This window comes from Dermacoccus sp. Tok2021 (assembly GCF_019895135.1).
GTDB classification, from domain to species: domain Bacteria; phylum Actinomycetota; class Actinomycetes; order Actinomycetales; family Dermatophilaceae; genus Dermacoccus; species Dermacoccus abyssi.
In genome coordinates this window covers 57307-114807 of the sequence record NZ_JAGTHU010000007.1, presented here as the reverse complement: position 1 = coordinate 114807, position 57501 = coordinate 57307, and the positions used below count along the sequence as shown (strand labels likewise).

The following is a 57501-nucleotide window of genomic DNA, read 5'->3' as shown; positions in this document are numbered from 1 at the left end:
AGCACCCTGCTGTGCAATGTCATCGACGGCGAGGCACCGCACCGACGGCGACAGGCCGGCCTGGTGCTGAGCGGCCCCCGGCGTTGTGATTGCAAGCTCTGGGGGATGGGGCGGCCGCTGCGTCACCTTCGTCGATGGGATGGCGGGTGACTCACGGGTCGGCGCGTCGTTGCGTGCCTACCCGTGAGTTACCCGCTCTCCCGTCGCATGGCCGGGGGCGGGGCCGACGCGCTCAACCCATCGCGACGATGCGCTTGGCTTCCTCGACGGCGCCGTCGAACGCGAGCTCGGGGCGGGTGCGCAGCAGGTCGGTCGCGCGAGCATGTTCGGTGACGGCCGCGTCTTGGCTCCGGATTGCCGACGTGACCGCTGGGACGGCGGCGTCGCCGAGACCAAGCAATGCGACGCTCAACGCCATCTGCGTGCCGGCGTCACCACGGCCGAACTCCTTGACCAATTCGTCAGCGAGAGAGCCATGTTGACTCTCCGGGGCCAGCGCGGCGGCCGCGCGCCAGGCGGTGCGGGCGAGATCGTCGTCGGCGTCGTGCAGGAACTCGGGCGTGATCCAGGGCCATGCGCGCTCGTCGCCGACCTTCGACAGCACGTGCAACGCCTGCGTGCGCGCCTGGATGTTCTTCGACGCCAGCTCGCGCTGAACGCGCGGCAGGACGTCGTCAGCCGGCAGGCGCGTCAGCGCCCAGGCGAGGGTCTCGCGGACGAAGAAGTCGGGCTCGACGCCGCAGCGACGCACGAGCGTCTCCAACAGATCGGGATGCGGATGTGTGCCCGCCGCCATCGCGGCCTGCAACCGCACCGACTGATCCTGCACGTCGAGGGCGCGGGCGATGTTCGCGGCGTACTGCTCGGGCGTCATGCTCACTGCAGCGCCCGTCGCGCCCGCACTATTCCGCGCAGCACTCCAGGCGGCGCCGCCTGGACGTAGAACGCACGATGGCGGGTAACTCACAGGTCGGCGCCTAACCGCGCGCCTACCAGTGAGTTACCCGCCAGCCTGTGGTGGCCGGGCGGCCGGGTGGCCCAGCGTCTCGGTGGACGCCGACCCGATCCCAGGCCGTCAGTGCGTCAGGGCTTGAGGACGACCTTCTGGCAGCCGTCCTGCTTCTTCTGGAACACGTCGTACATCGTCGCCGCCTCGTCGAGCCCGACGCGGTGAGTCGCGAGTTGCTCGACGCCGAACGGGTCGGCGTCGACGAGCACGTCTCGCAGCTCGCCGGTCCACTGCTTGACGTGGCACTGGCCCATGCGCATCGCGATGCCCTTGTCGAACATCTGCATCATCGGCATCGGGTCGAGCGCGCCGCCGTAGACACCGGAGACGGAGACGGTGCCGCCGCGGCGGACGCTGTCGATCGCGGCGTGCAGCGCGGCGAGACGGTCGATGCCGGCATTCTTCGCGAGCGGCTCCGAGATCGCCGACGGCAGCTTGCTCACGGCCGACAGGCCCGCAGCGGCAACCGGGTTGCCGTGTGCCTCCATGCCGACGGCCTCGACGACGCCGTCCGCACCGCGCCCGTCCGTCAGGTCGCGCACCGCGTCGCCGACGGCGCTGACCTGCGAGCCGTCGAGGTCGTCGAGGTTGATTGTGCGGGCGCCGCGGGCCTTCATGCGCTCGAGGCGCTCCGGCACGCGGTCAACGACGATGACGTCCTCGATCCCCAGGTACTGCGCGCTCGCGACGGCGAGCTGACCGACGGGGCCGGCACCCATGACGGCGAGCGTGTCGCCGGGGCGCACGTTCGCCCATTGCACGCCCTGCCACGCGGTCGGCAGGATGTCGGACAGGTAGAGGTAGCGCTCGTCCTCGCCGGCCTCAGGCACCTTGATGGGGCCGAAATCGGCGTGCGGCACGCGGACGTAGTCCGCCTGGCCGCCGGGCACCGCACCATACAGGCTCGTGAAGCCGAACAGGCTCGCGCCGGTGCCCTGGTCGACGTTCTGCGTCGTCTCGCACTGCGCGAACAAGCCTCGGCTGCACATCCAGCAGTGGCCGCAGGAGATGTTGAACGGCACGACGACGCGGTCGCCGGGCTTGAGGTTCGTGACGCCCGAGCCGACCTCCTCGACGATGCCCATGAACTCGTGGCCGAGGATGTCGCCCTTCGTCAGGAACGGCGCGAGGACGGTGTAGAGGTGCATGTCCGAACCGCAGATCGCGGTCGAGGTGACGCGCACGATCGCGTCGGTGGGCTCCTGGATGCTCGGGTCGGCGACCTGCTCGACCGAGACCTTGCCCTGGCCCTGCCAGGTGAGTGCTCGCATCAGTTTCTCCTCGAGAGGATCACCGCGACGTGCGGCGATCGGGTGGTGGGGAGCGTGGCGCCGGGAGCCGCCGCGCGTCGGTTCGGCTCCCGGGTTCGTCACAGCTCGGTCGTGGCGCTCTGGCCCTTCGGACGCTCGCCGCTGACGCGCGCCTTGACAATGCTCGCGAGCGCGGAGGCCTTGCCTCCGGGCTGGCCCCAGAACTGCGCGGACTCGCTGACGACGCGGACGAGACCGAGGTCCGGGTCGTCCTTGCCGCCGTCGTACCAAGCGGCGACGTCGTCGCCCCACAGCTCGTCGATCTTAGCGCGGTCGTCGACGAACTCGACGCGTCCCGCGACGGACAGCCACGAACCGAGGTGCGCGAACGACAGGTTGACCTGCGGGTTGCTCTGCAGCGCCTGCGCCTGCTCGGTGCCGAGGCCGACGAAGAACCACACGTCGGCGTCGTCCGTCACCTCCTGCGGCGTCATCGGGTGGCTGTGCAGGGCCCCGTCTACTGCGATCGAGGTGAGCATGACGAAGCGCTCACCACGCATGATCTCGACGACCTGCTCCTGCGAGATGTCGGACTTCGGGGTTCCAGCAGACATGGTGCGTACCTTTCGTCGGGGGCCTCGGATGGTCGGGTGGTTGGGTTCAAATCTTCGGGTGGCGCGACCCGGGGCCGCTCAACCCTCGGGTTCGAGGTTGCTGCGCGACGCGCGATCACCGAGGGTCGTGAGGAGCTTGACGAATCGTCCGGCCCTAGGTGCGAGCTTGGATCCGGGGACAGGCGTCGTCGCACCGGGAACGGGCCCGGGCAGCGCACGCCCGACGAGGCCCATGACGCGCGTCGTCACACCCGGCATGACGCCGTGGACGCGCGCGCCGAGCTTCGCGGCGGGCGTGAGGATGACGTACGGCTTGCCGGCGAGGACGCCGTCGACCATGCGTCGCGCGGCCTTCGTGGCGTCCATGCTGACGAACGGCAGCGACGCGGCGGGCGCAAACCACGCGTATTCGGCCTGCGCGTTGCCGTAGAACTGTGCGGCCGTGTGCGAGCCGGTGCGCATCAACCCCGGGGCGATGACGGTGGCGCTCACACCCGTGCCGGCGAGCGACGCGGCGAGGCCCTCGGTGTAGCCGATGGCCGCGAACTTCGCCGTCGAGTACGCGAGCAGGTGCGGTGCGCTCAGCAGGCCGCCGATGGAGGTGACGACGCCGAAGCGCCCGCGCCCGCGTTCGCGCATGCCGGGGATGACGGCGTCGGAGAGGTTGATCGGCCCCCACGCCATGATGCTCATCGCGCCTTCGATGTGCTCGTGCGTCGTGTTCTCGGCCGGGCCGACCTCTATGACACCGGCGACGTGGATGGCGACGTCGATCGGGCCGTGCTCGCCCTCGACCTGGGCGACGGCTCGAGCCACCCCGTCGCGATCGCTCACGTCCATGACGATCGTCGAGACGGCACTGCGCGCGTGGCCGTGGGAGACAAGCGTGTCGGCGGCCTTCGTCAGCGCGTCCGCGGAGCGAGATGCGAGGACGACGCGGTGCCCGGCGTCGGCGAGGGCGGTGGCGACGAGAAAACCCAGCCCGCGCGAGGCTCCCGCGACGAGTGCCAAGGGCTTCTCTGACGAAGCCGATGCATTCTGGCTCGGCAAACTGACCGGGTGATCCGACTGGCTGCGCGACGTCTCCATGAGTTTCACCCTAGAGTCGATCCCTAATTTTTCCCATGGGTTTCGCCTCTCACACCGAGTCGTCACCCACACGGGTGCCCGGCGGCTCATGTCCCGTCAGCGCCCTGGGCCTCCCTGCGATTCTTGTCCACATCTGCGATTTTCGTCCACATCCGTAGGGGCGTGGTGAGAGGGGGGCGGTGGCCTTACTCTCCGACATAGGGTCGAGAGGCCATGATCGAACGACCACCAGCATGAGGAGAGCCATGAGCGACAACGAGCGCACCACGAGCCCCGACACGCGCGGCACCGGGGACGAGCTGCACCAGGGGGTGAGCGGTGGCAACGCCATGACGACGTCGCAGGGTATTCCGATGACCGACGACCAGAACCAGCTGCGTGCGGGCGACCGCGGCCCGTCGCTGCTGCAGGACGCCGCGTTCCGCGACAAGATCATGCACTTCGACCACGAGCGCATCCCGGAGCGTGTCGTCCATGCCCGCGGCTACGGCGCGCACGGCGTGTTCGAGAGCTACGACGACCACAGCGACCTCACGGCCGCCTACCTGTTCGGCAAGAAGGGCCGTCAGACGGAGACGTTCGTTCGTTTCTCGACGGTCGCCGGCAACATGGGCTCCGCCGACCTCGCGCGCGACGTCCGTGGCTTCGCGACGAAGTTCTACACCGAGGAGGGCAACTGGGACCTCGTCGGCAACAACATCCCCGTCTTCTTCATCCAGGACGCGATCAAGTTCCCCGACCTCGTGCACTCGGTCAAGGAGGAGCAGGACCGCGGTTGGCCGCAGGCGGCGAGCGCGCACGACACGTTCTGGGACTTCATCTCCCTCATGCCCGAGTCGACGCACATGGCCCTGTGGGCGATGAGCGACCGCGCGATTCCGCGCAGCTTCCGCTTCATGGAGGGCTTCGGTGTCCACACCTTCCGCTTCGTGACGGCCGACGGCAAGAGCTCGTTCGTCAAGTTCCATTGGAAGCCCGCGCAGGGCATGCAGTCGGTGGTCTGGAACGAGGCCGTCAAGATCAACGGCGCCGACGCCGACTTCCACCGTCGTGACCTGTGGAACGCGATCCAGAGCGGCGACTTCCCCGAGTACGAGCTCGGTGTCCAGGTGTTCGACGACGCGTTCGCCGACAGCTTCGACTTCGACGTGCTCGACTCGACGAAGATCATCCCCGAGGAGATCGTCCCGATCCGCCCGCTCGGCAAGATGACGCTCAACCGCGTCGTCGACAACGTCTTCTCCGAGACGGAGCAGGTCGCGTTCATGACGCAGAACGTCGTGCCCGGCATCGACTTCACGAACGACCCGCTGCTGCAGGGCCGCAACTTCAGCTACCTCGACACGCAGCTGTCGCGCCTCGGCTCGACCAACCACACGCAGCTGCCCGTCAACGCGCCGAAGTGCCCCGTCGCGCACTTCCAGCGTGACGGTCACATGCAGTTCGCGCACCAGAGGGGCCGCGCCAACTATGAGCCGAACGGTTTCTCGGGTGACGACCGTGGCCCGCGTGCGCTGACGACGTTCCAGCCGGACACGTACCCGACGAAGGTCGAGGGTGAGGCGCGCCGTCTGCGTGCGGAGTCGTTCGCCGACCACTACAGCCAGGCCAACCAGTTCTGGAAGAGCCAGACGGAGGTCGAGCAGAAGCACATCGTCGACGCATTCGCGTTCGAGCTCGGCAAGTGCGAGATCCCCGAGATCCGCACGCGCATGCTCGGCAACCTGCGCAACGTCGACGAGTCGCTCGCGCAGCGCGTCGCCGACGAGCTCGCGATGGAGCTGCCGGAGGCCTCGCCCGCGAAGGTGGCGCCGCGTCACGACCTGCCCGTCTCCAACGCGCTGAGCATCGTGAAGAACGGACCCGACAGCTTCGCCGGCCGCAAGATCGGCGTCGTCGTCAGCGACGGAACCGACGCCGACCTGCTCGCCGCGGTGCGTTCGGCCGCCGAGGCCGAGGGCACGGTCGTCGAGATCGTCGCGAAGGCCGTCGGTGGCGTCACGCTGTCGAACGGTGAGAAGCTCGCCGCCGATCACGCCATCGCCGGTGCGCCGTCGGTGCTGTTCGACGCCGTCGCGCTGCTGCCGTCGGCTGACGGTGCGGCGACGCTCGGCAAGGTCGCCGAGGCTCGTGACTTCGTGACGGACGCCGTCGCGCACAACAAGTTCCTGGCCCTCGGCCCGGACGCGTCGGGTCTCATCGAAGCCGCGGGTGTGGCGTCGAAGAAGGACGACGGGTTCGTCGACGTCAGCGACGCGGCCGGCGCAAAGGGCTTCGTGGAGACGTGCCGTGCGCTGCGCTTCTGGAAGCGGGAGCTCTCCGCTTGAGCGAACCCTCTCGCGTGCTGTGCCGCCCCGATATCCCTGCTGGGGACATCGGGGCGGCGCTTGCCGCTGCCGGTGAGTTCGCTTCCGCCGCAGCGGCGTTGGGCCGCGACAGCGCGGTGTATCTCGACACGCTCCGATCGCTCGGCGCCTTCGACCTGACGACGGCGCGCGTCATCGAACCGCACCTCGACGCGCTTGCGATCCTCGCCGAGGCGGGGGTTGCGCCGGGTGACGTGCTGCCCGGCGGTGAGGACGGCGCCTGGGGTGTGTTCGCGGCGCGGGCGCCGGGCCTCGCCGCGCGTCGCGAGGGTGACGGCTGGGTGCTCGACGGGGTGAAGCCGTGGTGCTCGCTCGGTGAGCAGTTGTCGCATGCGCTCGTGACGGCCGGTACGCCTGAAGGACAGCGGTTGTTCGCCGTCGACCTCACGGATGCGCGGGTGCGTGGCGCCGAGGAGCCTTGGGTGTCGCGTGGGCTCGTCGCGATCCGTTCGACGTCGCTGACATTCGACGCGATGCCCGCGATGCCCGTCGGGGAGCCAGGTTTTTATCTCGGCCGTGACGGTTTCGCGTGGGGTGGCATCGGTGTCGCCGCCGTCTGGGCGGGCGGTGTGGACGGCCTCGTCACAGCGGTTCGTGCGGCTGCGGGGCGGCGTGAACCCGATCAGATCGCGCTCATGCATCTGGGCCGGTTCGAGGTCATCGCGTATCTGTTCGACGCGGTGCTCGCGGACGCAGCCCGCGCGATTGACGGTGGAAACGCCTGCGGTGCGGCGGGTCTCGCGTTGTCGTCGCGCGTGCGAGCAGTCGTCGCCGATGCGGTGGAGCAGGCGCTGACGACCTGTGGCCACGCGCTCGGCCCCGGCCCGTTGACGAGCGACGAGACCCACGCGCGGCGCGTTGCCGACCTCGGCGTCTATGTGCGCCAGCACCACGCCGAACGCGACCTCGCCGCCATCGGCGCCGCCACGCTGGAGCGTCACTGATGCGCGGGATGCCCGCCGCGCCGGCCTCGTGGTCGTCGCGGGAGCCCGGCACGAGCGAACGCGCGTGGTTGCGAGGGACGCCATGGGCGTCGCTTGGCCACCTCGACGTCGAAGCCCTCGCTGCCCGGTACAGCCGCGTCGTCGTCGTCGCGGCTCACCCCGACGACGAGACCCTCGCCGTCGGCGCATTCTTGGCGATGCTCGCGGACGCGGGGTTGCCCGTAGATGTCGCCCTCGTCACCGACGGCGAGGGATCGCACTCTGCGGCAACGGGATTGACATTCGAGGTCGTCCGCGAAGTCCGTCGTCGCGAGTTCGACGACGCTCTCGGTGTGCTGCTCGGCGGTGCGCTCGGGCGGGTTGAGCGCCTTGCGCTACCTGACGGCCGCGTCGCTGACCACCGTGCCGAGCTGGCCGCTGCGCTGGAGCGCGTCGTGCGGGTAACTGCGGCGGAGGCATCCACGGTGTCGGACCAGTCGCCCTCGAGAGCGGTCGGCTGCGATGACGCAGCCACCGATGTGACCTCGACGGTGACGCCGTCGATGACGCCGGTGCGTGGGTCGGGAACTGAGCGGGTGCTCGTCGTCGCCCCGGCGGAGGCCGACGCGCACATCGACCACGACACGTGCGGAGCCGTGGCGCGTGACGTCGCGGCGCAGCTCGGGGCGGCGTGCGTCAGCTATCCGTTGTGGTGGTGGCACTGGGGCGACCCATCGTCGGTCGCCGAAACAGTCTGGGAGAGCAGCGTTCTCGCTGTCCCCGACGTCGCCTCGCTCCAGCGCAAGCGCGCAGCCATCGCGGCGTACTCGTCACAGATCGGGACGTTCGCGCGCCCCGCAGCCGAGCCTGCGATGCTCGACGCCGGCGTCCTCGCCCACTTCGAACGTCTCGTCGAGACACTCTTCGACCCCGACGGCGCGCTGCCCCGCGTCGCTTCGTCCGATGACGGACGCACGCCGGCGGCATCCTTCGACGCGATGTTCGAGGGCAGCGACGACCCGTGGGGTGTCGAGACGCGCTGGTACGAGCGGCGTCGCCGTGCCCTCATCGAGGCGATGCTGCCTGACGAGCATCTCGGGCGGGTGCTCGATCTCGGATGCTCCACGGGCGCCCTGACGCAGGTGCTCGCCGAGCGCGCCGACGACGTGGTCGCGGTCGACGGGAGCGCCCAGGCGCTGGCGCGCGCTCGTCGACGTGACGTCGACGGCGTCGACTGGCGCCACGCCGAACTGCCTTCTGTGCTCGATGAACTCGCCGACGAAGGGCAGCGGTTCGACACCGTCGTGCTGAGCGAGATCGGCTACTTCCTCGACGGCGCGACGCTGCTGGCGACCCTCGCCGGCATCGACGCACTGCTGCGCGATGACGGTGTCGTCGTCGTGGCGAACTGGCTGCACCCGACGCGTGACATCCCCCTCGACGGGCGTCTCGTCGATGAGCAGGTGCGCCTCGTGTGGCCGACGCTCGCGCGTTACGAAGACGACGACGTCGCCATCGTGGTCGCTCGCCCGAGCAACGGCGATGCCCCAACCGCCGCAACGACCCCCGTGTCGCGCGACACCCGCGCCGTCCTGCGAATCCCGTCCACATCGGCGAATCCTGTCCACACCGGCGATTTTCGTCCACATTCGTCGGCTGACGGCGAGCGCGGCATTGGCGCCGTCAGCGGCGAAAGTGCCAGAGATGAAGTCGAAGGAGAGGCCTCATGACAGTGCCTGCCGTCGAGGCGACGCCTCGCAACCTGCACTACGGCGAGTTCTACGGTCTCACCGACCCCGTGCCGACGGCCGATCCTGAGGGCCGCCCGGTGCTCGTCGTCCACGGCAACTGCCAGGCGGAGTCGCTGCGCGTACTTCTCGACGGTCGGTACGGCGATCGCATCCGCACGATCCGCCTCGTCCCGGCGCACGAACTGGTCGCCGATGACGTGCCGCACCTGCGTCGCACCCTCGCGCAGGCCCACTACCTCGTCACACAACCCGTCGCCCCCGGGTATCGCGGCCTGCCCGTCGGCACGGAAGAACTGCTCACGGCGGCGCCGCACGTCAGGTCGACGATCGTGCCCGTCATGCGGTGGGCGGGGCTGCACCCGGCGCAGGTCATCGTCCGCACGCCCGCGGGCGAGCCGCCGATCGTGCCGTATCACGATCTGCGCGTCATCGCGGCGTGCCGCCGAGCGGGTGACCACGCGGCTCGTGTGACGAGCGCCGACCTGCCGCAGCTCGACGAGCGCGCCGTCGGTGCCCTGCGCGACGCATCCCTCGCCGAGCTGACGCGGCGCATCGAGGCGCACGGCGCCGTCGACATTCGTGATGCCCTCACGCGCCCTGGACGGCGCAGCGTCCACGTCATCAACCACCCGACGAACGACGTCCTCGTCGAGGTCGCCGACCGCATCGCGGCCGCCCTCGACCTCGGCGCACCCCGCGAGTACGACCCTGGCCGGTCGCTGCTCGGCGCCCTCGTCGCGCCGATGGACGAGCGCGCCGCCGCGCTCGCGCAGGTGCCGATGAGCGATGACGACGTCGCCCGCGTGTGGCAGGTGCGCGGTCAGGCGGTGGGCGAGGACGAGCTCGTCGCCGCCCACGCCGCGTGGTACGCCGAGCACCCGCAGGCACTCGCGGACGCGGTGCGTCGACATGCGACGTTGCTCGAGATCGTGGACGGTGACGTGTGAGCGCCGCACCGAGCGGCGATGCGTTCGAACATCCGACAGACGTCAAGATGACGAGAAGCGCCGTCGCACATGACAATACGAGGATGACGACGACGCGCCCGGCGAGCACTGCCGCTGAGGACCCCCGCAGCGCGCACGTTGCATCGGGTGATGCGGCTGCAACCGTCGACCACCTCCTGCTCGGCCCGCCCGAGCACGGGGTGACGCGCCACGGGGCGGCTCTCGCCGGTGCGCGCCGCACGTCGATGCTCGACGTGGGGACCGGCGCGCGTGACCTCGCGGCGTACCTCGCGGACGATGCCGGGCCCGTGCATGTTCACCTCACCGACGCGCTGCTCGGCGCCGACCACCGGGCGATCGAAGCCGGGGTGCGCGCGATCGAGGGCGCCGCACGGCCCGTGCACGTCACGCTTCACGACATTCCGCAGCCCGCCGAGGGGCAGGCGCGCTACGAACGTCGCGCTGCGCTGTATGCGCGCATCGTCGCGGCCGCCGCGTCTGTTCAGGTGTGCAGCGAGGCCGAGCGCGCGATGCTGGGTGACGTCGTCGCGGCGCCTGCCGGTGACGCTGACAGCGCCGCTCGGGGTTTCGGCGACGCCGATGTCGCTGGCGTCGGTGTCGCCACGTTGCCGGTCGATGCACGACCGAGTGCAACTGCGGCGGGCGACGCGGTGCTCGCCCTGGGGGATGACGCGCCCGTCGGCGTCCTCGGGTTCGTCCATCCGGGCAAGGATCCGCAGTTGGCGCTCGATGTTGCCGCGGCGCTGGGTCGCGACCTCGTCATGCTCGGCGCGGTGGTCGAGGGGCACGAGGACTTCGTCGATGACTTGCGCCGCGCCGCGAACGCGCGCGGAATCGAACTGCGCGTTCTCGGGCACCTGAGCGAGGACGAGATGGACGCCGCGATCGCGACGATCGCCGTGCCGCTCGCGGCCTACCGTCACATCTCCGCGTCGGGTTCGATCGGCCGATGGATCGCCGCCGGTCGCCGGCCGATCACGCTGGCCACGCCGTGGGTCGCCGAACTGTCGACGACGGCACCCGGGTCGGTGGCGGTCGTCGAAGCTTCCACTGGTGCAGGCGAATCGGGCGATCGTGATGGTGTGATCGATGTGCTCGTCGATGCCGCCCGGGCGGCGCTGAGCGACCCGATGGTGACCGTGACGAACCCGTCGCATCCCGGCTTGCTCACGACGCCGGACGCCGCGCGTCGCCAGAGCGAACTGCTCGCCGCGCACCTGACGCCCCTGGGTGGTGTCGGGTGAACGCGAACGCTCGCGCGGGCGAGCAAGGGGCTGACCTGAGCGTGGGTGACGGACGCGACGTCGACGTCGTCGTCACGCATTTCGAGGACCCGCAGCGTCTGCGATGGGTTCTGGATTCCCTGGCGGCGCAGGATGATTCGTCGCTGCGCCTCCACATCGTCGTCGCGGATGACGGTTCGGCCACCCCGCCGAGCGTCCCCGACGGCGTCACGCTCCTGCGACAGGCGAACGAGGGCTTCCGCGCCGCGGCGGTGCGCAATCTCGGCGCGCGCGCCGGGTCGTCACCGGTCGTCCTCTTCCTCGACGGCGACACCGTGCCGACGCCCGGCTACTGTGCCGCGATGGTCGACGCCTTGCGAGAGGCGTCGCGCGAGGCGCCGGGCGCCGGCGCCCTCGTCGTCGGAGCCCGTCGGCATGCCGATCTCAGTGCCGTCGCTGCGCGGGGTGACGATGTCGTGTCCTGGTGTGCGGCAACCGATCCTGAGGCGCCGGCCGACGGTGACGTCCTCGCCGCACCCCAGTGGCTGCGCGACGGCTACGCGCGCACGAACGACCTGCGTGACGCCGGCGACGGCGACTGGCGACTCGTCATCAGCGCCGTCATGGGCATGACGCGCGACGCGTTCGAACGACTCGACGGGTTCGACGAGAGCCTCGTCGGGTACGGCGGCGAAGACTGGGATCTCGCCTATCGCGCCTGGAACACCGGCGTCGCCCTGCGTCATGCGCCGGCCGCGGTGGCCTGGCACGACGGCCCCGACGCGGGGGAGCGAGCCGATCTCGCGCAGCTCAAGGAGGGCGAGCAACTCGCGCTCGCTGCCCGCATTCCACAGCCAAACGTGCGGGGGCGCCACGGTATCTGGCGCGCCCCGCGCGTCGTCGTGTTCTGGCGGCCGGCGCGAACGGTGGCACCGAGCGGCGAGTACGCCGCCCTCGAGTCGTGGCTCGCGCTCGCGGACGTCGGGATCTGGTGCGGTGAACGCCGACCCGACGTGCTCGCCGATGACCCTCGCGTGTGCGCCGGCGAACCGTCCGACGACGTTCTGCAGCGCGCTGAGTTCATCGTCGACGTCATGCAGCCGTGCGTTCTGCGCGATGCCGAGGGTCTGCTCGCAGCGTGCGACGGCGCGCCATGGGTGGGCGGCGGCGTGACGGCGGCGCGCACCCGTCATCGGACGAATGTGGACGAAAATCGCAGAAGTGACAGGGTCGCTGGGCCGGTCGAATCGCCCGCGGATGCGTCACCGATCGTCGAAACCGTGCCCGCAGACGGGCCCCTCGACCTCGAGGCCTGGGGCCGACGGAGGTGGTCATGAGCGAGCGCACCTATCCGTGCGTGACACGTGCGCTCACTCGGAGCCGTGACGGTTCGCCTCGCCCTGCTCTCGCCGGCGCCACCGTCATCGTGCCTGCGCGTGACGAAGAGCAGGCGCTTCCGCACTGCCTCACGGCGCTCGAACGAGCGCTCGTCGAGGTTGCTCATCTCGCGCCGGCGATGACGTTGCGTGCGTGCATCGTCCTCGACACGTGCACCGACGACAGCGAGGCCATCGTGCGTGCCTTCGCGGGCGCGGCGGCGCACCGCGGGCAGTTCAGCGTGGAGCCGCTCGTCGTCACGGCGGGGAGCGTCGGGCGAGCGCGTGCCGCGGGAGTGCGCTGCGCGCTCGAATGGGCGGAACGTGACGGAATCGATGCCGACGCGCTGTGGCTCGCCTCGACCGACGCCGACACGCACGTCCCGCCGCACTGGCTGAGCGCCCACATCGCGACGGCCAACGCCGGCGCCGACGCGTACGTCGGCACCGTCGAACCGGACGCGGCTCTCACCGGCGCGCGGCGCGCAGAGTGGATGGAACGACACCATCTGCGGGAGGGGCATCCTCACGTGCACGGCGCGAATCTCGGTGTGCGCGCTTCTGCGTACCTGCGGGTCGGCGGGTTCGCGCCGCTGTCGCTGCACGAGGACGTAGACCTCGTCGAGCGGCTGCGCGCCGAGGACGAGCGCCTCGTGCGGGCGGCCGATGACGCGCGCGTCGTCACGTCGAGCCGTCTCGACGGGCGAGCTGTCGGCGGGTTCGCGACGTATCTGGCCAACCTGCGAGGAGGAGTCGCATGACGTCGCTGCGCATCGCCGTGCTCGCCACGAACCGCAACCCGTTGAGCGAGCCGTTCGCCGGCGGCCAGGAATCGCTGACGGCGGCGCTCGTCGCCGGGTTCCGTCGGCGCGGCCACCACGTCGTGCTGTTCGCGGCCGAGGGGACGCCGGCCGATGTGGCCGACGAGGTCGTGGCGTACCCGGCGCTGCCGCGGTTCTCGGCGGTTGCCGCGCTCGACCCGCAGCTGCCGGAGAAGCCGTTTCTCGACGACCATCACGCGTTCACGTTCGCGGCCGCCGAACTGGCGCGCCGGGATCGTGCCGGTGAGCTCGACGTCGTCGCCAACCACAGCCTGCACCACCTGCCGATGTCGCTGTCGCGCGCTTACGACGCGCCGGTCGTCACGACGTTGCATACGCCGCCGTTTCCGTGGATGGAGCTCGGCGCTGCCCTCGCCTCGCCGGCGTCGCGGTTCGTCGCGGTGTCGAAAGCCCTCGCGGCGCAATGGTCGACTGTGACGCGGCAGGTCGTGGCGAACGGTGTCGACGAGTCGCGTTTCGTCCCCGGGCCGGGCGCTGACGACGGCCGTCTCGCCTGGGTCGGTCGGATCACGCCGGAGAAGGCGCCGCATCTCGCGATCGATGCGGCGCGGATGGCCGGGCGACGGCTGGCTCTCATCGGGCCGGTCAGCGATGCGGCGTACTTCGAGGCGCAGATCGCGCCGCGGCTCGGGGGTGACGTCGAGCATCTCGGCGCGGTGCGGCCAGATGAGGTCGCGAAGGTCGTCGGGCGGAGCGACGCGTTGTTCGTCACACCGGCATGGGATGAGCCGTTCGGCCTCGTCGCCGTCGAGGGCGCGATGTGCGGGACGCCCGTCATCGCCCTCGCACGAGGTGGGCTCGTCGAGGTGGTGCGACCGGACATGGGTGTCCTCGTCGACGCGTCGACGGATCCGGTCGTGGATTCGTCTGAGCTCCCGGCAGGAGCCATGACGGCGGCGCCCGACGACGTGCTCGTCGCCCGACTGGCCTCTGCCGTCACCGAACTCGACGCTCTCGACCGCGCGGCGGTGCGCGAGTGCGCCGTCCGCCATTTCTCTCTCGATGCCTGCATCGACGGGCATCTCGCGGTGCTGACGGAGGCGGCTGACGCGGCGCGCCGTTCGCAGCCTGCGTCGGGCGCGCGACCCGTCGAACGTTACACACCGCTGGACCCGCTCCCGAGCGACGCCGACGCGCGGCGGCTCGTCATCCGTGAGGACATGAAGCCTTCAGCCGGGGTTCGTCCGGGCGTGAGCGCGCAGAACGGCACGGGCAGTGACGTTGCGGACCGTCCGTTGCTCCCGGGGAGCCTTTCGGGCGACAGCGTCTCAGGCGGCGCCCAACCGGACGCGACAGGGGCGATGTCGTGATGCGCATCGGTTACTACGTGCACCATCACGGGCGGGGGCACGCGACGCGGGCGGGCGTCATCGGCGCCGAACTGACGCGGCGCGGGCACGTCATCACCTATCTCGGCAGCGGCGCACTGCCCGACGGGGATCAGGTCGCGCTCGCGTCGGATGCCGATGAAGCGGATGCACCGTTCGTCGACCCCGATGCGGGTGGGCGTCTGCACTGGGCTCCGCTCGGCGGTGGCTACGCCGAGCGTTCGGCGCAGATCGCGGCGTGGGTGACGCAGGCGCGCCCGGACGTCGTCGTCGTCGACGTCTCCGTCGAGGTGACCGCTCTCGTGCGGCTGCTCGGCGTCCCCGTCGTCGTCGTGGCTCAGCCCGGGCGACGCGACGACGCACCGCATGCGCTGGCGTTCGACCTGGCGGCGGCTGTGCTGGCGCCCTGGCCGGCGCGGCTCGACGTCGCGCCGCACCTCGAACGCCATCGCGACAAGACGGTCGAAGTCGGTGGCCTGTCGCGCTTCGCGGGTCATGCTGCGGGGCCGAACGCTGCGGGCGGTGGTTCGTCGGCATGTCCCTCCCCGAACTCCTCGGAAAGTGTTGCGTCAGGCCCGCGGGCGGCCGGTTCCCGCGATGCCGGCGGCTGCGGCGTCGCGGCGGACGTCTCGCAGAGCACTGCACCGGGCGCCGGATCCGGCGGTGCAGCAATAGACGCTGCGGGAGGCCCTTCGCTGGGCGCACGGCGAGGGGCCTCGTCAGATGCCTTGGCGGGCAGCGATTCTGACGGTGCTGCGGTGAACGTTCCGAAAGGCCTTTCGGCGGGCATGCCGAGAGGGGCCTTCTCGGACGCGACATCGCGGGTCGCGCAAGAGATACCAAGGTTGCGTGGCGTGCTCCTCGTCGGCGGCGAGGGCTGGGACGACGCTGAGCTTCCGGGCGCCGTCGAACGCGCTGTGCCGCAGGTCCATTGGCGGACGCCCGACGCCGACCACCCCGTCGAGGTTCTGCTCGCGACGGCTGACGTCGTCGTCACCCACGCGGGGCAGAACGCTCTTGCGGACGTCGCTGCCTTCGGTGTACCTGCCGTCGTCGTGCCGCAGGAGCGTCCGTTCGACGAGCAGGCCGACATGGCTCGTGCTCTTGACGACGCCGGCATCGCGCGCGGGCTGACTCTGGGTGCGACCGCTGACGAGGTCGCTGCCGGCATCCGTGAAGTCCTCGCCGGGGACGACGAGCGATCGACAGGACGTGCGTGGGCGCGCTGGTGCGTCGACGGCGCTGTTGACCGCGCGGCTGACGTCATCGAGGCCGCAGCGCGCGCAGGCGTCGCTGACCTAGCTGCTGGAACTGACGCCGACGATCTGGGAGGTGCTGTGCGTGGGAGCAGACATGGCATCGACGATGTTGCGCGCGCAGGTGTCGCAGAGCGAGGCGTCCGCGAAGCCGGGGGCGCGGCGCGTGGAGTCGTCGAGGGCGGCTCCGGCTGGCCAGCCGCTACCGGCGCCGAGGCGCCCGCACTCGGACATGGGACGCTGCAGTGATGACCGACATGGGGTCGGGCCGGACGCTGCCCGTCGCCGTCGTCACTCCGGTGCGGGGGCGTCTCGAGCACCTCGTCAATCAGCGACGGTTCCTCGACGAGGTGGCGCCCGACGTACGACACGTCATCGTCGCCGTCGACATGCCTGATCTGGGTGACGACCTGCGCGCGGCGGGCGTCATGGGTGAGAGCGTCAGCATCGTGCCCCTCGACGATCACCCGCTGGGCATGCCGACCGCGCGGGCCCGCAACGTCGGCGCGACGGCGGCACTCGATGATGGCGCGGAACTCATCGTCTTCCTCGATGTCGACTGCGTCCCCCTGCCCGGTTTCGTCGATGCGTCGCGTGACGCGCAGCGTCAGCTCGATGCTCGCGGCGAGCGTGCCGTGCTCAACGGCATCGTCACGTATCTGGGGGAGGACGATCGTCTCGACGGTGAACTTCCGGCGGCTGCGAGACGTTTCGTCGCTCCGCATGCTGCGCGCCCCGCTCCGTCGTCGGGTGCGGTCGAGGTCGACGACGACCATCGTCTCCTGTGGTCGCTCGCGTTTGCGCTCGATGCCGACGCCTGGCGCGCGTGCGGCGGTTTCGACGAGCGGTACGTCGGGTACGGCGCGGAGGACACCGACTTCGGCATGCGGGCCCGTGACGCGGGCCTGCGGATGGCGTGGGTCGGCGGCGCGCACGCGTTGCATCAGTGGCATCCGAGCGCGAACCCGCCGCGCCATCACGTCGTCGACATCGTGCGCAACGCGAACCTCTACCGCGAGCGGTGGGGCACCTGGCCGATGGAGGGCTGGTTGCAGGCGTTCGCCGACGAAGGCCTCGTCGAGTGGACCCCTACGTCGTTGTCCCTGGCGTCGCCGCATTGAGCCTTGCGGTGTGCCCGAATGTGGACAGGATTCAGCCGCGCCCTGGGTCAGCGTGATGACGGCGTCAGCCGCCGGCACGAGCGCGTCGAGTCGGCTGCGCTGCGCCGCCGGGTCCTCGATGTGCGGGTTGCGCAGGTCGTGCACCGTGACGACGACGCCCTTGCCCAGCTCGTGCGCCACGTCGACGACCTCGCGCAGGTACTCAGGGCTGAACGACTCGAACCCGAAGGGGACGTGCAGCACGTCGAACTCGCCGGCATGCTCGCGCAGCCAGGCCGGATCGAGGATGCGCGGCGGCCACCAGCGCGTCGAGCCGTCGTCAGCGATGACGGGCGGGTCGGGCAGGCGGATCACCTCGTCGCACCCGTCGCCTGGTGTCTCGCCGGTCGGGGAGAGATGCGCGACGTAGGGGTGATCGGCCGGAACCGACGCGACACGAAGCATTGCTTCTCCTGGACGCGATCTCATCGGCTACGACACTGAGCACGACACAGTGAACGCGACCGAGGGCGGGCGCCGTCACCCTACCCGCCGGCTCGCCCGTTGACGGATCGTCGTTGCCCGGATTCGCGTCATGTTCGACGCGAATCCGGGCAACGATCGTCCCTCGGCCTGACAAGTGCATCGCGCATGTGCAGTCAGACGGTGCCGCCGACAGGAGCCAGGCCCCGGGGAGGCGGAGCGAGGCAGACCCGTCTTCGTCGGCTCGGGCATGTCAGACGTGCTCCGGTGGACACGCGGCGGCGTGGGCCGTCACAGTGGGTGGGTGAGTGAACCCGAGCGCACCCCGGACGGTCGCTACATCGTGGTGAACGGTCGACGCTGGCGCGCGTCCGACCCCGGCATCCCGCCGAAGCTGCGGCAAGAACTCGTCGACGAACTGATGGCCGCCCGTCGCCTCGTGCGCACGGACGCCGAGCACGCCCGACCGCGCGTGCAGGAGGCCAAGATCGCTCTCGGCGAGCGGGGCTACGAATGGTGGACTACTCCGTCCGACGACGAACGCGACGTCCGCATCGAAGCGACGATCCGCGCGCTGCTGCGTCATCGCGCCGGCAAGAGCATCTGCCCCAGCGACGTCGCGCGCGTGGTCGGCAACGGCGCGCACACTGACGTCCATGGCGACGGTATTTCGAAGGCGAGTGGCCACGGGACGGCGACCCGAGTCGGAGGCGAGTCGACCACCACCGGGGGTGGCGATGCGACGAACGGCGATGACGGGTGGCGCGACCTCATGCCCGCCGTCCGCGCCGTGGCGCATCGAATGCGAGCGGCCGGCGAGGTGCTCGTCACCCAGGAGGGCAAGGCCGTCGACGAGACAGCTCGCGGGCCCGTCAGGATCATCTTTGCCGACGGTGGCGCTGACGATGACATTCGTGCTGACGCTGGGGAGCGCCCCTCGTCGTGATGTTCCCCGACATCGCGTCGCTGCCGACGCGATGTCGGCGAAAATCGCTGACGCTCAGTCTGACGACGGGGCGTATCGCTCGAGATCCGCCGCGACCGTCCCTCGACGCCGCGCTGAGTGCCAGCCTGGCACCACAGGTTGACTTCCACCGTAGATCGCAGCGGGGGGACACCCCCCGTCAAGGGCGTCGGGCTGCCGATCTCACTACACGACGTGCGGCAGGACGAACAGCATGAGCATCGACCACGTCAGGTGCGTGACGATCGGCCCCGCGAGCGAGCCCGACTGCTGACGCAGCACGGCGACGACGAAGCCGAGCATCGCCGCGGCGAGTGCGAGCAGCGGAATGCCGGTCAGGGCCGTGACGGCCGTGTAGGCGACCGTCGTCCACAGCACGCGCTTCCTCGGCGACAGCACGCGCCAGAGCCCGCCTCGGTAGAACGCCTCCTCGGCGATGCCGTTGACGGCCGTCGTCAGTGCGACGATCGGCAGGCTGCCCTTGCGGGCATGGTCGAGCAGGTGCGAGACGGGGTCGCGCAGCGCCGGGATGAAGCGCACGAGAAACGCGCCGACGACGAACAACAGCGCCAGCGCGATGCCGATGCCGAACGCCTCGAGCAGTTCGCGTCCGTCAGCGCGCCAGCGCAGCCTGGTCGCGCCGACCCGGCCGGCCGCGAAGATCCCCGCTCCGTAGATGACGGAGACGAGGAACGTCGCCGGGTAGAACAGGGCCTGCCCCGGCTCGAGATTGAGCGACCACGAGAGGGCGACGGCGGCCGCGACGCCCGTCGCGCCGATGATGACCCGCGTCGCCCCGAGACGATGCTCCGGCACGGGATCGGCCCCGGCGTCACGTAGTTCGACGTCGCGTGCCCCTGCGAGCGCGGCGCCGAAGACGTGGCGAGGTGAGCGGTGCGATGTCGCCATCAGCGTCCCGGGTTGCGACGGGCCATGACGGCGCTGAGGACGGTGGCGAACCCCGTCCACGCCGCGTACGGCGCGAGCACGACGCCCTTCTCCGGCGACGCCCTGTGCGCGCGGCGCACGAGGTCGGCCGAACTGGCGGCGAGCACCGCAGCCTCCAGCACCGCCGGACGCAGCTTCTTCGCGGCGAAGAACGTGCCGTTCCAGCCGACGTTGAGGGCCAGGTTCGCGGCGAGCGCCGCGATGTACGCGCGCTGTTCCTTGGTGCGGCCCGTCTCGGCGAGGTCGGCGATCGTCAGGCTCGAGATGAGCGCGAGATCGGTGTAGAGCGCGCTCCACACAATCGGGAACGCGGCGGGCGGCGGCTGGATCGCCGGCTTGCGCAGCGTGCGGTACCACGCCGACTTCGGGTCGGTCAGCAGCGAGCCGGCGACGGCGGTCGCGGCGACGGCGGCTGACGTCAGCCCGAGCGTGCGTACCCAGCGCGAAGTGTCGAGGTCCTTCACGGCCGCGCGCACGGCATCCTCGAACGACGTGTGACCGCCCGGAGGTGCGCCGACGAGGTCGTCGAGGTCGCGTTCGTGGACGACGGTGTCGTGCTGCAGGCTGCCGATGAGCGGCGCCGCCAGGCTGCTGGAGACGGGCGTCACGAGGCCGATCCAGTGCCCGGCGAGTCCGGCCGTCGTCACCGGCGCCGTGCCCACGATGCGCGGCAGCCAGCGCTTCGTCGCCTTCGCGTAGCGCTTCATCATGTCGCCGTACGGCATCGGTTCGGGGCCGCCGATGTCGAAGGTGCGGCTGACGTCGGCGGGCAGGTCGGCGGCACCGACGAGATAGTGCACGGCGTCGGCGACGGCGATCGGCTGGATGCGGTTCTTGATCCACTTCGGCGCGATCGCGCCGGGCAGCCGCTCGCTGAGGTTGCGCAGCATGATGAATGACGACGACTCGTCGCCGATGACGACGCCCGCCTGCAGCGCCGCCGTCGGAATGCCGGAGTCGATGAGCACGTGGCCCACCTCGACGCGCGAGCGCAGGTGGTCGGACAACTGCTCGACGTCCTCGTCGTCCGGGTGCAGGCCACCGAGGTAGACGATGCGCGAGACGCCGGCGTCGCGGGCGGCGTCGGCGAACGTCGAGGCCATCTCCTTCTCCTCGGAGACGAAGTCGTCGGACGTGCTCATCGAGTGCAGCAGGTACCAGGCGACGTCGACGTCCTCCATGGCGCGCGCGACGTCGGAGGCCTCGGACGCGTCACCCTCGACGACCTCGACGTGCTCGCCCCACGGCAGCGCACGCACCTTCTTCTCGCTGCGGCTGAGCACGCGCACGCGCCATCCCCGCTCGACGAGTTCAGCGGCCACCTGGCCGCCGACGTATCCGGTGGCCCCGGTGACGAGGGCGAGGCGAGAGGTCATGGAGTCCATCCGTTTAATCGAGGAATGCGCGTGGATCACGTTGGAATTTCAGGATAGTCGTACCTGACGTCGGCGTCAGCGGCGCCGGTCACAGCGGGGTCGCTCAGCGCGGGCGTCAGCTGCGCCGCTCATGCGGGCGCACCTGAGCGCCGCGGTGCGTGGGGAACGGCTCGCCGTCATTCCAGCCTGCCGGCGCCCAGAGGGGGCTGGGCGGCTGCGGCCTACACTCCTCGACGTGTCCGAATCTCAGGGCGAGCCCTCGCACCCGCCGCTCCGAGTCGAGCGCCGTTGCGCTCGGCTCGAGCGTGTCGCGGCTGGGTTGCTCGTCCTCGGGCTCGTGCTGTGCGTGGGCGCGTACGTCGCGGCGGTGCATGCTCGGGGCGCGTCGTTCTCCTGGCGGCGCGCGATGATCAGCGACCTCGGACGCACGATCTGCCGCGACTGGCACGGATTCTGGGTCTGCTCGCCGCGCGCCGACCTCTTCAACGTCGCCGTCGGCGTCGCAGGAGCCTGCATCCTGGCGGCGGGCGTTCTGACGCGCGATCGACTCGGACGATTCGTGACGGCGGCGCTCGTCTGCCTCGGTGTCGGACTCGTGTGGGTCGCGGTCTTTCCCGCTGACGGAGCCATCGGGGTGCACATGGTGGGCGGCGTGCTCGCGCTGCCGGCGCCGTCCGTCCTGTTGCTCGCACATGGGCTGGTGGGGGTGCGGTCGGCCGGCTCACGAGGGGATCACGAGCGGTTCGCGAGCGAGCGCGAGCCCCGTCACACGCTGACGCGCGTGCTCGGGGCGCTGGGTGCCGTGTCGTCGCTCATGAGTCTCGACCACGTCATGCCGGCGCCGGCGCCCATCCCGCGCGGGGTGGCGGAGGGCATCTCGTTGCTGGCGCTCGCAGTTGCCCTCGTCGTCGTGGCGTTCGACCTGCTGCGACGCCCGCGCGACATCACCGCACCCTGACACACCCCGCCTCCCTCGATGTTGCCCGGGTGTCACGGCGCTCGCGCCCCAAGAAGCGGGCAACATCGCGGCCTTGGACGCGCGCCGCGCGACACGAGGAGCAGGGGAGTGCGCCTCAACCGCCGAGGCGGCGCAACGTCGGCCAGACGGCGCCCCATCCTCCTCGAGGGTCGGAACATCGCAGCATCGTCGTGCCGTCGAGGCCGAACGAGTCGTGCGGCGCGATGAGCCGCCCGGCGGGGTCGCAGCGCGTGAACGCCGCACGGATACGGTGCTCGTCCCCGCCGACGGCGAGGACGTCACGCGTGCCCCCGCCGCTGCGTGGCGGCCCGAGGCTCCAGAGCGCGTTGTGCCACGAGGCGACGTCGGCACGCGGCACCCCGAGCGCAGGGCCGTACTGATGTGCAGCTCCGGCGAGGGCATACGAATCGGTGACGATGGCCGCACCCGTCGGACGGGCTGTCGCCATCTGAGCGGCGAGTGACGGCCAGTCGGTCTGGTCGCGCTGCATGGGGTCGAGGGCGGAGACGATGGAGAACGCCGGTGACGAAACGGGCGCGATCGGTAGGCAGATGAGGGCTGCGACGACGGCGTTCGCCGTCACGACGATGGGCGCGCGTCGCCACACGTGCTCCTCGTCCGCAGCCGCCCGCGCCCAGCCGACCGCGACAAGCGGCAAGAACACCGCGACCGCGTAGTAGGGCTGTGCAGGGGAGACGAGCGCGAACACAAGGACGATCGCGGCCATGACGGCGAGCACCGGCCCGATGCGCTGTTGTGGTGGGTCCGGGGCGATGCGACCAGCGTGACCGTCGTCGGTGGGGAATGGAGCGTTCGTGACGCCGCCGAACGCCTTGACGTGCCGACCGTCGTCGTGGCCGTCGTCAGCTCCGGGGTGGGCGGCGCGACGACTTCCCGGGCGCCACCACAACCCCCGCCACGCGATCTGGACGAACGGCGGTCCGACGAACACGACGAGCAGCGGCACGACGAGCCACCGGTTGAGCGCGCCATGGCGGGCGACGAGGTCGGCCGAGACGTCGAGCATCGGCACGCCGTGAACGATCTGCGCCCCCACCTGGAACCCGCCGACCGCGACGAGCAACGCGGCGCCGCACCAGGCGTCACGGGTGCGCAGCACCCACCGGGCGCACGCGGCGAGCGCGACGAAGGCCGCGGCGACGAGCACGAGGACGAGCAGCTTGTTCCAACATGCCACCCCAGCCGCCGCGCCGGCCCACGTCAGCGCATGGCGACGCCCCGTCAGCGCAGCGACGACACCGAGCACGACGAGCTGCCACGCGAGCAGATCGAGGCTCGCCGTCAGCATGACGTGCCCCATGAGCAGCGGATAGACGGTGAACGCATGCGCCCACGCGGCGATGCGCTGCACCCTCACATCAGCGCCGAGAAGCCGCGGAAACAGCCCCGCGACGAGCGCGCCCGCCCCCGCCGCGAGCGCGGCCGGCAGTCGTTGCACCCACACCGCGTCACTCACCGACGCCGCTGCGTGCGCGAGCCAGACGGTGAGCGGCGGCTGATCGTCGTACCACCACGCGGGCGGCAACATGCGAAAGTACAGCTCGTCGCCGTGAAAACCGTGGCGCGAAGCCGTCGCGAGCAGCACGGTCATGACGGCCAGCGCTGCCGGAGCACCGGGGCGCCACCACGGCTGCGCCTCGACGAACCGCGCCGGCACACGCCACCTCGATGAACTCGACACGGACGGCGTCACGGTCATGCCCCGCCGACGAACTGTTCGATGGCGGCGACGGCCACGCCCGCGCCGTCCTCGGTCGCCACCTGACGTCCGAGATCCGCTGCACGCTCGCGCATTCCAGCACTCAACGCGGCGCGCAGCCGACGCGTCAGCAACCCCGCGGTGAGCAGTCGGCGCGGCAGCGGCGCGGGTGCGGCGTCGAGCGTGTGGAGGCGGTGCGCCCAGTGGTACTGGTCGGCGAAGTGCGGGACGACGACGCTGGGCGCGCCCGCGGCGAGCGCGGTACCCGTCGTCCCCGAACCGCCGTGGTGGACGACGGCGCGCACCTGCGCGAACAGCGCGTGGTGCGGCTCGTCATCGATGCCGACGACGACGCCATCCGCCTCGCGCGGCGCACCGTCGAGCTGAACGAGAGCGCGCACGCCGAGTCGCCGGCACGCCTCGGTGACGACGTCGACGACGCGGCCCGGTGAGTTCTGGTGCATCGAGCCGAATCCGACGGCGATCCACTCGTCGCCGGTGGCGAGCAGCGCCCGGGTGCGCTCCGACAAGCCCTCGTGCGGCGCCTCGCGCCACCACCCCGTGACGACAGTGCGGGAGTCGTCCACTGGCTCGGCGAGCAGCGGGCTGTACGCGTGCAGCGAGCCAAGAGTCGCCGTCGTCAGGCCCGTGGGGTGGGCGGCGCGCAGGTCGAGTCGGCCGTCGGCCCATCCGCCGTCGACGCCCGCGAAGTACGGTTCGACGCGCCGCAGCGCTCCACGCGCGCGACGCCGCACACCGGTGGGCAGCGTCCACGCGTAAGGCAGCAGCGGCATCGGCCCGTCGAGCGTGTCGAACTCGGGCCACAGGTGCGCGCGGACGACGGGGACGTCGGCGCGCATCGCCTCGTCGACGGCGGCGATGGCGAAGCTCGAGGCGACGAGGACGTCGGCGCCCGCGAGCGCCTCACGCGTGGTCGGCCCGAACGACTGCAGGAACTCGGCGAACACGTTGCGCGTGCGGTTGAGCGCGCGCAGATCACCACGCCGCAGTGCGGTGCCCGCCGGGCCGGCGAGGAGGGCGCCCGGATCGCTCGCCACCGTCACGACGCGCTGGCCGTCCGGCATGACGTGCGCGAGCGACGCGTGGGTGACGACGGTGACGTCGTGCCCACGGGCGACCAGACGCGCGGCGAGCACCCCGAACGGGACGGCGTCGCCGCGGCTGCCGGCGGCGGCGATGACGACCCTCATGCAGCCCGCTCCGACGGGTGAACGCACGGGGTTTCGGTGCTCGCGTCGCGTTCGCGCGGGCGTCGGAATCGCATGGCACACCTTCGAATAGCCGGACGGGTGCCCTCATCGTAGTGCCGCCACGACGGCGCGAACGGGCCCGCAGAGTCGCCGCGGCACGGTCGCAAACGCCAACCCCCATGGTCGAATTCCGTGATTTTCCAACGCCTCCGGGGCGCTCGCATCGGCGCGTCGGCGGCTATGCTCATGGTTCGGACCCGCGAGCAGTCCCCCCTCACCTGCGACCGGCCGATGGACGTTCACACCCCGCCACCCGTGGAGGCACTCGTGACAGACCCCGAGGCCCTCCTCACGCATGGCTACCGCCAGGCGCGCGACATCACCCGCATGCACGGCACGACGTACTACTGGGGGACGCTGTTCCTGCCGCCGCAGCAGCGCCGCGACGTCTACGGTCTGTACGCCCTGTGCCGCCTGGCCGACGACATCGTCGACGAGCCCGACAAGGCCACCGGGCACGGCCTCGACGCATCATTGCCGCCGGGGGAGCGTCTCGCGCAGTTCGAACAGCGCTTCCAGGCCGACCTCGCCGCGGGGCGCAGCGACGACCCGTTGTTCGCCGCCATCGTCGACACCGCCCGGCGTCTCGACCTCGATTCCGGTTGCTACGACCGCTTCTTCGGCGCCATGCAGCTCGATCTCGTCCGCACGTCGTGGGCGTCGTGGCCTCAGCTGCGCGACGAGTACATGGAGGGCTCGGCCGCCGTCATCGGCGAGATGATGCTGCCTGTGCTGCGCCCGCGCTCGCGGGAGGCCGCGTTCGCTCCGGCCCGCGCGCTGGGGCTCGCGTTCCAGCTGACGAACTTCCTGCGCGATGTCGGCGAAGACCTCGAACGCGGTCGCGTCTACCTGCCCGCCGACGAACTCGCCGCGCACGGCGCCGACCCGTGGCTGCGCCGCGTCACCCCGCAGTGGCGCGCGTTCATGGCCGAGCAGATCGCCCGAAACCGCGCGCTGTTCCACAACGCCGAAGCCGGTCTGCCGCACCTGCCGGCCTCGTCGCGACGGTGCGTCGGCGCGGCGCTCGCGATGTACTCACGCATCCTGTGCCTCATCGAGGCGGCCGACTACGACGTGTTCAGCACGCGCCACCGCGTCTCCGCAGCACGCAAGAGCGCCATCGCGGGAGCCGTCGTCGTCACCGGACGCGCCCGCACTGCGGCGCCGGTCGCGCCCTCGTCATCGGCCGTGGCGGACGAGCCGGCCGTGACGTCGTCCGCGTCATGAGCGAGGTGCACCCGACGATGGAGACCGGCTCGACCCACCGCACCCCCTCGCCCACCGAAACTCGCCGAAGGAGCCGCAGATGAGACGCCCGCCCCGCAACCGCGCCGAGCTGCGTGCCGAGATCGCGCGGCGCAACCCGATCCGACGCGTCCCGCAGCCGCCGGAGGAGCAGATTCGCTCGACGTGGCGTCAGGCTGCGGTGCCCCGCATCGAGCGGATGCTGGCGCGCGCCGTCGCCCAGGACGCGGGTGGCTGGCACGTCGCGGCGGCGAGCACGGATGTCGTCGCGGGGCGTTCGACGGTGCGCACGATCCTCGGACGCGAGATCGCGTTGTGGCGCGGCGCCGACGGCTCGGCGCTCGCGGGGCCGGGCGCGTGCCCGCACATGGGTGCGCTGCTGGAGAACTGCCACACCGATGACGGCGACGTGCTGTGCCGCTGGCACGGGCTGCGGCTGCCGAGCGAGTGGCCGGGCGAATGGCTCACCTTCCCCGCGCACGACGACGGGGTCCTGTTCTGGGTGCGGTTGCCCAGCGACGGCGAGACGCCGAGCGCCGCGCCGGTGCTGCCCGCGCGCGCTCCACTCGACGAGGCGCTCGTCGCGGTCTACACGCGTGAAGCGCGCTGCGAGACGTCCGACGTCATCGCGAATCGTCTCGACCCGTGGCACGGGGCCTGGTTCCACCCTTACGCGTTCAGCCACCTCGTCGTCGACGAGGACGCGAGCGACGACGACTGCCTCGTCACCGACGTGACGTTCCGCCTCAACCACACCTACGGCGTTCCGGTGCGCGCGGCGTTCACGTGCGCCGACAGCCGCACGATTACGATGACGATCATCGACGGCGAGGGCGTCGGCAGCACCGTCGAGACCCACGCGACGTGCGTGCAGCCGGCGAGCGCCGAGCAGCCGGCTCGCAGCGTCATTCACGAGGCGACGATCGCGCACTCCGAGCGCCCCGGTTTCCGTGCGGCGCGGGCGTTCGCGCCGCTCATCCGCCCGCTCGTGCTGCGCACGCAGGGCCAGTTGTGGGTCGACGACCTCGAGTACGCGGAGCGTCGCTACGAACTGCGTTCGGGTTTCGCGCGGGACGGGCAGTCGTGACGGCGGCCGACGTCGTGGTGGGGTGGGTGACATGAGCCTGCCCGTGTCCTGGGATCCCTATCAGTACCTGCTGCTCATGGGTGGATGCCTGCTCATCACGCTGCCGCTCGAACTCGTCCTGCGCGCCCGCGTGTACTCACGCCCGCGACGGTTGCTCGCGGCGCTGCTGCCCGTCGTCGTGCTGTTCAGCGTGTGGGACATCGTCGGGATCGTGCGCGATCACTGGTCGTACTCGCCGCGGTTCACGTCGGGTTGGGATGTGCCGCTCACCCCGATGCCGATCGAGGAACTCGTGTTCTTCGTCGTCATCCCGATCTGCGGGCTGCTGACGTACGGAGCCGTCGGGTTCTGTCTGCGCCTGCTCGCCGCGTGGCGCTCGAGCGGGGCCGCGAGAAGTGCTCTCGCCCGGGTCGATTCGGACGGGCGGGCGGGCGAGGGACGCCATGTGGCGGCTGATGGCTCGTCCGCGCGAGGCGATCATCGCCCGTCGAGGGAGGTGTGACGTGCCCGAGTACACCGTGCTGACCGTCGCGTCGATGATCGGCGTCGTCGCTCTCGAAGGGCGTTGGCGGACCGGCATCTTCACCTCGGCGCGCTACTGGTGCTCGATGGTCATCGTGTTCGCGTTCCAGATCCTCGTCGACGGCTGGCTGACGAAGCTGAGCGACCCGATCGTCCTCTACGGGCGCGATCAGTTCCTCGGCATCCGCTTTCCGTGGGACATCCCGATCGAGGACTTCGGCTTCGGTTTCTCGATGGTGACGCTGACGATCCTGCTGTGGGAACACCACGGCCGCCGCCGAAAGGAGAACGCACGATGAGCGCGACGATCGAGGCCTTCACGGCGGGGCTGCGACGGGTGCCGCCGTGGCGCCCCGGACGTGATGCGGCGGCCGAACGGCATGAGTCTGACGGTCGGGGCGGCCCTGCTGCGTCGAGGGTGCCGGACGCCGCGGCCCCCCACGTCGTCGTCGTGGGTGGTGGGATCGCCGGCATCAGCGCCGCCGTCGGGCTGGCTGAGCGCGGCGTGCGCGTCACGCTGCTCGAGGCGGAGAGCAGCCTGGGAGGCCGCGTGCGCAGCTGGCCCATCGACGTGCCGACCCCGGGCGCTGACGCGTCGGGCGCCCCGGACGATCGAGCGACGATGAGCCGCGGGTTTCACGCGTTCTTCCGCCAGTACTACAACCTGCGCGCGCTGCTGCGCCGCGTCGACCCGAGCCTCGAATGCTTGCGCCCCGTCGCGGACTACCCGCTACGTCACGCCGACGGCACGCAGGATTCGTTCACGCAGATCGCGACGCGGCCGCCGCTCAACTTCCTGTCATTCGTCGCCCGCAGCCCCTCGTTCGGTCTGCGCGACCTCACGCGCGTCGACGCCCACCGCGCCCTCGACCTGCTCGACGTCGATTTCCCCGCCACGTATTCGCGCTACGACGGGGTGAGCGCCGCCGACGCCCTCGACGCGCTGCGATTCCCCGAACGCATGCGCTCGCTCGCGCTCGAGGTGTTCGCACGCAGCTTCTTCGCCGAGCCGCGCGACTTCTCCGCCGGCGAACTCGTCGCCATGTTCCACATGTACTTCCTCGGTTCCGGCGAGGGGCTGCTGTTCGACGTCAGCCGCGACGACTTCGACACGACGATGTGGCGTCCGCTGCGCTCCTATCTTGAAGGCCTCGGCGCGGAGGTCGTGTCGGGTTGCCGCGTCGAGTCGATCGAGCGTGACGGCGAGGGTTTCCGTGTCAGCGCCGGCGCGGCTGCGGGTGCGGCGGGTACCGACGAGGCGAGTCTCGGCCGCCTTGACTTCGCCATTGACCGTGACGATGCCCATGGCTCGCTCCGCGCCGACGCCGTCGTCATCGCGACGAGTCGTGACGTGCTGCAGCGTCTCGTCGACGGCACGGACCTCGGCGACGAGGCCTGGCGTGCGTCCGTGCTGACCGGGGAGATGGCGCCTCGTTTCATCGTGCAGCGACTGTGGTTCGACCGCCCCGTCGCGGCGGGCAGCGCGTCCTTCGTCGGCACGGCCGCGTACGGCCATCTCGACAATGTCTCGCTCGTCCACGACCTCGAGGACGGCGCCGCGCAGTGGGCCAAGCGGTGCGGCGGCAGCGTCGTCGAACTGCATGCTTACGCGGTGCCCGACGACGTCACCGATGACGAAGTGCTCGCCGACCTACGGCATCAGCTCGACCGCCTGCACCCTGAGCTCACCGGGTGCGAGCCGGTGCACGAGGAGGTGCTCGTCGAGGCCGACTGCCCCCTCGCCGGCACGGACGAGTGGGCCGCGCGCCCGGGCGTCGTCACGCCGCAGCCGAAGCTCGTCCTCGCCGGTGACGGCGTGCGCTGCGAGCTGCCCGTCGCGCTCATGGAGCGGGCGGCGACGACCGGTTTCCAGGCCGCGAACGCGTTGCTGCGCCACTGGGGGCTGCCCGGGCACGAGCTGTGGAGCGTGCCGACGCGGGCGCGGTTCCCGCGCTCGCTGCGCGCCGCCCGTGCGGCGCTGCGCCTGCGCGAGCGTGGCCTCGCGACGGTAGGTCGCGATTCGTCAGGGCGTGGCCGATGAGCGGACGGCAGAACGACGTCGCCCTCGACGCCGGACGTTCCGGGCTCGAAGGACTCGGGCGTGAGCGGCGCGCCGCGGGACGCTGCGACACCGAGAATAGAGATGGAGGACGCCGCAGCGACGCGTGCCGTCTCACCGATGCCGCCAGCTTTCTCGACGCCGTGCAGGCACGCGTGGCCGAGAGCCTTGCCTTCGCGGCCGACGCCGGCGGTGTGGTGACGGCCGGACTGCCCTCGTCAGCGCTGGTCGAGGCATCGTCGCTCGAGACGCTCGTGCGTGATCTTCTCGCAGCCGGCGGCAAACTCGTGCGGCCCCGGCTCGTCCGCCTCGGGTACCTGGCGGCACGCGAGTGCACCAACCCCGACGACGACCCCGCGACCACCGACGCTGTCGTTCGTGTCGCTGCGGCGTTCGAGTTGTTGCACCTGTTCGGGTTGCTGCAGGACGACGTCATGGATGCCTCTGACACGCGACGCGGCGCTCCGACCGCGCACCACCAGGTGAGAGCCGCCGCAGCTCAGCCCGACGGCCCCGACGCTGCGCGCCTCGGCGACAGCGTCGCCGTTCTCGCCGGTGATCTCGCGTTCGCGCTCGCGAACCGCCTCGTCCGCGCTCTGCCGGAGCACGTGGCCGACGCGTGGGACGCAGCGGTCGTCGAGCTCGTCACCGGGCAGCGGCTCGACCTCGTCTTCGCCGCCGAGGCACGCCTCGACGAGGTGAGCACACGCCGCGTCGCGCACGCAAAGTCGGGCGCGTACACGGTGCAGCGCCCCCTCGAGATCGGCGCGTTGCTCGCCGGCGAGAGCGCGCCACCGGCGTGGCTGAGCCGATTCGGCGCCGCGCTCGGTGAGGCGTTCGCGCTCGCCGACGACATCATCGGCCTGTGGGGCGAACCCGCCGTCACGGGCAAACCGGCGGGCGAGGATCTGCGCGAACGCAAGCCGACGACCGTCCTCGGCCTCGCCGACTCGGCCCTCGACGGCGAGCTGACGCGACGCCTGGCGCCGGGTCGCGAACCACTCGACGAGGCCGAGACACACGCCTGGTTGCAGCGCCTCGACGCGGCGGGCGTGCGCGCGCAGGCCGTCGCCCGCATCGCCGAGCGCCACGCTGACGCCCTCGATGCTCTCGCGGCGCTGCCGCAGGGCGCGGTGCGTGACGAACTCACGCGTTTCGCGGACGAACTGGCGGTGCGCGATGCGTGAACGTCATCAGGATCATCCAGCACCTCACGCCGACGACTCGAAAGAAGCACCCCCGATGCGCGAGACGCCGATGATCGACGCACCCGACAAGCCAGCGGAAGCGACGTTCGGTGCCGCGCCCGCCGCTCCTACTACGGGTGTGCCGGCCGCGACCGACGACGTCGTCGTCCTGCTCGACGATGACGGCGCCGCGATCGGCACGTGCCCGCGCGCCGAGGTGCACACCCGTGACACGCCGCTGCATCGCGCCTTCTCGAGCTACCTGCTCGACGACGCGGGTCGCCTGCTGCTCACCCGTCGCGCGCTGACGAAGGTCGCGTGGCCGGGTGTGTGGACGAACACCTGTTGCGGGCATCCGCGCCCCGACGAACCCACGCAGGACGCGGTGAGCCGGCGCGTGCGTGAAGAGCTCGGGCTGGATGTGACGCAGTTGCGTGTCGTCCTGCCGAGCTACCGTTACCGCGCGGTCGACGCGTCCGGCATCGTCGAGCACGAGATCTGCCCGGTGCTGGTGGGGCGCATCGACCCGGCGCAGCTCGAACCGCACCCCGACGAGGTATGCGAGTGGGCCTGGATCGCCTGGCCCGACGCGGTCCACCTCGCGCGTCGCACTCCGGCGCTGCTCAGCCCGTGGGCGGCCGAGCAGATCGTGCTGCTCGCCGAGCAGCTGGGGGAGAACGGACTCTCGCCGCTCGCGCTCCCGCACGATGAGACCGCGCACGAGCACACGCAGCATGAAGAACACGAACCCCTCGATGAGAAGGATCTCGCATGAGTCGCGTCGTCGTCATCGGAGCCGGCCTCGCCGGCCTGGCCGCAGCCTGTCATCTGCGCGGCGCCGGGCACGACGTCGTCATCGTCGAGAAGCAGGCGCAGGCGGGTGGGCGCGGTATCCGCCTCGAGCGGGACGGGTTCACGTTCGACACCGGCCCGACCGTCCTGACGATGATCGATCTCGTCGACGAGGCCCTCGCGCGGATCGGCGTCGGCGTGCACGATGTGCTCGACCTGACGCTGCTCGACCCCGCCTATCGCGCCTGCTACGCGGACGGCTCGACGATCTTCGTCCGTCACGGTCATGAGGCGATGCGCGAGGAGATCGCGCGCGAGTGCGGCGCGAAGGACGCAGCGGCGTTCGATGACTTCGTCGCATGGCTGCGGCGGCTGTACGAGGTCGAGATGCCGCACTTCATCGACGCGAACTTCGACTCACCGCTCGACCTGCTGCGCAACCCGGCTGCAGCCGCGCGGCTCGTGAGGCTCGGCGGGTTCCGTCACCTCGGGCCCGTCATCCGCGAGCGGTTCGACGACGAACGTCTGCACCGCATCTTCTCGTTCCAGGCTATGTACGCGGGCTTGGCACCGGAGAAGGCGCTCGCGCTGTACGCCGTCATCACGTACATGGATTCGATCGAGGGTGTCTGGTTCCCGGCCGGCGGCATGCGTGAGGTGCCGGAGGCGATGGCGCGTGCGCTCGGGCGCACAGGCGTCGAACAGCGCTACGACACGACGGTGACGCGCATCCTCACCCGCGCTGACGGCGCCGTCGCCGGGGTCGAGACGTCCGGCCCGAGTGGTGACGAACGCCTGCCGTGTGACGCGATCGTCTGCACGACCGACCTGCCCATCGCCTACCGCACGCTGCTCGACGACCTCGAACCGCCCGCCGTCCTGAAGCGTGCGACGTACTCGCCGTCCGCGGTCGTCTGGCACCTCGGGGTCAAGGGTGTGCCGAGCGACGTCGCGCACCACAACATCCACTTCGGCACGGCGTGGGAGGAGTCGTTCGACGATCTGCTCGTGCGCGGCACGCGGATGCAGGATCCGTCGCGGCTCGTCACCATTCCGTCTCGTGACGACGCCACCGCCGCGCCGGAGGGTTGTTCGACGTTGTACGTCCTCGAGCCCGCACCCAACCTCGACGTCGGGCGTGTCGACTGGGCGGCCGAGCGGCCGCGCATGAAGGAGGAGCTGCTCGCTTTCCTCGATGACGCCGGCTACGCGACGACGATCGTCACCGACGAGTTCGTCGATCCCACCGACTGGCAGGCGCAGGGTATGGCCGCGGGAACGCCGTTCGCGCTCAGCCACACGTTCCTGCAGACCGGCCCGTTCCGCCCGCCGAACGTCGAACGCCGCCGCCCCGGCGTATTCTTCGCCGGTTCCGGCACCGTGCCGGGTGTCGGCGTGCCGATGGTGCTCGTCAGCGGCAAACTCGCCGCGGCGCGCGTCGAGGCCTACGTCGGGCGCTGACGGCTCGACGCTCAGGCGTCTCAGGGCGCTGGCACGAGGACGCGCAGGGCGTCGGGCAGCGCACGGAACGTCGTCGGCGACGCCTCGAGCAGGTCGCCGTCGGCATAGACATCCCCGACGTGGGGCGTGATGACGCGGATGTCGCGTCCGCGCAGCGCGCGAACACGTACCCCGTCGACATGGGTGCCGCGAAACAGGCGCGGCAGCATCGCCGGGTAGCGCCAGCGTGGGATGTCGGTGACGACGGTGACGTCGAGCAACCCGTCGCTCATCGACGCGTCGGGGTTGACGCGCATCCCGGCGCCGAATCGCCCCGAGTTGCCGATCGCGACGTTCCACCCGGTGAACTCGTGCGTCACCCCGTCGACGACGAGTGTCAACGGTCGCGGCAGCGCGTGCACGAGCGTTCGAGCGCCGCCGTAGGCGTAGACGAGCGAACTCGGCACCGCGCGCGGAGCGTCGTTGGCGTACGTGTTCGCCATCGAGTCGTAGCCGAGCGTCGCCACGCCGAGGAAGACCGTGGCGGTCGACGGGTCGCCGTCGCCGGCCAGTCCGACGTCGAGGCGGCGTTCGCGCGCGACGGCGAGCAGCTGCGCGGCGCGTCGCACGTCGCCCGGGCCCGCGAGTGCGCGGACGAGGTCGTGCCCACGCCCCGCGGGCAACGGCGCCATGAGGCAGCCGCTGACGACGGCGCCCGCGGCCACCCGCCCGTAGAGCCCGTCGCCGCCGAGCGTGACGAGCAGGTCGTCGACGCTCGCGTCGGCGGCGACCTGCGACGCGTGGTCCGCCGACCGCGTGACCACGACGTCGACGCGCCAACCGTGCGCGCGCAGGATGTCCGTCACCGGAGCGATCATGCGCAGAGTTGCACCCTGCGCGCAGCCGGGTTGACGACCAAGGTGACGGGCCGCGTCATGACGCGCCGGCCTCGCACGCGTCGGGGGCGTCGTCGACCGGCGGAACGAGCTTGCCGGGGTTGAGGATTCCGACCGGGTCGAGCTTGTTCTTCACCGCGCGCAGGATGCGCGCGCCGAGCTCGCCCATCTCGTCAGCGGCCCAGGCGCGGTGGTCGGTGCCGACGGCGTGATGGTGCGTGATCGTGCCACCGTGCGCCGCGATGACGTCGCTCGCGGCCGTCTTGACGCGGCGCCACTGGGCGAGCGGGTCGCTCTCCTCGCGGCAGAAGAACGTGTAGTAGAGCGAGGCGCCGCCGTCGTAGAGGTGCGAGACGTGGCACTGGACGACGGCGTGCGGGCCGACCTCGGCACTACTGATCGCATCGCGCACCGCGCGGTAGAGCGTCGGCAGGTTCGCCCACGTCGTCGCCGTCTCGAGCGTCTCGACGAAGATGCCGCGATCCATGAGGTGGTCGCGCTGGTAGGGCCCGCGGAAGCGGTGGCTGATCCAGTGCTCGGCGATCGCCGCGGGCGCACGTCGCGCACCCGACGCGCGCAGCACGCGGTGCGCCTGTCGCCGGCGCCGACGCAGGGTGGTGCGGTCGGTGTCCTCCCAGCGCAGCACCCCGAACGACGGCTCGCGGGCGCCGCGCGCGGCGAAGGTCGCCATCGCCGCGAGCCCTTGCGCCGACTGGGCCAGGATCGTGCGTGATTCCTCACCGTCGGAGAGGCGGCTGACGTCCGGCATGACGCCGTGGCCGAGATCCTGCGCGAGCGCCCGGAACGCGTCGAACCCGTCGGTGAACGAGTCGAACGCCCAGGTCTAGTAAGCGAACTCGGTCGGTCCCTCGTGCAGCTGCAGCGTCATCTCGGTGATGACGCCGAGCGTGCCCTCGCTGCCGATGAGTACGTCGATGAGCTTCGGCCCGGCGGCCGTCGCCGAGCTGGGAGTGCGCCCGCCGAGCGTCAGCTCGCCCTCGGGCGTGGCGAGGGTGACGGCGACGACGTTCTGCTCGAACCGTCCGTACCCGGAGGACGCTTGCCCGGAGCTGCGCGTCACGAGATATCCGCCGAGCGTTGCCTGTTCGTAGCTCTGCGGGAAGTGTCGGCATGTCGATGCTCGTCTCGCCCCTGACGGGCACCGTCCTCGCCGCCGCGCCGTCCGGACGCTCCGGCCTGGCGAGCGGCATCAACAACGCCGTCTCGCGCACGGCCGGTCTCGTCGCCGTCGCGGCCCTGCCGATGCTCGTCGGTCTCGTCGGCAGCGCCTATCAGGACGGCGAACGCGTGGCCGAGGCGTTCGGCACCGCCATGTGGTGGTGTGTCGGCTCGGTCCTGCTGGGCGCGATGGCCACCGCCGTCGGCCTGGAGAGCGACGTCAGGCGTCGAGCATCTTCGTCAGCAGAGCACGCAGGAGTTCCTGCTCATCACCCGTGAGGTGGCGGGTGAGCTCGTGGGTCTGCTCCGCGCGGACCGCGCCGATCTCGCGACGTAGCGCGCGCCCGGCGTCCGTCAGTGTCAGCGCCGTGGCGCGCCGGTCGCTGGGGGAGGGGTGACGTTCGACGAGCCCGCGCTCCTCGAGGGCGTCGACGACCTCCGTCGCCGAGCGTGCCGAGATGTCGAGTCGTGCCGCGATCGACGAGGGGCGCACCTCGCCGTCGCCGGAAAGCCGCTCGATCATGGCGAGCGCTCGCGACAGCTGGGGCGTGATGCCATACGGCTCGAGCGAGTCGAGATGGGCTCGGCGCATCCGGCGGGCCGTGAGAGCAAGAAGGCTCGCGAGGTCCGACTCGTGCGTCGGCCGGGAATGAATCGCCATGGCACGATTGTTACATCCCCCGATAGTGAGGCAACCTCACTAAAGCCGAAAGGACGTGATCACCACGACCAGCCAACCGAACCCCCACGGCCCGGGCCCCGGTCACGGCGCCGGCCGCTCCGGCATGCGCGTGAGCAAGGCTGACATCGCCCAGCTCGACGCCCACCCCGTCTCCATGCGCCGCATCACGCGGCTCTTCGCGCCGCACCGCGTGTCCATGGCCGTCGTGCTCGCGATCATCGTCGTCAGCGCCGTCATCGCGCTCGCGCCGCCGTTCCTCACCAAGCACCTCATCGACGACGCCATTCCGCACCAGGACGTGCCGCTGTTGCTCACGCTCGTCGGCGGCATCCTGGCCGTCACGATCGTCACGCAGCTTCTCGGCGTCGTGCAGACCTGGCTCGCCACGCGCACCGGCCAGCGCGTCATGCACACGCTGCGCACCGACCTGTTCTCCCACCTGCAGCGCCAGCCCCTCGGGTTCTTCACCCGTACGCGCGGCGGCGAGCTGCAGAGCCGCCTGACCAACGACATCAACGGCATGCAGGGCGTCGTCACGGACGCCGCCACGTCGATCGCGAGCAACGTGACGACCGTCATCGGCACCGCGATCGCGATGGCCGTGCTCAGCTGGAAGCTTTCGCTCATCAGCCTCGTCGTCCTGCCGCCGGCCATCTGGCTGACGCGCCGCGTCGCGCGTCTACGACGCGCGGTTCAGTCGAAGGCGCAGGGAACGCTCGCCGACATGCAGACCCAGATCGAGGAGGGCCTGTCCATCAGCGGTGTCGTGCTCGCCAAGACGATGGGCGCGGGCCCGCAGCTCAGCACCCGCTTCACGCGCTCGTCCGCGACGCTCACCGAACTCGAACTCCAGGCCCAGATGGCCGGACGCTGGCGCATGGGCACGATGTCGATCATCTTCGCCGTCATCCCTGCACTCATCTACCTCGCGGCCGGCCTCCCCGCCACGGGTGGTGGCATGACGATCGGAACGCTCGTGGCCTTCACCGGTCTGCAGTCCGCGCTCTTCCGCCCGCTCATGGGCGTGCTCAACGTCGGCATCCAGCTGACGACGAGCAAGGCGCTGTTCAGCCGCATCTTCGAGTACCTCGACATGCCCGTGGCCATCGCCGACCCGGCCGAGCCGGTTCGCCTCGAGCCTGACGCCGTGCGCGGCGAGGTGCGCTTCGACCACGTCACTCTGCGCTACCCCGGCGCTGACCGACCCGCGCTCGACGACGTCGACCTCACCGTGCCCGCCGGCTCCAACGTGGCCGTCGTCGGCGCCACCGGCTCGGGCAAGTCCACGCTGGCGGCACTCGTCAGCCGGTTGCACGACCCCGACGCGGGCAGCGTGCGGATCGACGGCGTCGACCTGCGCGACATGACGCTCGCCGACGTGAGCGACCTCGTCGGTGTCGTCGTCCAGGAGCCCTACCTGCTCCACGCGACCATCGCCGAGAACCTGCGCTACGCCAAGCCCGACGCCACGGACGACGAGATCGTCGCCGCCGCGAAAGCCGCCGCCATCCACGACGTCGTCGCCGGTCTGCCCGGCGGGTACGACACCGTCGTCGGCGCTCGCGGACACCGTTTCTCCGGCGGCGAGAAGCAACGCCTGGCGCTGGCGCGCACTCTGCTGCGCAACCCGCCGATCCTCGTCCTCGACGAGGCGACGAGTGCGCTCGACACCCGTACGGAACGCTCCGTCCAGGACGCTCTGGAGCGCCTGAGCGCGGGCCGCACGACCCTGACGATCGCCCACCGTCTCTCCACCGTCCGCGACGCCGACCGCATCGTCGTCATGGACGCGGGACGGATCGTCGAGGCCGGCACGCATGCCGAACTTCTCGCCCGTGGTGGGCGCTACGCGGAACTCGTCGCGGCAGCCGACCACGAGGAGCTGGCAGCCTGAGGCCGAAGGGATGCCGCCCGTCGCTGTGCGGTCATGCACTGTTCACGTTTGCGGGCGTCGCGCATGAGCCTCGGGGAGGCGGCGCGTGTTAGCGTGATGGTGGTTGCTTTGCAGTACCTCGGTTTTTCCTGTTGTTTCAACCTCAGGCGCCTATGGCATGCACATCAGCCTGAGTTTCAAAAGTTGAAGCTCAACGCAACACGATAGATAGAGGGATTTCCCATGGCACAGGGCACTGTGAAGTGGTTCAACGCTGAAAAGGGCTTCGGCTTCATCGAGCAGGACGGTGGCGGCGCTGACGTCTTCGTTCACTACTCGGCCATCCAGACCAGCGGCTACCGCTCGCTCGACGAGGGTCAGCGCGTCGAGTTCGAGATCACGCAGGGCGACAAGGGCCCGCAGGCCTCGAACGTCACCTCTGCCTGATATCAGGTAGACCTCACGAAGGCCCCAGCCGGTTCGGCTGGGGCCTTCGTCGTGCCCGGATATCTCGTCACTTCGGGATCAGCTGTGGAGCGTCCTCGTCGAGGTCGTGCGATCAGCAGGTGGAGGTCGTGTCGCTCACAGGCTCCTCGGTGGTCGAGGTGCTCGTCGAGGGCGTGGTGGTCGAGCTGGACGTCGACGTCTTCTTCGGTGCGGGCTTCTTCGTGGCCTTCGGACGCTCCAAGCCCTTCTTCACGAGCGAGCGCACCTTGTCGTAGTCCGGGTTGCTGTCGCTGATGATCGGGTAGGCCAGATTGACGCTCTTCATCTGGCCCTTCTTCATCGTGTTGGCCAGATCAGCGAGGTCGGGGAGCTGGTCCTGGGGGAGGTCGAGGAGGATGTTCTCCTTGGCCACCTTCATGATGTCGGGGAAGCGCTGGACCATCTGGAACGGGTTCGTCTGGCTGACCAGAGCGTTGACCATGCAGCGCTGACGGCGCATGCGGTCACCGTCGCCCGTCTCGACCCGGCTGCGCGCGTACCAGAGGGCCTGCTGACCGTCGAGGTGCTGCTCACCCTCGGGGATGCGCCCGGTGATCCCCGTCTTCACGCCGTTGACGATCTTGCCGCCGATGGCGATCCCGCCGGGCGGAATCGTCATGTCCACGCCGCCCATGGCATCGACGAGATCCTGGAAACCCTCGAGGTTGATGACGGTGGAGTAGTCGATCTCGAGGCCGGTGATCTCCGTGACGACATCGCGTGTCGAGTTGAGGCCGGCGTACTGCTGACCCTTGAACAGCTCGGGGTGCTGCACGGTGGCCTCGGTCCACACGGCATCCATGATGCACTGCTCGCTCGCGCCACGGTCCGGGCAGGTGAATCCGTCCGGGTAGAGGTCGTGCAGCGGGTTGGACGTGGGGAACGGCACCTTCTGCCAGTTGCGCGGGATGCTGATGAGGGTCGTGTCGCCGGTCTTCGTGTCGACGGAGGCGACCATGACGGAGTCGGTACGCACCTCGAAGCGATCCTTGCCCGCATCCGAACCGACGAGGAGGAAATTGACACGTTCGTGCCGCTTGAACGCGTTCTCCTTCGCGCTCTGGCCGCCGCCGTTCTTGATGAAGATCGAACCGAAGGCGTCCTGCGTCACCGTGACGTACCGGACTGCCTCAGCGGCAGGGAGCGTGACCGCGAGGCACATGAGCGCGGTGAAGCCCTTGAAGACGGTCTCGCCGCGGCGCGACCACGCCGTCATGTGTGTCGTGCGCGCCGTGAGCACGATCGAGAACAGCCACAGCAGGATCGCGCCGATCGTGACGGCGAGGGCGATCTTGAGGCCCTTCGCCGTGAGCACGTTCGCCGCACCGGTGATGAGCCCACCACCGACGAGCACGACGGCCAACGTGAGGAGTGCGAGCAACGTGAACGCCGCCAGCAGAATGCCCAGGCGGCGGCGGCGCGTCCACACCAGCCCCAGCCCCGGCAACAGCGTGCTCAGGAAGGTCAACGACAAGCTGCGGCGCAACGACGCCCGACGGCGCTGACGCTCACCCGAGCGAGTTGCCTCACGGAGCCCCTCCGGCCCCGAATGGCTCGCGTACGAGTCGTGCGTCATGTGAAGATCCCCAATAGCTGACCGCCCGTCGGAGCCACCGGCCCGGCGAACTTGAAAAGTGCTGCTCACCATGATGAAGGACGAACCTGGGAAAGTCTCAATCCGGTGACGATCAGGTTCTGAGAGTTCGCTGGAGGTGCTGCGCTGGTGTGTCGCACCTCGGTCTCGTTCCCTGAGGCGGAGGGAGCCGTCGTCCGGGCGCGGGCTCGCTTCGCTCGCGGGCGCCCGGACTCCTCCCAAATCCCCCGTGCTTTCATCAGCGAATGTGAAGGGCCCCTCCCCAGGGCGACTTCGTCGCTGATCCTGGGGAGGGGCCCTTCACATTCGCTGGCGGAGGCGGAGGGATTTGAACCCTCGATGGGGCTATAAACCCCAAACCCGCTTAGCAGGCGGGCGCCATAGACCGGACTAGGCGACGCCTCCTCCACGAGCAGTAAGCACTGCAAGCCCTGAAAGGGTATCGGACAGCCCGGCGCACACCAAACCGCGCCGTCACAGGGGGCTTCGGTCGCTCAGCGCGTGAAGATTCGGCGGAAGACGACGAAGCGCACGACCGTCGCGATCGCGTTGCCGATCGTCACCGTCACCGTGTCCCAGAAGGTGCCCGCGTTCGGCCACAGGTGGTGCTCCAGCGCGAGCGCGCCCGTTGTCACCGCGAGCGTAACCGCGAGGATCGCGAGGCTCTGGACGTGGGCGGCCTTGCCGCCCGAGTGCCCCGCCGCATCGAACGTGAATCGCTGATTCACCCACGTGTTGAGGATCGTGCACACGAGCAGCGCCGTCACGTTCGCGAGGTGGTGGTTCATGCGCATGTCGAGGAGCATGAAGAGCAGCGTGTAGAGAACCGTCGAGCCCACGCCGACGAGCGCGAAGCGCATGGCGTGCGACACGGTGCCCCGTTCGCCGGCTTCGGTTTCCGGCGCCGCAGACGGGTTCGTCGCGGCGGCGAGCGCCTCGTTCTCGTTCATCGTCACCTCCGGGTGTCGTCCGACATCATGCTCCGGCTGCCTCGGGTGACGCGAGTCGGCCCCTCGGTTCGATGGGCAGACGCACGGTGAACCGGGTGTTCCCGGGTTCGCTCTCGACGCTCACCGTGCCGTGGTGCGCGGTGACGACGGCGTGCACGATCGACAGGCCAAGACCAGTCGAGCCCTCGGTGCGCGTGCGCGCGACGTCCCCGCGGGTGAAGCGTTCGAAGAGGTGCGGCGTGAACTCGGCGGGGATTCCGGGGCCGTTGTCGGTGACGCTGACGATCACGTCGTCGCCCTCGCGCGCGAGCCCGGCCGTCACGACCGTCCCCGGCGGCGTGTGACGGCGCGCGTTGGCGAGCAGGTTGATGACGACCTGACGCAGACGCGCCTCGTCGCCGACGACTTCGGGCACCTCGTCGAGGTCCTCCGGGAGGTCGAGGTGCCAGACGTGGTCGGGCCCGGCCGCGTGGAGGTCGCTCAGGCTCTCGACGACGATGTGGGTGAGGTCGACAGGTTCGCGCTCGAGTTCGCGGCCGGCGTCGAGACGGGCCAGCAGGAGCAGGTCCTCGACGAGCGTCGTCATCCGCCCGGCTTCGGATTCGATGCGCCCGAGAGCGTGGGTCACGGACGGCGGGACGGGCTCGGTCTCGCGGCGCGACAACTCGGCGTAGCCACGGATCGAGGCGAGGGGGGTGCGCAGCTCATGGCTCGCGTCGGCCACGAACTGGCGCACCTGCATCTCGCTCTCCTCGCGAGCGTCGAGGGCGGAGTCGACGTGGTCGAGCAGGTTGTTGAGCGCCAGGCCGACGGTGCCGACCTCGGTGCGCGGGTCGGTGTCGACCGTCGGCACGCGCTCGTCGGTGCGTGCGTCGCCGCGTCCGAGGGGCATCTCCGAGACTCGTTCGGCGGTGGCCGCGACCCGGCGCAACGGACGCAGGTTGCTGCGCACGAGCAGGAAGCTCGCGCCGCCCACGGCGACGAGGCCGAGCAGACCCATGAGCGCGATGTTCCGGGCGAGTTCACCGACGTTCCGGTCGATGGGTTCGAGCGGCATGCCGACGATGGTGACGTCGCCGTTCGAGCGCGAGACGGCGACGAGGCGATAGGTGCCGAGGCCGCCGCCGACGTCGACGGTCTGAGGGGCGGTGCCGAGCGAACTGTTCCACAGCGTCAGAACCTGGGCCTTCGACAGCGTCGAGATCGAGCCGGGCGTCAGGACGACGTTCTCGCTCGTGCGGATCGTGTTCGCGGTGGAGGAGGCGTCGATCGTCAGGCGCAGCATGCTGCCGCCGAGCCCGGGCGCGGCGCGGTGGTAGCCGTCGGTGTGACCGGGGGCGTCGCCCTCACCGGGGCCGTCGAGGGAGCGCTGTGCGTCGGCGAGTTGGGCGTCCACCTGCGTCATGAGCGAGTTGCGGGTGGTGAGGACGGTCGCCGCGCCGATGATCGCGATGATGACGACGAAGAGGGTGACGATCGAGGTGAGCAGCTTCGTGCGCAGCGGCCACCGGGCGGGATTGAACACGGGGCGGCGGCTCAGGAAGCGGGCTTGAGCACGTAGCCGGCGCCGCGCATCGTGTGGATCATCGGTGCGCGGCCGGCGTCGATCTTCTTGCGCAGGTAACTGATGTAGAGCTCGACGACGTTGGCCTGGCCGCCGAAGTCGTAGTGCCACACCCGGTCGAGGATCTGAGCCTTGCTCAGTACGCGCTTGGGGTTGCGCATGAGGAAGCGCAGGAGTTCGAACTCCGTTGCGGTGAGGGTGATCTCGTCGCCGCCGCGCATCACTTCGTGGCTGTCCTCGTCGAGGGTGAGGTCGCCGACGCGCAGCAGCGAGCTCTCCTCCTCCTGCAACTGGACCGAGCGGCGCAGCAACGCGCGCACGCGGGCCACGACCTCCTCGAGACTGAAGGGCTTCGTGACGTAGTCGTCGCCTCCGGCCGTCAGACCGGCCACCCTGTCCTCGACGGCATCGCGCGCGGTGAGGAAAAGGACCGGCAGCGTCGGGTCCTCGTCGCGCATACGCCGGAGCACCTCGAGGCCGTCGAAGTCGGGCAGCATCATGTCGAGCACGACGGCGTCGGGCTTGAACTCCTTGGCCGTCTTGACGGCCGCGTTGCCGGTGGCGGCGCTCTTGATGTCCCAGCCCTCGTAACGAAGGGCCATCGACAGCAGTTCGGTGAGGTTCGACTCGTCGTCGACGACGAGGACCCGGACGTTCGTGCCGTCGGGGCGCTTCAAAGCGGGGGCAGCGGGGCTCATGTCACTCAGTGTCGCCCCGGCGGCTATGCAGTTCCAAGGTCGTTTCTGTGACGTTCCTGTGCGTGGACGGTGGGTCGGCCCGGGCGATGAGCATGGTGAGGTCGTCGAGAACGTCCTCGCGAAGCTGGTCCAGTTCCGCTGGGCCCAACTCGGGGTGGCGACGATCGGCGCGCAGGAGGACTCCGTCCACGAGCAGTTGGACCGATGAGGGGTCCTCGGTGAGATCACCGCGGTATTGCGCGGTGCCGCGGGGCGGCACGCTGCCATCGAGATCGAGCCACAGCGCACGGCCGGGGCGCAGGAAGAGCAGCACAGCGTTGGCAACGCCCGGCACGCGTGAGTACGCGAGCGGACCCTGCCAGGCCTGGTGCGTGAGGGAGCGCACCTCGACGAACTGCGTCAGGCTCAGCACGAGTCCTCGAACGAACACCATGAGCGCCACGAGCCCGACCACGAGGGCGATGTTTCGATGCTCGTCGTAGTGGTGCCAGCACAGGGCCAACGTCGCGAAAGATCCCGCAGGAATCGGATAGAGCCTCATCCGGTTGATCAGCCCCCGAACCCCAGTACCGGCGTGCGAGGGGGTCGTCGAGGGCTGCGGGGCGATGCTCTCCTCGAGGTCGGCGAGTTCGGCCAGCGTCAAGTGCTCCATGGCCGCGATGTCCACGCCCTCGGCGTCGTCCGAGGCGATCGGGAAGGGGATGAGGCTCGTTCGACGGCGCGGTAGGACGGCGCGCCAGAGGCCGGAGACCACTGCGACACCGCCGGCTCCGGCTGCCATGAAGAGACTGCCGAGTGTCGGCTCCGACAAGCCCAAGTCGTCGAGGACGATGGCGTAGTCGCTCGCCGGCAGCGCGACGGCTTCCACCCGCGCGCCCACTCGAGGCTCGTCGACCATGACGCACGACGACACCTGCTCGCCGGCCGCCTTGCCGGCCGCGTCGCTGAGAACGAAGGTGCACAAGGTTTCGTCGATCTCCGGGTCGGCGACGGTCTTGGTCACCGTCACGGTTTCTGTGTGACCGAGAGCGACAACGCCTGCCATCCCCAGCGCAGTCAGCACGAAGGCGCCGGCTAGTGCACCCCAGAATCGGGGGAACAGCAGCCACGCCCAGGTCGTGAGGGGAGCTCGCTGCGCCGTTCGTGAGGCTCGTCGAACGACCGTGGCGAGGCCCTCGCCGCCGAACAGTTCCGGACCGTCGTCACGGCCTTCGAGGTTCCAGCCCCACGGGGCATCGTCCGGTTGTGCAGTTGCGCGACGTGTGGCCGTGTCGGTGGCGGCAGGTGGTGTGGCGATGACGAGTCGCCGTCGGGGCTGCCACAGGACGACTCCTCCCTTGTGGGCGATCGCCCGCACAGCCCTCGGGGGATAACCGTCGAGCCGGCTGACCAACGCGCTGCACCCGCCACTTTCGCAGCCGGAGAAGTCGATGTCGTACCGACGCAGGGCCGCGCGTCCCAGGAGCAGCGTGACGATGAGAGCTGCGAGGAACCCGGCCAGGAAAGCGATGACATCGAGGGGCACGATGCATCGTACGGCCGACTCGCCCCGGAGACCGGCCTGTACACGCCACCGCCCCCACCCGCGGCAGGCGGGAGGGGGCGGAGGGAACCGGTGAGCAGCAGGTCAGCGGGTGGCGAGCACCTTGCGCAGACCCGGGCGCGGGTCGGGAGCCTCGAGGCGCGCGGCGTCGGAGGCCTCGTCGGTCTCGAGCTCCTGCGACTTGCGCTCGGCCTCGACACGCTCGACGTACGAGGTGATCTCGGCGTTCTTCGTCTCGTCCGACCAGCCGAGCAGCGGCGCGATGATGTCGGCGACCTCCTGCGCCGCGTCGGCGCCGCGGTGCTTGGTCTCGATCGACATGCGCGTGCGGCGGGCGAGGACGTCCTCGAGGTGCAGCGCGCCCTCGTTCGTCACGGCGTACGCGATCTCGCAGCGCAGGTACTCGTCGGCGGCCGCGACGGGCGTGAGAAGCGACGCGTCGTCCTGTGCCAGCTCGAGCACCTCGTACAGACGCGAGCCGTAGCGGCCGAGCAGGTGCTCGATGCGCCACTCCGGCAGGCCCGACTCGGCGGCCAGCTCGTGTTTGAGGTTGAGCATCGCGGCGTACCCGTCGGCGCCGACGAGCGGCGTCACCTCCGTGACCGAGTCCTTGATCGGGCCCAGGTCCTCGGCGGCCGCGTTGACGGCGTCCTCCGCCATGACACGGTAGGTCGTGTACTTGCCGCCGGCGATCGAGATGAGGCCCGGCTGCGGGCGCGCGACGGCGTGCTCACGCGAGAGCGCCGAGGTGTCCTCGCTCTCGCCCGCGAGCAGCGGACGCAGGCCGGCGTACACGCCGAGGATGTCGTCACGCGTGAGCGGCGAGGCGAGCACCGTGTTGACGTGCTCGAGGATGTAGTCGATGTCTTTGCTCGTCGCCGCGGGGTGGGCGACGTCGAGGGCCCAGTCGGTGTCGGTGGTGCCGATGAGCCACTGCTGACCCCACGGGATGACGAACAGCACCGACTTCTCGGTGCGCAGGATGAGGCCCACCTCGCCGGCGATACGGTCGCGCGGCACGAGGATGTGCACGCCCTTCGACGCGCGCACGCGGAAACGGCCACGCCCACCCGTCATCTTCTGGATGTCGTCGGTCCACACACCGGTGCAGTTGATGACGACCTTGGCGCGGACCTCGAGCTTCTCGCCCGTCTCGACGTCACGCACGACGGCACCGACGACACGGTCGGCCTCGGTGACGAGTTCGACGACCTCGGTGGAGTTGCGCACGATGGCGCCGTACTGCGCGGCGGTGCGCGCCACTGTCATCGTGTGACGCGCGTCGTCGGCCTGCGCGTCGAAGTAGCGGATCGAGCCGACCATCGCGTCCGGCTTGAGACCCGGGAACAGCTTCATCGTGCCGCCGCGGGTGAGGTGCTTCTGGCGCGGCACCGAGCGGGCGCCGCCCATCTGGTCGTACATCGCGATACCGCTCGCGACGTACGGGCGCTCCCAGGCGCGGTGGCTCAGCGGGTAGAGGAACGCCACCGGGTGCACGAGGTGGGGAGCGATGCGCGTCAGCATGAGCTCGCGTTCCTTGAGCGCCTCGGCAACGAGAGCGAAGTTGAGCTGCTCGAGGTAGCGCAGGCCGCCGTGGAAGAGCTTCGACGAGCGGCTCGAGGTGCCGCTCGCGAAGTCGCGGGCCTCGACGAGGCCGGTACGCAGGCCGCGCGTGACGGCGTCCAGCGCGACGCCCGCGCCCGTGACACCACCGCCGATGACGAGGACGTCGAGTTCGCGCTCGCCGAGCTCGCGCCACGATTCCTCGCGGGCCTGCGGGCTCATCTTCGCGCTGTAGGGGTGCATCGTCATGGGTACCTCCGAAAGGGGAGCGACGGGTCTCACGGGCGCCGCGCGGAACGCGGCTTCCCCTCCACCTTAGACCGCTCGAATGGACGTTTCGCGAGTCCGGAGCGTGGGCCTTTCGTCACACGACGAACGGAGAGCGAAGCCTTCGTCGCGCCCGCTGCGGAACCCCCCGCGACCTCAGCCCACCGCGTAGGGTGCGAAACGAGCATCCCCGGGGCGCGCCCGCCAGGGGATCCTTCACGAACGGAGAACGCATGTCACTTGGACAAGTCTTCCTGAGCGAAGTCCTCGGAACGGCGATCCTCATCGTCCTCGGTGTGGGTGTCGTGGCCAACGTCCTGCTGCCGAAGAACGGCGGCTTCGGCGGCGGCCCTCTCATGATCAACATCGGGTGGGGCTTCGCCGTCTTCTCCGGCGTGTTCGCCGCCTACAAGTCAGGGGCCCACCTCAACCCCGCGGTGACCCTCGGCATGTGGGCGAGTGGCGCCGACACCTACACCAAGGGCGTCGACATCACGGCCGCCTCGACACTCACCTACGTCGCCGCCCAGTTCGTCGGCGGCTTCATCGGCGCCCTCGTCGTGTGGATGGCCTACAAGAAGCAGTTCGACGAGCACGAGGACGCGCCGACGAACGTCTTCTCCACCTCGGCCACCGTCCGATCGCCGTTCTGGAACGTCATGACGGAGGTCGTCGGAACGTTCGTCCTCGTCTTCACGATCCTCGTGTTCGCCAAGACGCCGAGCCAGGCCGGACCGCTCAACGTTGCTTTCCTCGTCGTCGCCATCGGTGTTTCGCTCGGTGGTCCGACGGGCTACGCCATCAACCCGGCACGCGACCTGGCGCCGCGCCTTGCGCACTTCCTCCTTCCCATCCCCAACAAGGACGACTCCAACTGGAGTTACGCATGGGTGCCGGTCGTCGGCCCCGTCATCGGCGGCCTCATCGCAGGCTTCGCCGCCAATCTCTACATCGGCTGACCCGTTCGGGGCAGACTCGACATCAACCGCCAACGCCAACTCGACGCACGAGGAGCAGAACATGGCCGAGAAGAAGTACGTCGCATCCATCGACCAGGGCACGACGAGCACGCGCTGCATGATCTTCGACCACGACGGCAACGTCGTCGCCGTCGGCCAGATGGAACACGAGCAGATCTTCCCCAAGGCCGGATGGGTCGAACACGACGCGGCCGAGATCTGGGACAACACGCGCAAGGTCTGTGCCGAGGCGCTCGCCAAGAAGGACCTCGACTCCGACGACATCGCCGCCGTGGGTATCACCAACCAGCGCGAGACGGCCGTCGTGTGGGACAAGAAGACGGGCAAGCCGGTCTACAACGCCATCGTCTGGCAGGACACGCGCACCGACCCGATCTGCAAGGAGCTCGCCGGTGACGACGGCGCCGACAAGTACAAGGACGTCGTCGGCCTGCCGCTCGCCACGTACTTCGCCGGCCCGAAGGTCATGTGGATCCTCGAGAACGTCGACGGCGCTCGCGAGAAGGCCGAGGCCGGTGACCTGCTGTTCGGCACGATGGACACGTGGGTCATCTGGAACATGACGGGTGGCACGAACGGCGGCGTCCACGTCACCGACGTCACGAACGCCTCCCGCACCATGCTCATGAACCTCGACACGCTCGAGTGGGACGAGTCCATCGCGAAGGACATGGGCATCCCGATGTCGATGCTCCCGGAGATCCGCAGTTCGTCCGAGGAGTACGGCAAGGTGCGTGACCGCGGCGTCCTGCGCGGTGTGCCGATCGCGGGCGCGCTCGGCGACCAGCAGGCCGCCACGTTCGGTCAGGTCTGCTTCGAGCCGGGTACGGCCAAGAACACCTACGGCACCGGCAACTTCCTCATCCTCAACACCGGTGAGGAGAAGGTGATGAGCAAGAACGGACTGCTCACCACCGTCTGCTACCGCATCGGTGACCAGAAGCCGGTCTACGCGCTCGAGGGCTCGATCGCCGTCACCGGTTCGCTCGTGCAGTGGCTGCGCGACAACCTCAAGCTCATCAAGGACGCGAAGGAGGTCGAGAAGTACGCCAAGGAGGTCGACGACAACGGTGACGTCTACGTCGTCCCGGCCTTCTCCGGCCTCTTCGCGCCGCACTGGCGCAGCGACGCTCGCGGTGTCGTGGTCGGCCTCACCCGCTTCGCCAACCGCGGGCACCTGTGCCGCGCGGCCCTCGAGGCCGTGGCGTACCAGAGCCAGGAGGTCGTCAAGGCGATGAACGCCGACTCCGACGTCGAGATGACCGAGCTCAAGGTCGACGGCGGCATGGTCGTCAACGAGACGCTCATGCAGTTCCAGAGCGACATTCTCGACGTCGAGGTCATCCGCCCGAAGGTCAACGAGACGACGGCCCTCGGTGCCGCCTACGCGGCCGGCCTCGCCGTCGGGTTCTGGAAGGACCTCGACGACCTGCGTCGTCAGTGGGCCGAGGACAAGCGTTGGAAGCCCTCGATGGAGGACGACGAGCGTCAGCGCCTGCTGGGGCGCTGGAGCCAGGCCGTCGAGCGCACCCTCGACTGGGCGGAGTGACCTGTCGGCGGCGCGGCGTGTCGGGGCACCGCTGCGCCGCGCCCGCCTAGGGTTGAGCCATGGTCGTCATCAGCGTGTGCAGCCTCAAGGGCGGGGTGGGTAAGACCTCCGTCGTCCTCGGGCTCGCCGACGCCGCGATGCGCAAGGGGCTCGCGACGCTCGTCGTCGACCTCGACCCGCAGGGTGACGCCACCTATGCCCTCGGTGCCAAGGCCACCGGCAGTGCGAGTGGTGACGTGCTGGAAAGCCCGAAGCGCAAGGTGCTCGAGCAGACGATCGTCGCCTCGGGCTGGGAGGGTGCGGGGGAGCTTCACGTCCTGCCCGGTGCCCCGTCGACCGCAGCGCTCGATCGCCCGGACGCCGAGGGGGAGAGCCTCCACACGCTGCGCAAGGCGCTCGGCAAGCTCGACTACGATCTCGTCCTCATCGATGCACCGCCGTCGCTGTCCGGCCTGACGCGCAGCGCGCTCGTCGCGAGCGACCGCGCCATCGTCGTCGCCGAACCGGGGGCGTTCGCCGTCAATGCTGCGAACCGACTCTTCGCCGCGATCGACGACCTGCGTCGACGTGAGGCGGGCGGGCTGCAACCGCTCGGCATCGTCGTCAACCGGTTCCGTCCCTCGGTCCGCGAACACGCCGAACAGGTGAAGGTACTGGAGCGGACCTTCGGGCCACTCGTCCTCTCACCTGTCCTGGCGGATCGGGCTGTGGTTCAGCGGGCTCAGGGAGCACGCCAGCCTCTCAGCGCCATCGCCGGATCGGCTCCGATGACGGACGCTTACGATGCGCTGCTGTCACGCATCGGACGCACGGCCAAGGCCCTTCGCCGGCGCACGTCCTGAGCCACCTCGGGCATATTTCGTCAGGTGACATGCAACCTGTCGGTCCGGTGTGCGTCTTTCTGTCATGAGGACGATCGACCGCGCGGGCCAGGCACCCGCTTGCGCGGACACTTGGGTCGATCGGCTTGCCCCGGCCCGCGTTCCTCGCCGACACTGGATGATGGGGCATCGTCCGAATCGCCCTGCAGAACATCGGCGTCGGCATCTGCCGTGTGATGAGGGGAGCGGGTGCATGACTTTCGTCCATGCAGCGCTTCCGCTTCCCCCGGCGCCCTGGTGGGCCATCTCGGAAGGGGCGCGAAGCGCTCGTTCGGAGCGCGCTGCGTCGACCGGTGACGACGCGACCTCGGGGGCGAACACGTCCTCGCAGGGCTCTCCCCCGGACGAGGTCGACCTCGACGCCCTGTACGTCAGTTCGTACCACGACATGGTGCGTCTGGCTCGTCAGCTCGTCGACGACATCGAGTCGGCGCAGGACGTCGTGCACGACGCCTTCCTCGGTCTGCACCGCAACGTCGACTCCCTCGAATCGCCCGCGAACGCCCGCGCGTACCTGCGTGCGTCCGTGCTCAACCACGCCCGCTCGGCGCTACGGCGTCGCCGCACCGCCCGCGAGTACGCCGCTGCTGCCGAACCCGAGGCCGGGCCCGGCTCCGACGAGCCCGTTCTTCTGGCCGACGAGCACCAGCAGGTGCTCGGCCACCTCGGCGCGTTGCCCACCCGCATGCGCGAGGTTCTCGTGCTGCGGTACTGGGAGGGGCTGAGCGAGGTCGAGATCGCGTCGACCCTCGGGATCAGCCAGGGCACGGTGAAGTCGCAAGCCTCACGCGCCATGGCCAAGCTCGCCCAAGCGATGCGAGACGCCGATGGCTGATCTTCGACCCGACGAGTTCGCCGCCCTCGAGCAACAGTTGCGTGATGCGCTGTCCGCTCGGGCCGCAACCGTCACTCCGTCCGCCCTCGACGCCGGTAAGGCCGAGGCTTTGCGCGAGGCGCTGAACGACCCGTCCGGGGCCGCCGCCGGATCCGGTGCGGCCGGAGCGCCGGGCGCCGGCGGAACGGTGAGCACTTGGGCCGCCGGCGCCGCGCTCGTGGGCCTTGCCGCAACCGTGGCGGCCGGCGTCGTCTTGCTGGACGACGGTGCCGCCTCGAGTTCCCGTGGACCGAACTCCTCCTCGAGTGCGCCGGCCGATCCGTCGTCGTCCTCCACGGACACTCCCACCGCGTCGTCGACGGCGTCCGCGACGAGTCAGCCGACCTCGACGTCCACCTGGGCGACGAGCGCCCCCCGCGCGAACGAGCGCGCCGCCTCTGAGCGAGGGAACAACGGCCCAGTCGTTCCGTCGGGCTCCTCCGCGGTCACCCTGCCGCGCCTGCCAGGCTTGCCGTCGGCAGGCGGATCCCCGTTGCGCACAACGATGCCGGGCGCCGCAACGCCGACGGGTTCGGCCACCGTGCCGACGTCCGCGCTGCCGCCGGTGCCGTCCGGTTCGGCGACGGCTCCCGCACCGGGCACTTCGACGTCGCAGGCTCCCACGTCGACCGCTCCCGCACCGTCGGATTCGTCGAGGAGCGGACCGAGCACGACGCAACCGACGTCGCCGACCACCGAACCCACGTCGAACCCGACGACGCCGACGAGCGAACCGTCGCAGCCGACGACGTCGAACCCGACCACGCCGACCACCGAGCCGACGCGTCCGTCGGAACCGACGAGCCCCTCGCCGTCGACTCCGACGAGTGAGCCGACGCAGCCGACACCGTCACCCACGTCGCCGACGACCACACCGACCCCGCCGACGACGTCCTGGCCCAGCACATGCGTGCCCTTTGGCTTGCGTGACCTGCTGGGTGACCCGAAGAACGGGCACTCGGTGTGGTGGACGGATCTGCTCGGGATCCGCTGGCACCTGTGGTGTTCCAAGGGGTGATCAGCCCGGGTCGACCTCCAGGACGGTGAGCCCCGCCCGCGCGACCATGTTGTGCTCGATGCGGCGGGCGTTCGTCTCGTCCGAGCCGAGAGCGTGCGCTCGAGCGTCCTCCGTGCTGCGCCCGTAGCGCTCGTGACGTTCCACGAGTCGGGTGCGGCGAGTCGATTCGTCGGGCGTCAGGACCCATGCGGTGTCGAAGAAGTCGGCGAGGTTGCGCCACGGGTGCTCGTCGAGCAGCAGGTAGTTGCCCTCGACGACGACGAGACGGTGTTCGGGGCGAATCTCGACGGCGCCGGTGACGGCGTCCTCGATCTCGCGCCTGAACTCGGGCGCCCAAACGGACGGATCCCCGGGCCGCTGCCCCGCGATACGGGCCACCAGGGCGACGAAGCCTTCGGCGTCGAACGTCTGGGGTGCTCCCTTGACCTGCGCGAGGCCGAGTCGTTCCAGTGTTCGGTGCGCGAGATGCCAGCCGTCCATCGGGACGACGATCGCCGACACGTCGCGGTTCTGCGCTTCCGCGAGCAGGAGCTCGCAGACGGTGGACTTGCCTGCGCCGGGTGCGCCTGCCACAGCGAGGACGAGCCGGTCGTGCGGTGACGTGTGCAGCGCCGAGAAGAGCCCTTCGCGGGCCTCGGCGAACGGGATCAGTTGATCGTCACCTTCTGCGTCGAGGACTTGCTCACCGGGCCCGAGTCGCCGCAGAAGTACGTGGTGGTCGTGACGGTGTACGTCCCCGCGGCCGCGTAGGTGTGGCTCTGCGTCGGCAACTTGTCGGCGAATGCAGCGAGGGGCGACTTCGGTGCGCACTGGAGCGCGCCGAGGTCGGCGCCGTCCATGTCGCTGCCGTCACCGAAGTCGATCGTGACGCCACGGCTGTTCGGCGCCGCGATGACCGCGTTGTTTAGCTGCGAACGGTAGAGGTGCTGCTTGCCCGACGCGCTGTACGTGTAGGAGAGGGTACGACCGTTCACCGACGTCACGAGACTCTGGGTGGCGACGGCTGCGCCCGTCTGAGGGCCCCCGTCAGGAGTGGTGACGTGTACAGACGACACGGGGGTGTTCTCCAGTGCGGACTTCTTCACCTGCGTCGGGGTGGGCGCCTTCCCCTGTGCTGTGGACGGCGAGACGGACACGTGTCCCACGGCGGAGGGCTGCGAGGAGCTCGATGGGGTGGCCGTGCTCTCGCCCGAGGTGGAGCTCGCCGCGGCGGACGACTGCGTCGAGCCCGATGAGTTGGTGCTCGTGCCGGTGGAACTGCTCGTCGAGGACGACTGCCCGGCCCCCGAGGTGGCGCTCGAGGTCGAAACGGACGTCGAGGTCGCGGAGGACTGCCCCTCGGCGTCGGGTGAGGAATTGCCGCAGGCCGCGAGAGCGAGCGGCAGCGCGAGGGCGGCGGCGGTCAGGGCGAACGAGCGTGACATCGGTTTCCTCGGGGAACGGGGACGTGCGGTTGACTTCGAGCGTACGGGGCGTACCTGCGAACTGTCCGTAGGACGCTCGGTGGGCGGACGGCGGAGATGACGCAACCTCCCGCTCGCGAGCAGCGAACGGGAGGTTGCGTGACCGACGACGGTCAAGTGACGGTCGGCCGGGACCGCCACGTCTGATGGGCTCAGGCGCCGAGGCGCTCCTTGAGGCCGTCGAGCTCGACCTGAAGCTGAACCGGGAGCTGGTCGCCGAACTTGGCGAACCACTCCTCGATCTGCGGGATCTCGGCCTTCCACTCCTCGACGTCGACCGCGAGGGCGGCCTCGAGCTCGGCGTCCGTCATGTCGAGGCCCTCGACGTCGAGCGACTCCGGCGTCGGAACGTGACCGATGGGCGTCTCGACCGCAGCGGCCTTGCCCTCGATGCGCTCGATGATCCACTTGAGGACGCGGCTGTTCTCGGAGAAGCCGGGCCACAGGAAGTCACCGTTGTCGTCACGGCGGAACCAGTTGACGTAGAAGATCGCGGGCAGCTTGCTCGCGTCGGCGTCCTTGCCGACGTTCACCCAGTGCTGGAAGTAGTCGCCGGCGTTGTAGCCGATGAAGGGCAGCATGGCCATCGGGTCGCGGCGCACGACGCCGACCTGGCCGGTCGCGGCGGCCGTCGTCTCGGACGAAAGCGTGGCGCCCATGAAGGTGCCGTGCAGCCAGTCGCGAGCCTCGGTGACGAGCGGAACCGTCGTCTTGCGGCGGCCACCGAAGAGGATCGCCGAGATCGGCACACCCTGCGGGTCGTTGTACTCGTCGGCCAGGATGTCGCACTGCTCGATCGGAGTGCAGTAGCGGCTGTTCGGGTGGCTGGACAGCTCGTCGCTGTCGGGCGTCCAGGGGTTGCCCTTCCAGTCCGTGGCCTTGGCCGGCGGGTTCTCGAGACCCTCCCACCAGACGTCGCCGTCCTCGGTGAGCGCGACGTTCGTGAAGACGGAGTTGCCCTTGTTGATCGTCTTCATGGCGTTCGGGTTGGTGTGCTCGTTCGTGCCCGGCGCGACGCCGAAGAAGCCGAACTCCGGGTTGACGGCGTACAGGCGGCCGTCCTTGCCGAAGCGCATCCAGGCGATGTCGTCGCCGAGGGTCTCGACCTTCCAGCCCGGAACGGTCGGCTTGAGCATGGCGAGGTTGGTCTTGCCGCAGGCGCTCGGGAAGGCCGCAGCGATGTAGTAGACCTGGTTCTCCGGGGAGATGAGCTTCAGGATGAGCATGTGCTCGGCCAGCCAGCCCTCGTCACGTGCCATGACCGAGGCGATGCGCAGCGAGTAGCACTTCTTGCCGAGCAGGGCGTTGCCGCCGTAGCCGGAGCCGAAGCTCCAGATCGTGCGCTCCTCGGGGAACTGCACGATGTACTTCTCGTCGTTGCACGGCCACGCGACGTCCTTCTCGCCGTCGGCGAGCGGGGCGCCGACCGAGTGCAGGGCCGGGACGTAGCGGGCGTCGTCACCGAGCTCCTCGATGCGGTCGAGGATCTTCGTGCCACAGCGGGCCATGACTCGCATCGACGCGACGACGTACTCGGAGTCGGTGATCTCGACACCGAACATCGGGTGCTCGGCCTCGAGGTGACCCATGACGAAGGGGATCACGTACATCGTGCGACCCTTCATGCAGCCCTTGTAGAGGCCACGCATGATGTCCTTCATCTCGTTCGGGTCCATCCAGTTGTTGGTGGGCCCGGCGTCCTTCTCGTCGACACTGCAGATGTAGGTGCGGTCCTCGACACGCGCGACGTCCTGCGGGGAACTGGCGGCGTAGAACGAGTTCGGCTTGATGTTCTCGTTGAGGCGCGTGAACGTGCCCGTCTCGACGAGCTTGTCCGTGATCTGCTTCCACTCCTCGTCCGAACCCGTCACCCACTGGATGCGGTCGGGGGTGGTCATCTCGGCGACCTCGGCAACCCAGGCGTCAAGGCCCTTGTGCGTCGTGCCGCCGATCGTCTCGATGTCAGTCGTAGTCATTGGATCGGCCATCCTTTGTGCGAGCGGGCCCGAACGGGATCTCCGTTCGTCACCCGAGTCATCGCTGTCGTCGGTCGTCCCGGCGCGCAACCGAGTTCGAGGAGTCGAAGGGGAGCGCCCGGTGGGACTCCTCGAACGTACGGGTATCTCGACGTCAAAATATAAGTGGCCGAGGGTTCCAAGTTGTGACGTGGCTCACAAACGCATGGTGCGCTGTTGGGTTTCTGCCACCAATGTCGGAAATGTTCATTAACGGTTGGAGAATCGAACATTTACCGCCATCGACGTGACCTGCGGCACGGGGTGCCGAGGCACGACGACGGCTCCCGGGATGGGGTCGGGCGGCGAACCCCCGACGTTGGGGGTTTTGCAGCCGAACGGTGTGGTGTTGGCTGCGAAACTCCCAACGTTGGGTGATTCGCCCTGAGAGCCGGTCTTGTCGGCATCCTCGCGGGCTGTGGGTAACTTTCGCGGTGGTCGGCGCGAAATCGCGACGCTGGAGGTATGCCCCCTTCTGCTTCCGCCTCTTACCCCTCGTCCGGAGCGCGTCCCCCGCGCCAGAGCGTGGTAGCTCGTCGACGTGCTGCCCAGGACAGGTTCGGCGCGCTCCCGTTCACCTCGGACGAGGCTCTCGCAGCAGGGCTGAGTCGGAGCGACCTCGACAGCGCGGACGTACGCCGTCTGTTCCGGGGTGTCTTCGTCGATGCCCGCGTGCAGGTGGGGCACGGGCTCCGCTGCGTCGCAGCGGTGCGACGGTGTGGTGAGGGCGCGCGGATCTCGCGACTCGATGCGGCGCTCCTGTGGGGTCTGCCGGCGCCGTGGTCCGAGGGCGTGTCGGTGAGCATCCCGGCGAGCCGGGACGTGCGCGGTGCGGGACTCGTCGTGCACCGTCACCTCCGAAACTCGAAGACGTCGAGCGTTTGGGTTCCCTCGGTGCGGTTGCGGCTGCCGACGACGGCGCCGGTCGACCTCGTGCGTGAGTGTTTGCCCCGGCTGTCGCTCGTCGACGTCGTCGTGCTCGCGGACGCCGTTCTCAGGCTGCCCGGGGTGGAACCGGAGTCGGCGCGTGCGTCGTGGTCGTCCAGCGGTGCGGGGCCAGGGCGCGCTCGAGACCTGGTGAGGCTCGTGGATGCCGGTGCCGAGTCGGCCATGGAGTCGCGGCTACGGGTCCTGCTTCTGTTGGCGGGGTTACCCCAGCCGGACGCGCAGTTCGAGGTGGTGGCTTGCGGGCGTCGTCGAAGGCTGGATCTCGCGTTCCCGGATCTCAAGATCGCGATCGAGTACGACGGGGACCACCACTACGTCACTGAGGCTCAGAAGCATGCGGACATCGAGCGCGAAATGTCCCTGCGCACCGAGGGGTGGGAGGTCATCCGCGTTGTGTCCCACGGCATCTACCGCGACCCGGCCGGAACGGTGAAGGCAGTCGCCGCGGCCCTGGAGCGCCGCGGCCGTTCGGTACGGCTGTCGGACGGTTGGCGCCCCCACTTCCGACAGCTCGCGTAAAACCCCAACCTTGGGGGTTTTGCAGCCGAAGGGATGCTGCGTGGCCGGAAAACTCCCAACGTTGGGCGATCTCAGCGCAGGCGGACCCCGACGTCGGCCGCGACGGCCTCGACCATGCGGGTGAGGCGGACCGTGCGTTCAGGCATCGAATCGCGGTACTCCGCGAGCGTCACGAGGCCCGGGCCCGGGAAGGCCCACGCGCGGGCGCGCGCCGTCGTGGCTTCGTCGGCTGCGGCGGCACGGGCGAACACGGCGCGTGCTGGAGCGTCGAACAGATCCCACGCGTAGAGCAGATCGACGGCAGGGTCGCCCACGCCGAGTCCGCCGAAGTCGATGACGCCGGCCAGGGTGCCGCCGTCCCTGACGAGGACGTTCTCGGTCGAAAGGTCGGTGTGCACCCAGGTCCGGGAGCCGGTCGCGGCCTCCACTTCCCGCAGGCGTGCCCAGGCCAGACGCACCTGCGTCGGGTCGAAGAGGTCGCTCAGCGTGGCGGCGGCCTGGTCGACCCACGCGTCGGTGGCGTCGGTCACCGGATCGCCGCACCGGTAACCCCAACGCTCGGCGCCGCCGACCTCGCCGTCCGTGTCGACGGCGTGAAGCTCGGCGACGAACTCCCCGAGTGACGACGCGAGCGACCGCTGCGCCGAAGCGTCGAGGTTCGTCGGAGTTCGACCCTCGATCCAGGTGACGACGGCCCAGTGTCGAGGGAATGTCTCGCTCGGCGTTCCGACGAACTCGACGCGCGGGATCGGCGTCCTCACGCCGGCTCCGAGCGTCGGCAGCCAGGTGAT

Annotated in this window: 52 protein-coding genes, 1 tRNA gene and 1 pseudogene (1 of these 54 only partly in view); 30 read left to right on the top strand and 24 right to left on the bottom strand. The window is 70.0% G+C overall.

The window, feature by feature from the left end:
• Positions 1-232: 232 nt before the first annotated feature.
• The 4 genes from K9D12_RS06130 to K9D12_RS06115 all read right to left on the bottom strand — a co-directional run bounded on the left by K9D12_RS06130 (position 233) and on the right by K9D12_RS06115 (position 3962).
• Positions 233-874: a HEAT repeat domain-containing protein gene (locus K9D12_RS06130; protein ID WP_225910997.1), complete on the bottom strand. Its 642-nt coding sequence runs from the start codon at positions 872-874 to the stop codon at positions 233-235.
• Positions 875-1083: 209 nt separating this feature from the next.
• The gene (locus tag K9D12_RS06125) at positions 1084-2280 is read right to left on the bottom strand and encodes a zinc-dependent alcohol dehydrogenase (RefSeq protein ID WP_129666514.1); all 1197 of its coding nucleotides are present in this window, start codon (positions 2278-2280) and stop codon (positions 1084-1086) included.
• A gap of 98 nt (positions 2281-2378) precedes the next feature.
• Positions 2379-2873 (bottom strand): pyridoxamine 5'-phosphate oxidase family protein, encoded by a 495-nt coding sequence (locus tag K9D12_RS06120; RefSeq protein ID WP_006946673.1) that lies wholly within the window; start codon positions 2871-2873, stop codon positions 2379-2381.
• Between the two features lie 78 nt (positions 2874-2951).
• The gene (locus K9D12_RS06115; RefSeq protein WP_223059717.1) at positions 2952-3962 is read right to left on the bottom strand and encodes an SDR family oxidoreductase; all 1011 of its coding nucleotides are present in this window, start codon (positions 3960-3962) and stop codon (positions 2952-2954) included.
• 245 nt (positions 3963-4207) lie between these two features.
• On the opposite strand from K9D12_RS06115, the gene K9D12_RS06110 reads away from it, so the two are divergent.
• The 12 genes from K9D12_RS06110 (at position 4208) to K9D12_RS06055 (ending at position 18524) form a co-directional block, all read left to right on the top strand.
• Positions 4208-6289, top strand: coding sequence for a catalase (locus tag K9D12_RS06110; RefSeq protein ID WP_047310601.1), 2082 nt, complete (start codon positions 4208-4210; stop codon positions 6287-6289).
• Positions 6286-7272: an acyl-CoA dehydrogenase family protein gene (locus K9D12_RS06105; protein ID WP_225910979.1), complete on the top strand. Its 987-nt coding sequence runs from the start codon at positions 6286-6288 to the stop codon at positions 7270-7272. The genes K9D12_RS06110 and K9D12_RS06105 overlap by 4 nt, the downstream gene beginning before the upstream one ends.
• Positions 7272-8981, top strand: a complete 1710-nt coding sequence (locus K9D12_RS06100; protein WP_223059715.1) for a PIG-L family deacetylase — start codon at positions 7272-7274, stop codon at positions 8979-8981. The genes K9D12_RS06105 and K9D12_RS06100 overlap by 1 nt, the downstream gene beginning before the upstream one ends.
• Positions 8978-9949 (top strand): WcbI family polysaccharide biosynthesis putative acetyltransferase, encoded by a 972-nt coding sequence (locus tag K9D12_RS06095; protein WP_223059714.1) that lies wholly within the window; start codon positions 8978-8980, stop codon positions 9947-9949. Before K9D12_RS06100 ends, K9D12_RS06095 begins: the two co-directional genes overlap by 4 nt.
• An 83-nt stretch (positions 9950-10032) precedes the next feature.
• Positions 10033-11214: a hypothetical protein gene (locus K9D12_RS06090; protein WP_187036203.1), complete on the top strand. Its 1182-nt coding sequence runs from the start codon at positions 10033-10035 to the stop codon at positions 11212-11214.
• 41 nt (positions 11215-11255) lie between these two features.
• Complete coding sequence (locus K9D12_RS06085; RefSeq protein ID WP_223059713.1) at positions 11256-12530, top strand: glycosyltransferase; 1275 nt, start codon at positions 11256-11258, stop codon at positions 12528-12530.
• Positions 12527-13330, top strand: a complete 804-nt coding sequence (locus K9D12_RS06080) for a glycosyltransferase family 2 protein (RefSeq protein WP_047311137.1) — start codon at positions 12527-12529, stop codon at positions 13328-13330. The genes K9D12_RS06085 and K9D12_RS06080 overlap by 4 nt, the downstream gene beginning before the upstream one ends.
• Positions 13327-14721, top strand: coding sequence for a glycosyltransferase (locus K9D12_RS06075; protein WP_223059712.1), 1395 nt, complete (start codon positions 13327-13329; stop codon positions 14719-14721). Before K9D12_RS06080 ends, K9D12_RS06075 begins: the two co-directional genes overlap by 4 nt.
• Positions 14721-16244, top strand: coding sequence for a glycosyltransferase (locus K9D12_RS14830; RefSeq protein WP_225910995.1), 1524 nt, complete (start codon positions 14721-14723; stop codon positions 16242-16244). Before K9D12_RS06075 ends, K9D12_RS14830 begins: the two co-directional genes overlap by 1 nt.
• Entirely contained in the window at positions 16244-17116 is an 873-nt protein-coding gene (locus tag K9D12_RS06065) for a glycosyltransferase family 2 protein (RefSeq protein ID WP_223059711.1), read from the top strand. The genes K9D12_RS14830 and K9D12_RS06065 overlap by 1 nt, the downstream gene beginning before the upstream one ends.
• An 18-nt stretch (positions 17117-17134) precedes the next feature.
• Entirely contained in the window at positions 17135-17599 is a 465-nt protein-coding gene (locus tag K9D12_RS06060) for a hypothetical protein (RefSeq protein WP_223059710.1), read from the top strand.
• A gap of 283 nt (positions 17600-17882) precedes the next feature.
• A complete protein-coding gene (locus K9D12_RS06055) occupies positions 17883-18524 on the top strand; it encodes a DUF3253 domain-containing protein (RefSeq protein ID WP_370633462.1) in 642 nt (213 codons plus the stop codon).
• A 204-nt stretch (positions 18525-18728) separates the two neighbouring features.
• Here the strand turns inward: K9D12_RS06055 and K9D12_RS06050 are convergent, their stop codons facing one another.
• Positions 18729-19451 carry a CPBP family intramembrane glutamic endopeptidase gene (locus tag K9D12_RS06050; RefSeq protein WP_047310595.1) on the bottom strand — a complete coding sequence of 241 codons (723 nt, stop codon included), beginning with the start codon at positions 19449-19451 and terminating at the stop codon, positions 18729-18731.
• Positions 19451-20866: a tryptophan-rich sensory protein gene (locus K9D12_RS06045; RefSeq protein ID WP_225910978.1), complete on the bottom strand. Its 1416-nt coding sequence runs from the start codon at positions 20864-20866 to the stop codon at positions 19451-19453. Before K9D12_RS06045 ends, K9D12_RS06050 begins: the two co-directional genes overlap by 1 nt.
• A gap of 235 nt (positions 20867-21101) precedes the next feature.
• Here K9D12_RS06045 and K9D12_RS06040 point away from each other — a divergent pair, with 235 nt between their 5' ends.
• Positions 21102-21824, top strand: a complete 723-nt coding sequence (locus K9D12_RS06040; RefSeq protein WP_165357878.1) for a DUF998 domain-containing protein — start codon at positions 21102-21104, stop codon at positions 21822-21824.
• A gap of 115 nt (positions 21825-21939) precedes the next feature.
• Here the strand turns inward: K9D12_RS06040 and K9D12_RS06035 are convergent, their stop codons facing one another.
• Together K9D12_RS06035 and K9D12_RS06030 are read right to left on the bottom strand one after the other, a co-directional pair.
• Positions 21940-23523, bottom strand: coding sequence for a hypothetical protein (locus K9D12_RS06035; RefSeq protein ID WP_223059707.1), 1584 nt, complete (start codon positions 23521-23523; stop codon positions 21940-21942).
• Positions 23524-23561: 38 nt separating this feature from the next.
• The gene (locus K9D12_RS06030; protein ID WP_223059706.1) at positions 23562-24776 is read right to left on the bottom strand and encodes a glycosyltransferase; all 1215 of its coding nucleotides are present in this window, start codon (positions 24774-24776) and stop codon (positions 23562-23564) included.
• A gap of 327 nt (positions 24777-25103) precedes the next feature.
• On the opposite strand from K9D12_RS06030, the gene K9D12_RS06025 reads away from it, so the two are divergent.
• From K9D12_RS06025 to crtI, 8 genes are all read left to right on the top strand, one after another.
• Positions 25104-26063, top strand: a complete 960-nt coding sequence (locus K9D12_RS06025; protein ID WP_223059705.1) for a phytoene/squalene synthase family protein — start codon at positions 25104-25106, stop codon at positions 26061-26063.
• 79 nt (positions 26064-26142) lie between these two features.
• Positions 26143-27168 (top strand): DUF5914 domain-containing protein, encoded by a 1026-nt coding sequence (locus K9D12_RS06020; RefSeq protein WP_223059704.1) that lies wholly within the window; start codon positions 26143-26145, stop codon positions 27166-27168.
• 31 nt (positions 27169-27199) lie between these two features.
• Entirely contained in the window at positions 27200-27670 is a 471-nt protein-coding gene (locus K9D12_RS06015; protein ID WP_223059703.1) for a lycopene cyclase domain-containing protein, read from the top strand.
• Position 27671: 1 nt separating this feature from the next.
• On the top strand, positions 27672-27989 hold the full coding sequence (locus K9D12_RS06010; protein WP_038566746.1) for a lycopene cyclase domain-containing protein: 318 nt from the start codon (positions 27672-27674) through the stop codon (positions 27987-27989).
• Positions 27986-29731: an FAD-dependent oxidoreductase gene (locus tag K9D12_RS06005; protein WP_223059702.1), complete on the top strand. Its 1746-nt coding sequence runs from the start codon at positions 27986-27988 to the stop codon at positions 29729-29731. The genes K9D12_RS06010 and K9D12_RS06005 overlap by 4 nt, the downstream gene beginning before the upstream one ends.
• A complete protein-coding gene (locus K9D12_RS06000) occupies positions 29728-30936 on the top strand; it encodes a polyprenyl synthetase family protein (protein WP_223059701.1) in 1209 nt (402 codons plus the stop codon). The genes K9D12_RS06005 and K9D12_RS06000 overlap by 4 nt, the downstream gene beginning before the upstream one ends.
• A gap of 55 nt (positions 30937-30991) precedes the next feature.
• A complete protein-coding gene (gene idi, locus K9D12_RS05995) occupies positions 30992-31711 on the top strand; it encodes an isopentenyl-diphosphate Delta-isomerase (RefSeq protein ID WP_225910977.1) in 720 nt (239 codons plus the stop codon).
• Complete coding sequence (gene crtI / locus K9D12_RS05990; protein WP_223059700.1) at positions 31708-33189, top strand: phytoene desaturase family protein; 1482 nt, start codon at positions 31708-31710, stop codon at positions 33187-33189. The genes idi and crtI overlap by 4 nt, the downstream gene beginning before the upstream one ends.
• A gap of 20 nt (positions 33190-33209) precedes the next feature.
• Here crtI and K9D12_RS05985 read toward each other — a convergent pair whose 3' ends face one another.
• The 3 genes and pseudogenes from K9D12_RS05985 to K9D12_RS05975 form a co-directional block, all read right to left on the bottom strand.
• On the bottom strand, positions 33210-34034 hold the full coding sequence (locus K9D12_RS05985; RefSeq protein ID WP_223059699.1) for a diacylglycerol kinase family protein: 825 nt from the start codon (positions 34032-34034) through the stop codon (positions 33210-33212).
• A gap of 67 nt (positions 34035-34101) precedes the next feature.
• Positions 34102-34893 (bottom strand): annotated as a pseudogene (locus K9D12_RS05980) (FAD-linked oxidase C-terminal domain-containing protein); the annotation flags it as partial.
• A gap of 15 nt (positions 34894-34908) precedes the next feature.
• Complete coding sequence (locus K9D12_RS05975; RefSeq protein WP_129663928.1) at positions 34909-35145, bottom strand: FAD-binding oxidoreductase; 237 nt, start codon at positions 35143-35145, stop codon at positions 34909-34911.
• 50 nt (positions 35146-35195) lie between these two features.
• Here K9D12_RS05975 and K9D12_RS05970 point away from each other — a divergent pair, with 50 nt between their 5' ends.
• The gene (locus K9D12_RS05970; RefSeq protein WP_223059698.1) at positions 35196-35522 is read left to right on the top strand and encodes a hypothetical protein; all 327 of its coding nucleotides are present in this window, start codon (positions 35196-35198) and stop codon (positions 35520-35522) included.
• Here K9D12_RS05970 and K9D12_RS05965 read toward each other — a convergent pair.
• Positions 35464-35904, bottom strand: a complete 441-nt coding sequence (locus K9D12_RS05965) for a MarR family winged helix-turn-helix transcriptional regulator (protein ID WP_223059697.1) — start codon at positions 35902-35904, stop codon at positions 35464-35466. The two genes, K9D12_RS05970 and K9D12_RS05965, sit on opposite strands and share 59 nt — an antisense overlap.
• A gap of 124 nt (positions 35905-36028) precedes the next feature.
• Here K9D12_RS05965 and K9D12_RS05960 point away from each other — a divergent pair, with 124 nt between their 5' ends.
• Complete coding sequence (locus K9D12_RS05960; RefSeq protein WP_223059722.1) at positions 36029-37819, top strand: ABC transporter ATP-binding protein; 1791 nt, start codon at positions 36029-36031, stop codon at positions 37817-37819.
• 222 nt (positions 37820-38041) lie between these two features.
• On the top strand, positions 38042-38245 hold the full coding sequence (locus K9D12_RS05955; protein WP_223059696.1) for a cold-shock protein: 204 nt from the start codon (positions 38042-38044) through the stop codon (positions 38243-38245).
• Positions 38246-38357: 112 nt separating this feature from the next.
• On the opposite strand, the gene K9D12_RS05950 is transcribed toward K9D12_RS05955, so the two are convergent.
• The 7 genes from K9D12_RS05950 to K9D12_RS05920 form a co-directional block, all read right to left on the bottom strand.
• Positions 38358-39860, bottom strand: coding sequence for an LCP family protein (locus K9D12_RS05950; protein ID WP_223059695.1), 1503 nt, complete (start codon positions 39858-39860; stop codon positions 38358-38360).
• Positions 39861-40188: 328 nt separating this feature from the next.
• Positions 40189-40283, bottom strand: a tRNA-Ser gene (locus K9D12_RS05945).
• Between the two features lie 89 nt (positions 40284-40372).
• Positions 40373-40828 (bottom strand): GtrA family protein, encoded by a 456-nt coding sequence (locus K9D12_RS05940; RefSeq protein ID WP_223059694.1) that lies wholly within the window; start codon positions 40826-40828, stop codon positions 40373-40375.
• Positions 40829-40853: 25 nt separating this feature from the next.
• Positions 40854-42353, bottom strand: coding sequence for an ATP-binding protein (locus tag K9D12_RS05935; protein ID WP_322612891.1), 1500 nt, complete (start codon positions 42351-42353; stop codon positions 40854-40856).
• Positions 42354-42364: 11 nt separating this feature from the next.
• The gene (locus tag K9D12_RS05930; RefSeq protein ID WP_129663938.1) at positions 42365-43090 is read right to left on the bottom strand and encodes a response regulator transcription factor; all 726 of its coding nucleotides are present in this window, start codon (positions 43088-43090) and stop codon (positions 42365-42367) included.
• A gap of 1 nt (position 43091) precedes the next feature.
• Positions 43092-44615, bottom strand: a complete 1524-nt coding sequence (locus K9D12_RS05925; protein WP_223059693.1) for a hypothetical protein — start codon at positions 44613-44615, stop codon at positions 43092-43094.
• 102 nt (positions 44616-44717) lie between these two features.
• Positions 44718-46445, bottom strand: coding sequence for a glycerol-3-phosphate dehydrogenase/oxidase (locus K9D12_RS05920; protein ID WP_223059692.1), 1728 nt, complete (start codon positions 46443-46445; stop codon positions 44718-44720).
• A gap of 251 nt (positions 46446-46696) precedes the next feature.
• Here K9D12_RS05920 and K9D12_RS05915 point away from each other — a divergent pair, with 251 nt between their 5' ends.
• The 4 genes from K9D12_RS05915 (at position 46697) to K9D12_RS05900 (ending at position 50708) form a co-directional block, all read left to right on the top strand.
• Positions 46697-47422 carry an MIP/aquaporin family protein gene (locus K9D12_RS05915; RefSeq protein WP_223059691.1) on the top strand — a complete coding sequence of 242 codons (726 nt, stop codon included), beginning with the start codon at positions 46697-46699 and terminating at the stop codon, positions 47420-47422.
• Between the two features lie 61 nt (positions 47423-47483).
• On the top strand, positions 47484-48992 hold the full coding sequence (gene glpK, locus K9D12_RS05910) for a glycerol kinase GlpK (protein WP_223059690.1): 1509 nt from the start codon (positions 47484-47486) through the stop codon (positions 48990-48992).
• 59 nt (positions 48993-49051) lie between these two features.
• On the top strand, positions 49052-49834 hold the full coding sequence (locus K9D12_RS05905) for a ParA family protein (protein ID WP_118912894.1): 783 nt from the start codon (positions 49052-49054) through the stop codon (positions 49832-49834).
• Positions 49835-50066: 232 nt separating this feature from the next.
• Positions 50067-50708 carry an RNA polymerase sigma factor gene (locus K9D12_RS05900; protein WP_129663944.1) on the top strand — a complete coding sequence of 214 codons (642 nt, stop codon included), beginning with the start codon at positions 50067-50069 and terminating at the stop codon, positions 50706-50708.
• A gap of 375 nt (positions 50709-51083) precedes the next feature.
• On the opposite strand, the gene K9D12_RS05895 is transcribed toward K9D12_RS05900, so the two are convergent.
• From K9D12_RS05895 to K9D12_RS05885, 3 genes are all read right to left on the bottom strand, one after another.
• Positions 51084-51653 carry a hypothetical protein gene (locus K9D12_RS05895; protein ID WP_165357881.1) on the bottom strand — a complete coding sequence of 190 codons (570 nt, stop codon included), beginning with the start codon at positions 51651-51653 and terminating at the stop codon, positions 51084-51086.
• A gap of 112 nt (positions 51654-51765) precedes the next feature.
• Positions 51766-52374 carry a nucleoside/nucleotide kinase family protein gene (locus tag K9D12_RS05890; RefSeq protein ID WP_225910989.1) on the bottom strand — a complete coding sequence of 203 codons (609 nt, stop codon included), beginning with the start codon at positions 52372-52374 and terminating at the stop codon, positions 51766-51768.
• Between the two features lie 38 nt (positions 52375-52412).
• Positions 52413-52739, bottom strand: a complete 327-nt coding sequence (locus K9D12_RS05885) for a hypothetical protein (RefSeq protein ID WP_165357875.1) — start codon at positions 52737-52739, stop codon at positions 52413-52415.
• A 61-nt stretch (positions 52740-52800) separates the two neighbouring features.
• On the opposite strand from K9D12_RS05885, the gene K9D12_RS05880 reads away from it, so the two are divergent.
• Complete coding sequence (locus K9D12_RS05880) at positions 52801-53289, top strand: hypothetical protein (RefSeq protein WP_165357876.1); 489 nt, start codon at positions 52801-52803, stop codon at positions 53287-53289.
• Between the two features lie 91 nt (positions 53290-53380).
• On the opposite strand, the gene K9D12_RS05875 is transcribed toward K9D12_RS05880, so the two are convergent.
• Positions 53381-55204, bottom strand: coding sequence for a phosphoenolpyruvate carboxykinase (GTP) (locus tag K9D12_RS05875; RefSeq protein ID WP_129663948.1), 1824 nt, complete (start codon positions 55202-55204; stop codon positions 53381-53383).
• A gap of 504 nt (positions 55205-55708) precedes the next feature.
• Here K9D12_RS05875 and K9D12_RS05870 point away from each other — a divergent pair.
• Positions 55709-56710: an endonuclease domain-containing protein gene (locus K9D12_RS05870; RefSeq protein WP_129663950.1), complete on the top strand. Its 1002-nt coding sequence runs from the start codon at positions 55709-55711 to the stop codon at positions 56708-56710.
• A 71-nt stretch (positions 56711-56781) separates the two neighbouring features.
• Here K9D12_RS05870 and K9D12_RS05865 read toward each other — a convergent pair whose 3' ends face one another.
• Positions 56782-57501, bottom strand: the 3' portion of a protein-coding gene (locus tag K9D12_RS05865) for a phosphotransferase (RefSeq protein WP_225910976.1). 186 nt of this gene lie beyond the right edge of the window; only the last 720 of its 906 coding nucleotides appear in the window; its start codon lies beyond the right edge, outside the window; it ends in the stop codon at positions 56782-56784.

Bases quoted from the DNA above. Each gene is read 5' to 3' on its own strand.
- K9D12_RS06130 (WP_225910997.1), bottom strand. From the start codon at position 874: ATGACGCCCGAGCAGTACGCCGCGAACATCGCCCGCGCCCTCGACGTG.
- K9D12_RS06125 (WP_129666514.1), bottom strand. From the start codon at position 2,280: ATGCGAGCACTCACCTGGCAGGGCCAGGGCAAGGTCTCGGTCGAGCAG.
- K9D12_RS06120 (WP_006946673.1), bottom strand. From the start codon at position 2,873: ATGTCTGCTGGAACCCCGAAGTCCGACATCTCGCAGGAGCAGGTCGTC.
- K9D12_RS06115 (WP_223059717.1), bottom strand. From the start codon at position 3,962: ATGGAGACGTCGCGCAGCCAGTCGGATCACCCGGTCAGTTTGCCGAGC.
- K9D12_RS06110 (WP_047310601.1), top strand. From the start codon at position 4,208: ATGAGCGACAACGAGCGCACCACGAGCCCCGACACGCGCGGCACCGGG.
- K9D12_RS06100 (WP_223059715.1), top strand. From the start codon at position 7,272: ATGCGCGGGATGCCCGCCGCGCCGGCCTCGTGGTCGTCGCGGGAGCCC.
- K9D12_RS06095 (WP_223059714.1), top strand. From the start codon at position 8,978: ATGACAGTGCCTGCCGTCGAGGCGACGCCTCGCAACCTGCACTACGGC.
- K9D12_RS06090 (WP_187036203.1), top strand. From the start codon at position 10,033: ATGACGACGACGCGCCCGGCGAGCACTGCCGCTGAGGACCCCCGCAGC.
- K9D12_RS06080 (WP_047311137.1), top strand. From the start codon at position 12,527: ATGAGCGAGCGCACCTATCCGTGCGTGACACGTGCGCTCACTCGGAGC.
- K9D12_RS06075 (WP_223059712.1), top strand. From the start codon at position 13,327: ATGACGTCGCTGCGCATCGCCGTGCTCGCCACGAACCGCAACCCGTTG.
- K9D12_RS14830 (WP_225910995.1), top strand. From the start codon at position 14,721: ATGCGCATCGGTTACTACGTGCACCATCACGGGCGGGGGCACGCGACG.
- K9D12_RS06065 (WP_223059711.1), top strand. From the start codon at position 16,244: ATGACCGACATGGGGTCGGGCCGGACGCTGCCCGTCGCCGTCGTCACT.
- K9D12_RS06060 (WP_223059710.1), top strand. From the start codon at position 17,135: ATGTGGACAGGATTCAGCCGCGCCCTGGGTCAGCGTGATGACGGCGTC.
- K9D12_RS06050 (WP_047310595.1), bottom strand. From the start codon at position 19,451: ATGGCGACATCGCACCGCTCACCTCGCCACGTCTTCGGCGCCGCGCTC.
- K9D12_RS06045 (WP_225910978.1), bottom strand. From the start codon at position 20,866: ATGACCTCTCGCCTCGCCCTCGTCACCGGGGCCACCGGATACGTCGGC.
- K9D12_RS06030 (WP_223059706.1), bottom strand. From the start codon at position 24,776: ATGAGGGTCGTCATCGCCGCCGCCGGCAGCCGCGGCGACGCCGTCCCG.
- K9D12_RS06020 (WP_223059704.1), top strand. From the start codon at position 26,143: ATGAGACGCCCGCCCCGCAACCGCGCCGAGCTGCGTGCCGAGATCGCG.
- K9D12_RS06015 (WP_223059703.1), top strand. From the start codon at position 27,200: ATGAGCCTGCCCGTGTCCTGGGATCCCTATCAGTACCTGCTGCTCATG.
- K9D12_RS06005 (WP_223059702.1), top strand. From the start codon at position 27,986: ATGAGCGCGACGATCGAGGCCTTCACGGCGGGGCTGCGACGGGTGCCG.
- K9D12_RS06000 (WP_223059701.1), top strand. From the start codon at position 29,728: ATGAGCGGACGGCAGAACGACGTCGCCCTCGACGCCGGACGTTCCGGG.
- idi (WP_225910977.1), top strand. From the start codon at position 30,992: ATGCGCGAGACGCCGATGATCGACGCACCCGACAAGCCAGCGGAAGCG.
- crtI (WP_223059700.1), top strand. From the start codon at position 31,708: ATGAGTCGCGTCGTCGTCATCGGAGCCGGCCTCGCCGGCCTGGCCGCA.
- K9D12_RS05970 (WP_223059698.1), top strand. From the start codon at position 35,196: ATGTCGATGCTCGTCTCGCCCCTGACGGGCACCGTCCTCGCCGCCGCG.
- K9D12_RS05965 (WP_223059697.1), bottom strand. From the start codon at position 35,904: ATGGCGATTCATTCCCGGCCGACGCACGAGTCGGACCTCGCGAGCCTT.
- K9D12_RS05960 (WP_223059722.1), top strand. From the start codon at position 36,029: ATGCGCGTGAGCAAGGCTGACATCGCCCAGCTCGACGCCCACCCCGTC.
- K9D12_RS05955 (WP_223059696.1), top strand. From the start codon at position 38,042: ATGGCACAGGGCACTGTGAAGTGGTTCAACGCTGAAAAGGGCTTCGGC.
- K9D12_RS05950 (WP_223059695.1), bottom strand. From the start codon at position 39,860: ATGACGCACGACTCGTACGCGAGCCATTCGGGGCCGGAGGGGCTCCGT.
- K9D12_RS05940 (WP_223059694.1), bottom strand. From the start codon at position 40,828: ATGAACGAGAACGAGGCGCTCGCCGCCGCGACGAACCCGTCTGCGGCG.
- K9D12_RS05930 (WP_129663938.1), bottom strand. From the start codon at position 43,090: ATGAGCCCCGCTGCCCCCGCTTTGAAGCGCCCCGACGGCACGAACGTC.
- K9D12_RS05920 (WP_223059692.1), bottom strand. From the start codon at position 46,445: ATGACGATGCACCCCTACAGCGCGAAGATGAGCCCGCAGGCCCGCGAG.
- K9D12_RS05915 (WP_223059691.1), top strand. From the start codon at position 46,697: ATGTCACTTGGACAAGTCTTCCTGAGCGAAGTCCTCGGAACGGCGATC.
- glpK (WP_223059690.1), top strand. From the start codon at position 47,484: ATGGCCGAGAAGAAGTACGTCGCATCCATCGACCAGGGCACGACGAGC.
- K9D12_RS05905 (WP_118912894.1), top strand. From the start codon at position 49,052: ATGGTCGTCATCAGCGTGTGCAGCCTCAAGGGCGGGGTGGGTAAGACC.
- K9D12_RS05900 (WP_129663944.1), top strand. From the start codon at position 50,067: ATGACTTTCGTCCATGCAGCGCTTCCGCTTCCCCCGGCGCCCTGGTGG.
- K9D12_RS05875 (WP_129663948.1), bottom strand. From the start codon at position 55,204: ATGACTACGACTGACATCGAGACGATCGGCGGCACGACGCACAAGGGC.
- K9D12_RS05870 (WP_129663950.1), top strand. From the start codon at position 55,709: ATGCCCCCTTCTGCTTCCGCCTCTTACCCCTCGTCCGGAGCGCGTCCC.